The organism is Streptacidiphilus rugosus AM-16 (assembly GCF_000744655.1).
Classification (GTDB): Bacteria; Actinomycetota; Actinomycetes; order Streptomycetales; family Streptomycetaceae; genus Streptacidiphilus; species Streptacidiphilus rugosus.
Genome location: NZ_JQMJ01000001.1, coordinates 171,334 through 229,004, shown reverse-complemented (window position 1 = coordinate 229,004; position 57,671 = coordinate 171,334). Strand labels below are relative to the sequence as shown.

At 68.3% G+C, this 57,671-nt stretch carries 47 protein-coding genes and 5 pseudogenes (2 of these 52 only partly in view); 23 read left to right on the top strand and 29 right to left on the bottom strand.

What is annotated here, in order from left to right; all coding sequences use genetic code 11:
- Positions 1 to 579, top strand: partial view of a transposase gene (locus tag BS83_RS47020; protein WP_232248003.1) — the 3' portion only. 207 nt of this gene lie to the left of the window's left edge; 579 of the gene's 786 nt are visible here — the last part of the coding sequence; its start codon lies beyond the left edge, outside the window; the stop codon is at positions 577 to 579.
- Here the strand turns inward: BS83_RS47020 and BS83_RS01060 are convergent.
- Positions 552 to 1,082 (bottom strand): hypothetical protein, encoded by a 531-nt coding sequence (locus tag BS83_RS01060; RefSeq protein ID WP_157596693.1) that lies wholly within the window; start codon positions 1,080 to 1,082, stop codon positions 552 to 554. The two genes, BS83_RS47020 and BS83_RS01060, sit on opposite strands and share 28 nt — an antisense overlap.
- Positions 1,083 to 1,774: 692 nt before the next feature.
- Here BS83_RS01060 and BS83_RS01055 point away from each other — a divergent pair.
- Entirely contained in the window at positions 1,775 to 2,530 is a 756-nt protein-coding gene (locus BS83_RS01055) for an HAD family hydrolase (protein ID WP_157596692.1), read from the top strand.
- A 14-nt stretch (positions 2,531 to 2,544) separates the two neighbouring features.
- Positions 2,545 to 3,219, top strand: coding sequence for an HAD family hydrolase (locus BS83_RS01050; RefSeq protein ID WP_051942313.1), 675 nt, complete (start codon positions 2,545 to 2,547; stop codon positions 3,217 to 3,219).
- Positions 3,220 to 3,287: 68 nt separating this feature from the next.
- On the opposite strand, the gene BS83_RS47015 is transcribed toward BS83_RS01050, so the two are convergent.
- On the bottom strand, positions 3,288 to 3,608 hold the full coding sequence (locus tag BS83_RS47015; protein WP_051942311.1) for a hypothetical protein: 321 nt from the start codon (positions 3,606 to 3,608) through the stop codon (positions 3,288 to 3,290).
- Positions 3,609 to 3,676: 68 nt separating this feature from the next.
- Positions 3,677 to 4,366, bottom strand: a pseudogene (locus BS83_RS48680) (IS701 family transposase); the annotation flags it as partial.
- A 335-nt stretch (positions 4,367 to 4,701) separates the two neighbouring features.
- On the opposite strand from BS83_RS48680, the gene BS83_RS41135 reads away from it, so the two are divergent.
- Entirely contained in the window at positions 4,702 to 7,860 is a 3,159-nt protein-coding gene (locus tag BS83_RS41135) for an ATP-binding protein (protein WP_084713000.1), read from the top strand.
- Between the two features lie 613 nt (positions 7,861 to 8,473).
- Here the strand turns inward: BS83_RS41135 and BS83_RS01035 are convergent.
- Positions 8,474 to 9,622, bottom strand: a pseudogene (locus tag BS83_RS01035) (IS701 family transposase); the annotation flags it as partial.
- Positions 9,623 to 9,792: 170 nt separating this feature from the next.
- Entirely contained in the window at positions 9,793 to 10,335 is a 543-nt protein-coding gene (locus BS83_RS01030) for a hypothetical protein (protein ID WP_157596690.1), read from the bottom strand.
- A 378-nt stretch (positions 10,336 to 10,713) separates the two neighbouring features.
- Between BS83_RS01030 and BS83_RS01025 the strand changes: the two are divergent.
- Both BS83_RS01025 and BS83_RS01015 read left to right on the top strand, forming a co-directional pair.
- Positions 10,714 to 11,208 (top strand): annotated as a pseudogene (locus BS83_RS01025) (transposase); the annotation flags it as partial.
- A 177-nt stretch (positions 11,209 to 11,385) separates the two neighbouring features.
- Positions 11,386 to 12,566 (top strand): IS3 family transposase gene (locus BS83_RS01015; protein WP_157596645.1). Its coding sequence is split into 2 segments (ribosomal slippage): positions 11,386 to 11,656 and positions 11,656 to 12,566, totalling 1,182 coding nucleotides; the frame shifts between segments, so codons are not numbered across the junction.
- A gap of 472 nt (positions 12,567 to 13,038) precedes the next feature.
- On the opposite strand, the gene BS83_RS47005 is transcribed toward BS83_RS01015, so the two are convergent.
- The 3 genes and pseudogenes from BS83_RS47005 to BS83_RS46995 all read right to left on the bottom strand — a co-directional run.
- Complete coding sequence (locus tag BS83_RS47005; protein WP_232248020.1) at positions 13,039 to 13,188, bottom strand: hypothetical protein; 150 nt, start codon at positions 13,186 to 13,188, stop codon at positions 13,039 to 13,041.
- 196 nt (positions 13,189 to 13,384) lie between these two features.
- Positions 13,385 to 13,525 carry a hypothetical protein gene (locus BS83_RS47000; protein ID WP_232248019.1) on the bottom strand — a complete coding sequence of 47 codons (141 nt, stop codon included), beginning with the start codon at positions 13,523 to 13,525 and terminating at the stop codon, positions 13,385 to 13,387.
- 245 nt (positions 13,526 to 13,770) lie between these two features.
- Positions 13,771 to 14,127: pseudogene (locus BS83_RS46995) on the bottom strand (hypothetical protein); the annotation flags it as partial.
- A gap of 345 nt (positions 14,128 to 14,472) precedes the next feature.
- On the opposite strand from BS83_RS46995, the gene BS83_RS01005 reads away from it, so the two are divergent.
- The 3 genes from BS83_RS01005 to BS83_RS00995 are packed head-to-tail and all read left to right on the top strand — an operon-like array spanning position 14,473 to position 16,105.
- Positions 14,473 to 14,976 carry an RICIN domain-containing protein gene (locus BS83_RS01005; RefSeq protein ID WP_037599716.1) on the top strand — a complete coding sequence of 168 codons (504 nt, stop codon included), beginning with the start codon at positions 14,473 to 14,475 and terminating at the stop codon, positions 14,974 to 14,976.
- Between the two features lie 53 nt (positions 14,977 to 15,029).
- Positions 15,030 to 15,545 (top strand): RICIN domain-containing protein, encoded by a 516-nt coding sequence (locus BS83_RS01000; protein WP_037599714.1) that lies wholly within the window; start codon positions 15,030 to 15,032, stop codon positions 15,543 to 15,545.
- A gap of 32 nt (positions 15,546 to 15,577) precedes the next feature.
- Positions 15,578 to 16,105 carry an RICIN domain-containing protein gene (locus tag BS83_RS00995; protein ID WP_037599712.1) on the top strand — a complete coding sequence of 176 codons (528 nt, stop codon included), beginning with the start codon at positions 15,578 to 15,580 and terminating at the stop codon, positions 16,103 to 16,105.
- 120 nt (positions 16,106 to 16,225) lie between these two features.
- Here BS83_RS00995 and BS83_RS00990 read toward each other — a convergent pair whose 3' ends face one another.
- The 8 genes from BS83_RS00990 to BS83_RS00955 all read right to left on the bottom strand — a co-directional run bounded on the left by BS83_RS00990 (position 16,226) and on the right by BS83_RS00955 (position 20,005).
- The gene (locus tag BS83_RS00990) at positions 16,226 to 16,429 is read right to left on the bottom strand and encodes a hypothetical protein (RefSeq protein WP_037599711.1); all 204 of its coding nucleotides are present in this window, start codon (positions 16,427 to 16,429) and stop codon (positions 16,226 to 16,228) included.
- Positions 16,430 to 16,468: 39 nt separating this feature from the next.
- Positions 16,469 to 16,666, bottom strand: coding sequence for a helix-turn-helix domain-containing protein (locus BS83_RS46145; RefSeq protein ID WP_037599710.1), 198 nt, complete (start codon positions 16,664 to 16,666; stop codon positions 16,469 to 16,471).
- Between the two features lie 320 nt (positions 16,667 to 16,986).
- Complete coding sequence (locus BS83_RS44780; RefSeq protein WP_198035081.1) at positions 16,987 to 17,646, bottom strand: STAS domain-containing protein; 660 nt, start codon at positions 17,644 to 17,646, stop codon at positions 16,987 to 16,989.
- On the bottom strand, positions 17,577 to 18,101 hold the full coding sequence (locus BS83_RS41130; RefSeq protein WP_051942300.1) for a J domain-containing protein: 525 nt from the start codon (positions 18,099 to 18,101) through the stop codon (positions 17,577 to 17,579). Before BS83_RS41130 ends, BS83_RS44780 begins: the two co-directional genes overlap by 70 nt.
- Positions 18,091 to 18,408, bottom strand: coding sequence for a hypothetical protein (locus tag BS83_RS00970; RefSeq protein ID WP_037599708.1), 318 nt, complete (start codon positions 18,406 to 18,408; stop codon positions 18,091 to 18,093). Before BS83_RS00970 ends, BS83_RS41130 begins: the two co-directional genes overlap by 11 nt.
- Positions 18,409 to 18,652: 244 nt before the next feature.
- Positions 18,653 to 19,087, bottom strand: coding sequence for an Hsp20/alpha crystallin family protein (locus BS83_RS00965; protein WP_037599706.1), 435 nt, complete (start codon positions 19,085 to 19,087; stop codon positions 18,653 to 18,655).
- Between the two features lie 118 nt (positions 19,088 to 19,205).
- Positions 19,206 to 19,472, bottom strand: coding sequence for an STAS domain-containing protein (locus BS83_RS00960; protein ID WP_198035080.1), 267 nt, complete (start codon positions 19,470 to 19,472; stop codon positions 19,206 to 19,208).
- 89 nt (positions 19,473 to 19,561) lie between these two features.
- Complete coding sequence (locus BS83_RS00955) at positions 19,562 to 20,005, bottom strand: Hsp20/alpha crystallin family protein (protein ID WP_084712994.1); 444 nt, start codon at positions 20,003 to 20,005, stop codon at positions 19,562 to 19,564.
- A 123-nt stretch (positions 20,006 to 20,128) separates the two neighbouring features.
- On the opposite strand from BS83_RS00955, the gene BS83_RS00950 reads away from it, so the two are divergent.
- The 4 genes from BS83_RS00950 (at position 20,129) to BS83_RS00930 (ending at position 22,784) form a co-directional block, all read left to right on the top strand.
- Positions 20,129 to 20,812: a hypothetical protein gene (locus BS83_RS00950; RefSeq protein WP_037599702.1), complete on the top strand. Its 684-nt coding sequence runs from the start codon at positions 20,129 to 20,131 to the stop codon at positions 20,810 to 20,812.
- Positions 20,809 to 21,189, top strand: a complete 381-nt coding sequence (locus tag BS83_RS44775) for a hypothetical protein (protein WP_037599700.1) — start codon at positions 20,809 to 20,811, stop codon at positions 21,187 to 21,189. Before BS83_RS00950 ends, BS83_RS44775 begins: the two co-directional genes overlap by 4 nt.
- A gap of 49 nt (positions 21,190 to 21,238) precedes the next feature.
- Positions 21,239 to 21,703: a hypothetical protein gene (locus BS83_RS00940; RefSeq protein ID WP_037599697.1), complete on the top strand. Its 465-nt coding sequence runs from the start codon at positions 21,239 to 21,241 to the stop codon at positions 21,701 to 21,703.
- Positions 21,704 to 22,268: 565 nt separating this feature from the next.
- On the top strand, positions 22,269 to 22,784 hold the full coding sequence (locus BS83_RS00930; RefSeq protein ID WP_037599693.1) for a hypothetical protein: 516 nt from the start codon (positions 22,269 to 22,271) through the stop codon (positions 22,782 to 22,784).
- Positions 22,785 to 23,211: 427 nt separating this feature from the next.
- On the opposite strand, the gene BS83_RS48165 is transcribed toward BS83_RS00930, so the two are convergent.
- From BS83_RS48165 to BS83_RS00910, 5 genes are all read right to left on the bottom strand, one after another.
- Positions 23,212 to 23,676, bottom strand: a complete 465-nt coding sequence (locus BS83_RS48165) for a hypothetical protein (RefSeq protein ID WP_269664823.1) — start codon at positions 23,674 to 23,676, stop codon at positions 23,212 to 23,214.
- A gap of 210 nt (positions 23,677 to 23,886) precedes the next feature.
- Positions 23,887 to 25,800, bottom strand: a complete 1,914-nt coding sequence (locus tag BS83_RS00925; RefSeq protein WP_037599692.1) for a sensor histidine kinase — start codon at positions 25,798 to 25,800, stop codon at positions 23,887 to 23,889.
- Complete coding sequence (locus BS83_RS00920; protein ID WP_232247983.1) at positions 25,790 to 26,506, bottom strand: response regulator transcription factor; 717 nt, start codon at positions 26,504 to 26,506, stop codon at positions 25,790 to 25,792. Before BS83_RS00920 ends, BS83_RS00925 begins: the two co-directional genes overlap by 11 nt.
- A gap of 305 nt (positions 26,507 to 26,811) precedes the next feature.
- A complete protein-coding gene (locus tag BS83_RS00915; RefSeq protein ID WP_037599688.1) occupies positions 26,812 to 27,447 on the bottom strand; it encodes a DsbA family oxidoreductase in 636 nt (211 codons plus the stop codon).
- A 46-nt stretch (positions 27,448 to 27,493) separates the two neighbouring features.
- On the bottom strand, positions 27,494 to 28,519 hold the full coding sequence (locus tag BS83_RS00910; protein WP_037599686.1) for an NADP-dependent oxidoreductase: 1,026 nt from the start codon (positions 28,517 to 28,519) through the stop codon (positions 27,494 to 27,496).
- Positions 28,520 to 28,655: 136 nt separating this feature from the next.
- On the opposite strand from BS83_RS00910, the gene BS83_RS00905 reads away from it, so the two are divergent.
- Entirely contained in the window at positions 28,656 to 29,291 is a 636-nt protein-coding gene (locus BS83_RS00905) for a TetR/AcrR family transcriptional regulator (RefSeq protein ID WP_084712992.1), read from the top strand.
- Positions 29,292 to 29,366: 75 nt separating this feature from the next.
- On the opposite strand, the gene BS83_RS00900 is transcribed toward BS83_RS00905, so the two are convergent.
- Positions 29,367 to 29,834, bottom strand: coding sequence for a hypothetical protein (locus tag BS83_RS00900; protein ID WP_157596686.1), 468 nt, complete (start codon positions 29,832 to 29,834; stop codon positions 29,367 to 29,369).
- A gap of 236 nt (positions 29,835 to 30,070) precedes the next feature.
- On the bottom strand, positions 30,071 to 31,990 hold the full coding sequence (locus BS83_RS00895) for a putative bifunctional diguanylate cyclase/phosphodiesterase (RefSeq protein ID WP_157596685.1): 1,920 nt from the start codon (positions 31,988 to 31,990) through the stop codon (positions 30,071 to 30,073).
- A gap of 50 nt (positions 31,991 to 32,040) precedes the next feature.
- On the opposite strand from BS83_RS00895, the gene BS83_RS00890 reads away from it, so the two are divergent.
- The 3 genes from BS83_RS00890 to BS83_RS00870 all read left to right on the top strand — a co-directional run bounded on the left by BS83_RS00890 (position 32,041) and on the right by BS83_RS00870 (position 36,249).
- Positions 32,041 to 32,700, top strand: a complete 660-nt coding sequence (locus BS83_RS00890) for an HD domain-containing protein (RefSeq protein ID WP_232247982.1) — start codon at positions 32,041 to 32,043, stop codon at positions 32,698 to 32,700.
- A gap of 296 nt (positions 32,701 to 32,996) precedes the next feature.
- Positions 32,997 to 35,948, top strand: a complete 2,952-nt coding sequence (locus BS83_RS41125; RefSeq protein ID WP_198035078.1) for a beta-propeller fold lactonase family protein — start codon at positions 32,997 to 32,999, stop codon at positions 35,946 to 35,948.
- 28 nt (positions 35,949 to 35,976) lie between these two features.
- Positions 35,977 to 36,249: a transposase gene (locus BS83_RS00870; RefSeq protein WP_037599678.1), complete on the top strand. Its 273-nt coding sequence runs from the start codon at positions 35,977 to 35,979 to the stop codon at positions 36,247 to 36,249.
- 1,297 nt (positions 36,250 to 37,546) lie between these two features.
- Here the strand turns inward: BS83_RS00870 and BS83_RS44770 are convergent.
- Both BS83_RS44770 and BS83_RS00865 read right to left on the bottom strand, forming a co-directional pair.
- A complete protein-coding gene (locus BS83_RS44770) occupies positions 37,547 to 37,744 on the bottom strand; it encodes a hypothetical protein (protein ID WP_157596679.1) in 198 nt (65 codons plus the stop codon).
- Between the two features lie 105 nt (positions 37,745 to 37,849).
- Positions 37,850 to 38,326: a DUF6401 family natural product biosynthesis protein gene (locus tag BS83_RS00865; protein ID WP_037599676.1), complete on the bottom strand. Its 477-nt coding sequence runs from the start codon at positions 38,324 to 38,326 to the stop codon at positions 37,850 to 37,852.
- Positions 38,327 to 39,224: 898 nt separating this feature from the next.
- Here BS83_RS00865 and BS83_RS00860 point away from each other — a divergent pair.
- Complete coding sequence (locus BS83_RS00860; RefSeq protein WP_037599674.1) at positions 39,225 to 39,851, top strand: helix-turn-helix transcriptional regulator; 627 nt, start codon at positions 39,225 to 39,227, stop codon at positions 39,849 to 39,851.
- Between the two features lie 391 nt (positions 39,852 to 40,242).
- Positions 40,243 to 41,423 (top strand): IS3 family transposase gene (locus BS83_RS00850; protein ID WP_157596645.1). Its coding sequence is split into 2 segments (ribosomal slippage): positions 40,243 to 40,513 and positions 40,513 to 41,423, totalling 1,182 coding nucleotides; the frame shifts between segments, so codons are not numbered across the junction.
- Between the two features lie 195 nt (positions 41,424 to 41,618).
- Here the strand turns inward: BS83_RS00850 and BS83_RS44765 are convergent.
- The gene (locus tag BS83_RS44765; protein WP_157596677.1) at positions 41,619 to 47,501 is read right to left on the bottom strand and encodes a beta strand repeat-containing protein; all 5,883 of its coding nucleotides are present in this window, start codon (positions 47,499 to 47,501) and stop codon (positions 41,619 to 41,621) included.
- Between the two features lie 955 nt (positions 47,502 to 48,456).
- On the opposite strand from BS83_RS44765, the gene BS83_RS00835 reads away from it, so the two are divergent.
- Positions 48,457 to 49,872, top strand: a complete 1,416-nt coding sequence (locus BS83_RS00835) for an ABC transporter substrate-binding protein (protein WP_198035077.1) — start codon at positions 48,457 to 48,459, stop codon at positions 49,870 to 49,872.
- A 92-nt stretch (positions 49,873 to 49,964) separates the two neighbouring features.
- On the opposite strand, the gene BS83_RS41120 is transcribed toward BS83_RS00835, so the two are convergent.
- Positions 49,965 to 53,873, bottom strand: a complete 3,909-nt coding sequence (locus BS83_RS41120; RefSeq protein ID WP_051942286.1) for a hybrid sensor histidine kinase/response regulator — start codon at positions 53,871 to 53,873, stop codon at positions 49,965 to 49,967.
- Positions 53,874 to 54,430: 557 nt separating this feature from the next.
- Here BS83_RS41120 and BS83_RS46990 point away from each other — a divergent pair.
- Both BS83_RS46990 and BS83_RS00820 read left to right on the top strand, forming a co-directional pair.
- Positions 54,431 to 54,646 (top strand): hypothetical protein, encoded by a 216-nt coding sequence (locus BS83_RS46990; RefSeq protein WP_232248001.1) that lies wholly within the window; start codon positions 54,431 to 54,433, stop codon positions 54,644 to 54,646.
- A 23-nt stretch (positions 54,647 to 54,669) separates the two neighbouring features.
- The gene (locus BS83_RS00820) at positions 54,670 to 54,924 is read left to right on the top strand and encodes a hypothetical protein (RefSeq protein ID WP_051942284.1); all 255 of its coding nucleotides are present in this window, start codon (positions 54,670 to 54,672) and stop codon (positions 54,922 to 54,924) included.
- 35 nt (positions 54,925 to 54,959) lie between these two features.
- Here the strand turns inward: BS83_RS00820 and BS83_RS00815 are convergent, their stop codons facing one another.
- Both BS83_RS00815 and BS83_RS00810 read right to left on the bottom strand, forming a co-directional pair.
- Positions 54,960 to 55,448 carry a DUF4265 domain-containing protein gene (locus tag BS83_RS00815; RefSeq protein WP_037599663.1) on the bottom strand — a complete coding sequence of 163 codons (489 nt, stop codon included), beginning with the start codon at positions 55,446 to 55,448 and terminating at the stop codon, positions 54,960 to 54,962.
- A 90-nt stretch (positions 55,449 to 55,538) separates the two neighbouring features.
- Positions 55,539 to 56,095 (bottom strand): annotated as a pseudogene (locus BS83_RS00810) (hypothetical protein).
- A gap of 481 nt (positions 56,096 to 56,576) precedes the next feature.
- Between BS83_RS00810 and BS83_RS00805 the strand changes: the two are divergent.
- On the top strand, positions 56,577 to 57,671 hold the 5' portion of the coding sequence (locus tag BS83_RS00805; protein ID WP_037599661.1) for an ABC transporter substrate-binding protein. The gene runs 189 nt beyond the window's last position; the window shows 1,095 of its 1,284 coding nt (coding positions 1–1,095); the start codon lies at positions 56,577 to 56,579; the stop codon falls past the right edge of the window.

The window sequence follows — 57,671 nt, the reverse complement described above, 5'->3', positions numbered from 1 at the left end:
ATGGCGGAGAACCTCACCGACCGGCAGGCTGCCGATGCCGCCCGTAAGGATCTCACCTGGAAATACGCCCTCGGCCTCGGGCTGGCGGACGAGGGGTTCGACGCGTCGGTGCTGTCGGAGTTCCGCTCCCGGGTGGTCGAGCACGGCCTGGAAGAGCGGGCACTGGACCTGCTGCTGGCTGCCTTGAAGGAGAAGGGCCTGGTCAAGGCCAGTGGCAGGCAGCGCACCGACACCACGCACGTGATCAGCGCGGTGCGCGACCTGAACCGGCTGGAGCTGGCCGGGGAGAGCGTGCGCGCGGCCGTGGAGGCGCTGGCCGTCGCGGCGCCGGGCTGGCTTGCCACGGCGACGCCATCATCAAAACGGGCCAATGGTCTTCGGGCGAAAGTTCGATACCGGGGGTCCCGGCTGGCCATTGCGGGCACCATGACGCTTGGTCAGGCCATCACGCCGACCCCAGCGGGCCTGTCCCGGCGCGGTTGTCGGTGCGGCCGAGCCAGGTCCCGTGAGAGCCCCTTCCCCGCTGATTTCACCGGGCCGGCGGCAGCTGGTCAGACCTTGGTGATGATGTACTCGTAGACGGCACCGAGACAGATGCTGGTGGCGTGGGAACCTGTGATGACCCAACCATCGGGGATGGGCGAGAACGAGCAGACGACCGCACTGGTCTGCGTGGTGAGTTCGGTGATGGTGTACTCGTAGAGGATTCCGAGGCAGGCGCTGGTCGCGTGGGACTTTGTGATCACCCAGCCTGCGGGGATCGGCGAGAAGGAGCAGACGACGGCACTGGTCTGCGTAGTGATCTTGGTGATCGTGTACTGGTAGAGGGCACCGAGGCAGATGCTGGTGTTGCGGGAGCCTGTGATGATCCAGCCGTCAGGGATAGGTGAGAAGGAGCAGACGACCGCGCTGGTCTGCGTAGTGATCTTGGTGATCGTGTACTCGTAGCGGGCACCGAGGCAGACGCTGGTGTTGCGGGAGCTCGTGATGACCCAGCCCGCGGGGACGGGCGAGAAGGAGCAGACAATCGAACTGGTCTGCGTGGTGAGCTGGGTGATCGTGTACTCGTAGCGGGTGCCCACGCAGCTGCTGCTAGCGTGGGAGCTTGTCACGACCCAGCCTGTGGGAATGGGCGAGTCGGAGCAAATGGTCATACTGCTGACGAGCGGCTGCGGGGCCGCCGCCTGTGCCTGGGCAGTCGCGGCGGTCAACATCCCCACCAGCAACAGTAAGGCCGCTACCAGCTGCGGGATCTGGCTCCGCAAGGTCTTCGCTGACACTCTGCGATCCTCTCGTCAATCCGTGACTGCACGGATGCGGCCTCGGAGAGCCACGCACTTCTCGTGCGCATCAACCGATCGTCGATCTCACGAACTCTCACACGCTCAGCCACCTAACCGGCGAGCCGTCCGGGCGTCACCGGGGCGGCAAAGGGCGAACGTCTGACAGAGCACCAGCAGTGGAAGCCCGCACACCCGACGAAGGGGACCCCACCAGACTCATCCACCTCACCTACCCGCTAGTACCCCCACCCGGCGGTCCACGACACCCAAACGGGGGGACAAGCCCACCAGGGCCAGGCCCTCGCGGACGCGTTCGCGGCGCACGGCGTGAAGGTCGATATCATACGGCGCCCCGACGGAAGCCCGGGGTTCGTGGTGCTGAGAACCCAGTGTCACCACCGACTACGGAACAGAGCCGCTCTTCCCGCACCCCTCGGGCGAGGGCGGGGGTGATCATCTGCCGGGTTTCTGGGTCCCTTAGGATCCAGATCATGACCGATCACGTCGTGTTGTGGGATTTCGACGGGACGCTGGCGACCCGTCAGGGTATGTGGCGGGGTTGTCTTGTGGAGGCGCTGTCCGCGGTGTCCCCCGGACACGGGGTGACGGGCGATGACGTCGGGCAATGGCTGAACGAGGGTTTCCCCTGGCATGACCCGGATGCCGGGCATCCTTCCCTGGACACCCCCGACCTGTGGTGGGACGCACTGCGACCGGTCCTGCTGAACGCGTACCTCCGGACAGGCGTCGGCTCAGCCGTCGCCAGCCAAGCAGCTGAGCTGGTGCGGGGCTGCTACACCGACCCCACGCGCTGGACGGTCTTCCCAGATACCGTCGCCGTGCTCGAGGAGCTGGCGGGGACCGGATGGCGGCACATCGTGGTCAGCAACCACGTCCCCGAGCTCGACGCCCTGATGGAAGCCCTCGGCCTGCGGCCCTACTTCGAAGCCGTCGTCAACTCAGCGCTCACCGGGTGGGAGAAACCGAACCCACGGATCTTCGAGGCGGCCCTGCAGCAGGCCGGGCACCCTGAGCGGGTGTGGATGGTTGGCGACAACCCCACTGCCGACATCGCCGGAGCCCACGCCGCAGGCATCCCCGGCATCCTCGTGGCCCCCGACGGCACTGGTCTCAAGTCCGCGGTCCGGCAGATCAAAAGCCAAACGAACAGGTCGGCAGCACCCCCCGCCAGCCGGAGCACAGCCGCATTTGCGAGCCCCAGCATCCCCTCCGCGCCCACACGCTGAAAGAGGGCGCGGGCATGGCGCGGTACCAGCACGAGCCTGCGGACGTACGGGAGGCCCTGCGGCGCGCCGGGGCGCTCGGTGCCGATCTGGATCTGACTTTGCTCGACACCCGGGCGGCCACGGCCCACGCGCTGCGGGCGGTGAACCGCAGGTGCGGTGAAACGATCGATGTGGACGCCTTCGTGGCACGTCTGGGACCGCCCATCCGCCAGGAACTGGCCCACTGGGTGGCTCCGGAACGCATCCCCCAGGCCGTTGAGGTCTTCCGTGACTGCTTCCTCAGTGAAGGAATCCACCTTCTGCGGCCCCTGCCGGGGGCTGGCGACCTGGCGGACGCCGTCACCGCGGCAAGCCGCCGCCTGGTCGTGATCACCTCTCGCATCCCGCAGGTCGCCCGCAGATGTCTGACCGTATGCGGCCTCAGCACGGCGGCCGTGGTGGGTGGGGTTACAGGCCCGGAGAAAGCAGCTCCGATGACCGCCCACCGGATCGCGGTGTATGTAGGGGACCATGTCCTGGACATGCAGGCCGCCAAGATCGCGGGCATTCCCGGCATTGCGGTGACCACCGGCTCCCACCGGGCTGGCGAACTCCGGCAGGCTGGCGCCGCCTGGATCCTCGACGACCTCACCGACCTCGCCCACCTCGTACGACGGACGCACACCGGTATCGATGACACAGAACCATGAGAGTGCCCCTTAGCCTTCACCCTCAGGGTGCCCCTTGCAGTGCGACGTTCTTGATCTCGACAATCAGATCATCGCAGGCCAGGGGCACCCATCTGCTGTTGAGCCGTCAGCCCGCATTCCCAGCTGAACAATCGAGGTCGATGCCAGGAGATCCAGGTGGTGACCTGGCCCTTGTCCAGGCCGGTGGTGCTCTTGGCGGTCTGGAAGTCCTCCTCGATCCGCCACCTGCAGCACACCACCTGCACGAGTTTCGCCAGCGGGACCGGGGCCGGTGACCAGCAGCGGAAGAACGACACGGTGCCGGTGTAGCGGTGCCGGCGGGCCAGCAGCACCGACATCCCGCGGTCGGGCTGCCTTTCGGGAGTGTCGTCGGCGACCACTTCCAGCATGGCCCAGTCGTAGTCGCGGGCGCCCTTGAACCGGTGCCAGTCCGCATCCGCTGCCAGGCCCGCTTCGGAATCAGCCGCAACGCTTCCTTGCAGGTCACGGTCCCGCCCCGGGTGGTCACCCTGTGGTTGGTGCGGACCGCGATCACGTACCCGAGTCCGAGCGTACGGCAGGTGGAGCGCAGGGCGCGGCTGCCGTAGACCTCGTCGGCGGCGAAGAAGCCCGCCTTGACCTGGTGCTCGGTCACGGCCCGGGTGAGCATCGCGGCGGCCAGTTCGGGCTTGGTCGCGAAGACCACCTCCTCGGGGACACCGGCCAGCTCACGGCGCTCCTCGTCTGCGGCCCAGCCCTGGGGCAGGTACAGGGCCCGGTCGATCACGGTGCGGCCGAGGCTGGTGGCGTAGGAGAGGTGGACCGCGACCTGGCAGACCCCGACACCGCCCAGTGAGCCGGAGTACTGGTTGCCGGCGCCGACCGCGTCCGTTGAGGACTTCGCGTCCCCGGTCTCGTCCGCGATCAAGATCCCTTCGCCGTCGTCCAGCGCCTCGACCGCCCAGGCCGCCGCCCGGTCCAGGACCTGCCGGTCGTCCCAGCTCGCGCGGGAGAGCAGGTGCTGGAGCCGGTGCGGACCGCTGTGGCCGACCGCCTCCGCGAGGGTCCAGCAGTTCACGTCGTCCAGCTCCGTCAGCAGGCCCTGGGTCAGCTCGTTGAACGTCCCACGGGTCTCCCGCCGCGGGAAGCACCCGGCCAACCGGCCCATCAGGTCCCCGAGCCAGCCCCGTAACCGCTCGGGCGCTATCGTGGCCGAGGCCGCCGTGTCATGATCGCGCGTCACAACCCGTCGTGATCACGGCGGCCACCGACATCCCACGGACTCACATCACCCAGCCGACCAGCACGGACACCCGCCAGGTCACGAACTACAGCTGCCGTGTCAGACCAAAGGGCCACACGGAACACCAGGAAGAACAACCGGCCGAAACACCGGACGAAACTGCGCACCTGCAGGCGCTTCCAGCAGTGACGGCTGGGCCGACTGCCGGTAGAGTCCCAATAGTTACCAGCAAGTAGCGTCCTGTCGGTGCACGGCGCCGGGTGCTGGTTCGCGTGGGAGGCCTAGTCAGTGGATGGGTTCGGGTGACGGCATTCGGTGAGCTGCTGCTGGGCTGGCGCCGGGCCACGGGACTGACACAGGAGGAACTCGCCGAGGCCGCCGGAGTTGCCGCACGGTCCATCCGCGACCTGGAACATGGTCGTCGGGGACGCCCGCAGAGCCGCACAGTGCAGATGCTGGCCTCGGCCTTGGGGCTGACCGAAACCCAGACCGCCGCGTTCCTGGCAGCCAGCCGCACCGGTCCGGTAGCCGTCCCCGTCGCCGGTGACGCGGCGGCGGGCTCCGGCCTGCTAGATCGTGACGGACAGCTGGCGGTACTGGAAGAAGCAGCCTCGGTCGCCCGCAGCGGGCGCGGGCGGGTGGCCTTGGTGCGGGCCGGCGCCGGCATGGGGAAGACCTCGCTGCTGAAGGTCTGGGCCGAGCGCGAGCGCACACGGGGCATGCAGGTGACGCGGGCCTGCGGCAGCGAACTGGAGGGCGACTTCGCCTTCTCCATTGCCCGGCAGCTCGCCGAAGCGGTGCTGGGCAACACTGGCGAGACCGACCGCGATCACCTGCTTAGCGGCCCGGCGCATCTGGCCACCCGGATCCTGGCCCCCGAGGATGATCAAGGTTCGGTTGCGGGGCTGCCGGATGCGCAGATCAGTGTCATGCATGGGCTGTACTGGCTGATGGTGCATGCCGCCGACGCCGGCCCACTCGCGCTGGTGGTCGACGACGCACACTGGGCGGACCTTGCATCCCTGCGATGGCTTGCCTACCTGGCCCGCCGGCTCGAGGGCCTGCCGGTGCTGCTGGTCCTGGCCGCCCGGCCCACCGCCCATGCGCACGCCGAGGCCGTGCTCGATGAGATCACGGGGCAACCGGACTGCCACCTGGTGGACCTACCCGCTATGTCGCACGACAGCGCCGCACACCTGGTGTGCGCCGGCCTGGGCCAGCAGGCGCACGAGGCATTCGCCCGGGCCTGCGCGCGTGCGACCGACGGCAATCCGCTGCTACTGCGGGAGTTGATCCGCACCCTGGGCGAGAACCACATCGAACCGACCGGCGAGAACATCCACCGGGTGGCGCATCTGCACGGGCGCGTCCTGGCCACCACCGTACTCAAGCGCCTGACCCGTCAGAATGAGGCGACCGTGGCCCTGGCCAGGGTGTTGGTCGCCCTACCGGACGGGGCCCGATGGGGTCTGGCTGCGGACCTGGGCGGTATGGGGCAGGCCGAGACCGCCGAGCATGCCCGAGCTCTAGTCCGGATCGGCGTGCTGGAGCCAGCTGACACCGTCCGTTTCACCCACCCCCTGATCCGCACGATGATCATCGAGTCGATCGTGAGTGCCAAGCAGCTCGCGCGCACCCACGCCAGCGCGGCCCGGATCCTGTACGAGGACGGCACCGCCGGTGAGGTGATAGCCGCGCACCTGCTGCAGGCCGAACCCACCGGCGAGGCCTGGCGGGTGGAGGCCTTGCGCGAGGCTGCCCGTACCGCCGCCCGGCGGGGCGCACCGCAGGCAGGCGCCACCTACCTGCGCCGGGCGGTCCACGAGTGCCCCGAATCCCGCGCACGAGCCCGGGTGTTCGCCGAGCTCGGCGAACAGGAGGTGGCAACCGACCCGGGAGCCGCGGCAGCGCACCTGACCCGGGCCCTGGACGCGACCACCGACCCAATCGAGCGCGCTCACACCGCTGCGTCCCTGGCCGCCGCACTGTTCTTCCAAGACAGCCACGACCAGGCCATGGACGTGCTCGCGCGGGCCGTGACCGACCTGGAGCAGACCGGCACCCCGGGACGTGAGCTTTCGTGGCGGCTGCAGGCCCAACTGGTCCTCACCGGCTACGACCACCCCTCCACCGTCGCGCACGCCCGGCAGTGGGCCGAACGCCTGCGCCGCCTGAACCTGCCCGGCGACACCCCGGCCGAACGCACCGTCCTGGCGACCCTGGTCATCCCGGCGATGTCCGGCGAGGCCAGCGCCGCGGCCACCGATGACCTCATCGACCGGGCCCTGCGCGGCGGCAGCCTCATCGACGGACCGGCCAGGATGCTGTTCGGCTACGCCTGCACCGGCCTGGTGGCCACCGACCGGCTCGACGATGCAGCGGTGCACTACGGCCAATACGCCGACCTTGGATCCCGCCACGGCTCGCCGTTCCTGTCCACCTTCGCCGCCTTAGGGCACAGCATGATCGCCAACCGCCGCGGGCAGATCCCGGTCGCCCTGGCCATCAGCCAGGCCGACCTTCCCGCCTTCGCCGCAGGCAAAGACCGGATCACCCTGGCGTTCACCAAGCAGGCGATCACAGCCATGATCGAGCGGGAGGAACTGGACGAAGCAGCCAGGCTCCTGGACACCTACATCGGCACCGACCTGGTCGACACCAACTGGGGCTACTCGGCTCTGCTCGTCGGCGGCCAGCTTCAAGCCGCCCAGGGTCAGACCCACGCCGCGCTGGCCACCTTCCAGCAGTGCGCGACCCACGAACAGCGGACCATGATGAGCAACCCCGCCACGTGTGCCTGGAGATCCGAAGCCGCGCTGGCCCACGCCGCCCTGGGCCAGCGCGAACAGGCTCTCGCCCTGGCCCGCGAGGAACTGGACCTCTCCCACGCCTGGGGCACCCCCAGAGCCGTCGGCGTGAGCCTGCGCACCCTCGGCGTCATCACCCAAGGCCGCACCGGACTCGACCTGCTCCACCAGGCCGCCGACACTCTCGCCGGCTCCCCCGCCCGCCTCGAACACGCCCGCGCTTTCTACGAGCTCGGCGCCGCCACTTACCGCCTCGACGACACCGACACAGCCAGACCCATCCTGCTCCAAGCCCACCACCTCGCCCAAGAATGCGGAAGCCTGGCCCTGGCCCGCCGCACCCGCACCGCACTGGCCGCGATCGGCACGGACCCCGGACCACCTCCCCCTTCCGCGCCCGTCCTGCCCGGCCTGGAATACAAGGCCGCCACCCTGGCCGCCACCGGCCACACCGACCGGCAGATCGCCCAAGCCCTGATGACCACCCCACGCACCGTGCAAGCCACCATCGACAGCGCCTGCCGACGACTCCACCTCCCCGACCGCACCCACCTGCCCGCAACCCTGGCCGATGGCGTTATCGGTGCAGATGGCCCTACTTCTCCGGTTTGACGCGGCTCCAGGGCAAATCGGGCACGGCCACCTCCGGCTCGAGCTGGCCCCGCCGGCGACCAGTGCCAGCGGTCTCAAGTGGGTCCGCTTCAAGCCGGAATCGAACACGCACGTGGGTCCAGGTCAGGCCGATTTAGGTGGGGCCAGGAGCGCCGATAACGCCACGCCGGCACCTGGACCCTCCGAACCTGACCCCACCCGCCACCATGCCCTCGGCCAGGCCTGTCTCCCGCCCCTCCCGCTGGCACCATCGTCCCGCTCGGCCGCCCGCCGCACCGACAGGGGGATGTCTGGGTTCAACGGCGGGTCACCAGTGGCTCTGGCCTGCTCTTTTGATGCTTAGTACTCCAGTGGCACTTCTCCATTTGTCCTGGTCACAGGGCGCTTTTTGAGTCTACTGAGCTGACGTTGCGTCAGGGTAGTGGTGGATCGTGACTCACCCGATCGGGGTGCGTGCGACGCTGGTAGTGGCAGCGGCGGGCGATGGCCTGATGGCGTCGGCGCCAGTGGGACCAGTGGAGCCGGTGCGTGGGTGACCGGTGCCGGGCTGTGGGGGGATGGGCAAGGTCCAGGAGCCGTCGGACTTCTGCCACGGTGAGGGGAACGAGGCTGCTCGAACCGTTTCTTCGGCCCCCTTTTCGAGGGCGTGGGCGGTCTTGGCGGCCAGGAAGGCATGCGCGAGCATGGCCAGGGTGATGTGGCGGTACCAGCCGACATAGCGGCGGACCTCGTACTGGTCCAGGCCGCACTCGTTCTTCGCTGCCTGGAAGCACTCCTCAATGGCCCACCGGGCGCCGGCTACCCGGACCAGCTGTGCGACGCTGGTGTCCGCAGGGGCGAATGCGAGGTAGTGGGCGACCTCCTCGGGACGTGCGAGGCTGCGGCGGGCCAGTACCCAGCGGTGGTGGGCAGGGTCTGATCCCTCGATGGTGGGCAGCTTGGCCGCGGCCCAGTCGTAGACTCGCGGCCCCTTCGCACCGTCCCCGCAGGAGATCCGCTCCCAGGCCTCGGCCGGGGCGCCGGTCAGGACATGATCGATACGCCAGCTCCCCGCAGGTGACTTGACCTGCTGTGACTTGGGTACCGCCAGGACATAGCCCACACCGGCCTCCTCCAGCATGCGCCGGAAGTTCCACTCCTGCCCGTAGGCCGCGTCCGCGGTCACCCAGGCGATCGGCAGGGCGGAGTCCAACGCCCGCCGGACCATGACGCGTGCCAGCTCCGGCTTGGTCGCGAACGACTTACCTTCGGGGATCCGGGCGGCGCGGCACCGATCGGGATCCTCGGTCCAGGATCTGGGTAGGTAAAGCTCGCGGTCCACCAGGGCCCGGCCCTTGGCGGAGGCGTAGGCGGCGAACACCCCGATCTGGCAATTTTCCGTGCGCCCCGCCGTCCCGGAATATTGGCGCTGGACGCCGGCGGAAACGGTGCCCTTCTTCAAGAACCCGGTGTCGTCGACGATCAGCACGCCATCCGGCTGCCCGAGCCGCTCAGCCACGTAGTCCTGCAGGTCGTCGCGGATCTCCTCCGGATCCCACTGGCACCAGGACAGCAGCCGCTGGAGTCCATGCGGGGAGTCATGACCCGCGTACTCGGCTATCTGCCAGCTGTTCTTCCTGCCCACCGGACCCAGCAGACCGCGCACGTAGTCCCGCATCCGCCGCCGCGGCTCGACACGGCCGAACCGCTCGCCCACCCGCAACAGCAACGACTCCAACTCGGCATCCCACAGACTTACTTCGACATCACTCGCCGCCTCCATGACTGGTTCAACGCACCCCGATCGGGTGAGTCACGATCCACCACTACCCTGACGCAACGTCAGCTCAGTAGACTCAAAAAGCGCCCTGCGACCAGGACAAATGGAGAAGTGCCACTGGAGTACTAATCCGCTCAAAAAGCCGAGGCCCAGGCCGATTCCAGCCCCGCTGATCAATTACTCACGACGGTCGGCGGGATGACCTTGATTCGCATCACCTGTGTGAGGATTGCTTGCGCCGCCCCTGAGAGCAGCAACATGATCTCCAGCCCGAGCAGGAGATAGATCAGCGAACTTGCAATCTGGACGTTCTCGGGGCTGCGAGAGGCGAAAGGCAGCAAAGCGATCAACACCGCGACCAGAGTCGCAATCGCATCGAAGAAGAGAAGCGGCCGGGGGACGGCCCTCAGCAGGACCGTCAGCACGGCTGCTGCGGCAATGGTGGCGAGCCCCGACCAGAGCGCGAGGGAGGTTGCCGTTATGTGGGCGGACGCTGCCTGTTTGCCATCGAAGGCCGGGATGTGCAGAACACCGTGCACGAACAGAATGGCGATGGGAGCGGACAATACGACCACGACCGCCGTTGCCGCACAGGCGGCCCAGAGACGTCTCCAAGGAATCGGGCCGTAGGGCAGGTCCTTGTTGGGAGCCAGATACCCCGACGGAATAGACGGACTGTACCGCCGGGCTGGTCGAACGTACTGCTCGTCCTGCACGGAGACCACTCTCCGTCGCCCTGACGCCGGCCGGTGCGATAGTGGCTGAGTCATGATTCACCTCGCATGATTGGATTCGAGGTGGGCGCATACCCAGCGACCGGCTGATATTCAGGATGTGGCCAAGGGTGCACGATAGGGCAGGAATGGCAGCCCCATTGCCCGTACGGCAGGCTGGTTACGGTTCCGGGCGGGACGAGCGGCTCCTGGCTACTCACCTGCCCCGCCCAGCCCCTGCCCCAGGACGACATGGCTAACCTGCGCGTTTCATCTGGGGTCGCGTCCGGATCATGATCGGAAAAGCGAAAGTGCCTTCTGAGCTGCAACGATGAGGCTTGTCTAAGGTCCCAGTCGTTCCAGCAGGAAGGCACTTTCTGCGTGCACACTACCCGGTCTCGCCCCAAGCTCGTCGTCAGCGCCGACGGGAACGGGGTGGTCAGCCACGCCGGCTCGCGTCTGCTCGCGGATCTTGCCGACGCCACCACGCTGACCAGCGCCTTCAGCGAGGCCCTGCACCGGCTGCGACCGCGCGGGACCGGACACGACCCCGGCCGCGTCGCGGTGGACCTCGCGGTCATGCTCGCCGACGGCGGCGAAGCGATCGCCGACCTGACCGTGCTGCGCGACCAGGCCGACGTGTTCGGCACCGTCGCGTCCACCCCGACCGCCTGGCGCGTGCTGGCCGGCATCGACGAAACAGCCCTGAACACGCTGCGGGCAGCCAGGGCCACCGCCCGCGAGGTCGCCTGGCTGCAAGTCGACGAGACCGGACGCCCCATACCCGGCTCACAAGCGGGAGGGCGTGAACTGCCGGGTCTGGTCCTGGACATCGACGCGACCCTGGTCACCTGCCACTCCGAGAAGGAACAGGCCGCGGCGGACCCTGTTGCCCATTCGGTGAAGGGGCTGGTTGTGGCTTGATGGTCGGGGCAGGCTTGGCGTGTGGCCGGTTCCTTTCCTGTCCCCGGCCGCAGGGGTGGGGGGCGCTTCCCCCAGGTCGTGGACACCCTGATCATTGGATCGCGAGGATCCGTAGAACAGGAGTTCCCGTTGGGGACGTCGAAGTACAGCCCTGAGTTCAGGGCCGATGCCGTCGCGCTGTACCACGCCACGCCGGGCGGTACGTACGCGTCGGTGGCCCAGGACGTGGGCGTCAACCACGAGACGCTGCGGATCTGGGTGCGTGATGCGGAGGCGGCTGCCCGGCCGGGGGCCGGTGAGGCGAGCGCGATGGAGAAGGAGAACCGGCAGCTGCGGGCGCGGGTGAAGGAGCTCGAGCTCGAGCGGGAGATCCTGCGCAGGGCCGCGAAGTATTTCGCCCGGGAGACCAGCTGGTGAGCAGCCGCTTTCAGTTCGTCGAGGATCACCGGGACGCCTACGGCGTGAAGCGGCTGTGCCGGATGATGCAGGTCTCGCGGTCCGGGTTCTACCGGTGGCTGGCCGGCGCGGACGCGCGCATGGAACGGGCGAGGGCGGACGCGGAGCTTGCCGAGCGGATCGCCCGGATCCACACCGACTCGGACGGGACCTACGGGGTTCCGCGCGTCACCGCCGAGCTGCGGGATGCCGGGGACCGGATTAACCACAAGCGCGTGGAACGCGTGATGCGCACGTTCGGCATCGTCGGGCTGCACCTGCGCAAGAAGGTCCGCACCACGATCCCCGAGCCGTCGGCGACACCGGTGCCGGACCTGCTGGACCGTGACTTCACCGCGGCCAGGCCGAACACCAGGTACGTGGGCGACATAACCTACCTGCCCATCGGTGGCGGCCAGTTCCTTTACCTGGCCACGGTGTTGGACCTGTGCTCGAAACGGCTGGCGGGCTGGTCGATCGCCGACCACATGCGCACGTCCCTGGTGACCGACGCCCTGCGGGCCGCCGCGGCCGCCCGCGGCGCAGCCGGACTGCGCGGGGCGATTTTCCACAGCGACAACGGGGCCCAGTACGGGTCCAGGGACTTCGCGCACGTCTGCGCGGAGCTCGGCGTGACCAGATCGCGCGGCGCAGTGGGCACCAGCGCGGACAACGCCGCCGCGGAGAGCTTCAACGCGACCATGAAACGCGAGACGCTCCAGGGACGGAAACGGTGGAACGGGGCCCGCGAAGCCCGACTCGCCGTCTTCCGGTGGGTGACCCGCTACAACACCCGGCGGCGGCACTCCAGCCTCGGCCAGATCAGCCCGGTCACCTACGAACAACGATCAACTACGCTGGTCGTTGCCGCATGACAACCGGTGTCCACGAACCCGGGGAAACGCCCGGGTGCGTTCGTGTCGATGGAGCCTCAGCCGTGGCCGGAGCCGGCGCCCGAGGTGGCGCGGGCGGTTCGGGCGAAGAACTACGGGCGGCGGGTGCCCTTCACCTGGATGCGCCCGACGCGCCTGCCCCGCGGCGGATGCCCGCGAGCGCACCGTGAAGCCAGGGCAGGACCTGCCGCTACACCCCCGGTGGCTGGTCCGCCCCGAGGGCCCGACGGTGGAACCGGGCCCGGTCCGGGGCCCGGTGTCGTAGGCTCACCGCGGCCCCGGACCCACATCGGTTGGGCCGGTGGCCTGACCTGGCGCGGCAGTCACTGGATGTCGAGGTGCCCCGAAGCCTTCCAGCACGGGCACCGCCGCCGGCGCCGGGTCGGCGAGAGAGCCAGCGGCACGGCGCGTCTAACCAGACACTCCGGGCCGCAAACGCCACAGGTCACAGGCCTCAGGCGGCGATGTCGCGGTGGATCTGCTCGCACACGTCGCAACTGCAGTCGACGTCGACAGCGAGGTCCGCGAGGGGCCTGGCGAGCTCGTCCGCGACGACCGAGTGCCCGCACAGGGCACGCAGCCAGCCTCCTCGACGATGTGCCACATGCCCGAGGGCATGCAGTCCTCCGAGGGGATGAATTGCTCGCGCAGCTCGTACATGAGCCGCACCTGCCCACCAGCGGCATTCACACGCGGCCCGCGGCCGGTCGGCGAGGGGGCGAGTCGAGAACAGGGTGATCGTGCGGATCGCATCGGGACCGGCGTCCGGCCCGGGACGCCGCGGCCGGGAGGCTCCGCCGTCACGGGCCGGGCGGGGACTGCGGGTCGGGCGGGTAGCGGACGGAGCAGCGCACGCACAGGTCACCGCGGGGCAGGCGGTCGAGGTCCGTGATCGGGCGGGTCTGGGCGGCCGGCGCGAGCGGGGCACCACGCAGAGACATCCCCTCACGCTACGGGTAGCTGGCAGCTGCCCGCGCGCAATGCTCCGTACGGCGCACCGCCGACACCCTGGCCTGGCGCGTTCCGGTTCGCTTGCTACTGGTCGTCGAGTTGTTCGCGGAGCCCGGCCCACGCCTACACCTCGGCCGTCACCGCCAATCCGGGCATGGCCGGCTTCCAGGCCGTCCTCTCGGATCCGGGTCAGGATGCGGGAGATGTGCATCTGCGAGTAACCGAGGCGCTTGCCGATCTGGGCCTGGGTGAGGTCGTCGACGAAGCGGAGCTTGAGGATGCGCCGGTCGGCCTCGGGCAGAGTGGGCAGGATCTGGCGCAGGGCGGTCAGGTCGACGACGAGTTCCAGGTCGCGGTCGTGGGCACCGAGGCGGCGCTGCGGTGGGCCCTCGTCCTCCTCGCTCTCAGAAGCGGGGGCGGACAGGGTGCCGGCCGTGTAGGCGTCGGGGGCAAGACCAACGACACCTTCACGATCCCCGGGACGGACTCCCCTCTTTGACTGGGGTGGATGGCCTGTGTGGGCGCCAGGGCAACGTTGGAGCGCCGCCCGCGCCTTGGCGTAAGCGCAACCACCCAAAGCAAGTATGATCATCACGGCAAGGTGAGGCGGCCCGTCCCGCCAGTCTTCGCTGGTCGGGGGACAGTTTTTAGGGGGAGCTTTGAATGCACGAACCGGGCATGCCGCTTTCGGCTGCCCTCCCGCAGGGAGCCCTGGGGCTCCCGCGTATTCCGCGCGCCTGCGAACGTCAGGGTGAGCTGAGCGGGCTGCATCGGGATGCCGGGGCGAGATCCGCCCGCGGACCACGCCGTCCTCGGCTTCACCAAGAGATTCCCGCCTTCGCTGGGCGGCTTTCGCCGCGGCCTGGGGCCGTCTCAGTTGCCCGGGCGCACAGATCGAACATTCACGACATCAACATCTCAAACGGGGAAATTCACCATGCGTAAGCGCATCACCGCAATCGTCGTCGCCGGCGCCGCCCTCATCGCTACCGGCCTGGCCGCGTCCCCGGCCAGCGCCGCGAACTCCACCGCGCCGCTCGGCTTCGCAAACGACCTCTGCCTCGACGTGCCGAACTCCAACGCCGTCAGCGGCCAGCAGGTCCAGCAGTGGACCTGCAACGGCACCGCCGCCCAGATGTGGACGACTTACTGGGTGGACAGCACCCACTTCCAGATCCACAGCGGCCTCGACTACAACCTGTGCCTGAACAACTGGGAGGGCGGGGACACGACCGGCAACCACATCAAGCTGTACAAGTGCGAGACCACCCCGGACGGGCTGTTCAACTGGGTCCACACCGGAAGCGGCCTCCAGATCCAGCCGAAGAGCGCCTGGCACACCTGCGTCAACGGATGGGGCGGCGACGCGGTGGGCAACGAGATGCGCCTCTACCCCTGCCAGGACGTCGACAACGAGGACCTCATCGTCATCCCCGCCTAGCGACGAGCCGACCACCCGTCCCGTCATCCACCACAACATCCAAGGGAATCCCCATGCGCAAGCGCCTCACCGCCCTGGCCGCCGTCGCGGCCCCGCTCGTCGCCCTCACCCTCGGCGCCGTCCCGGCCCACGCAACGTCCAACTACTCCCAGGTGGTCTTCCAGGGCAGCAGCGGCCCGGACTACTGCCTGGACATCCCCGGCAACAACGCCGTCGTCGGCCAGCAGCTCATGGCATGGCCGTGCGACTCCAACGACGACGCGCAGCTGTGGACCTACATCCAGACGGACAGCACCCACTTCGAGCTCAAGTCGAAGACGAACGGCCTGTGCGCCAACAACTGGCAGGGCGGCGATGTGTCCGGCAACGACATCAAGCTCTACTACTGCAACGGCAACGCCGACGGCACCTGGAACAACGTCGGCGGCTCCTACAACAAGCCGATCCAGCCGAAGAGCGCCTGGCAAAACTGCCTGAACATCTGGGGCGGCCTGGCCAGCGGCAACCCGGCCAAGCTCTACCAGTGCGGGGACTACTCGAACGAGAACGTCGTCATCGCCTACGCCTGAACCCTCCCGACTACTACGACCGGGAGTTACCCGTGCGAAAGCGTCTCGTCGTCCTGGCCGCCGCCGCGGCCCCGCTCGTCGCCCTCACCATCGGCGTCGCCCCGGCGCACGCCGACTACTCGAACATCGTCGTGGTCTTCGAAGGCGGCGCCTACTGCCTGGACATCCCCGGCAACAACGCCGTCGTCGGCCAGCATCTCCAGGCTTGGACGTGCAACAACTCCGACGCGCAGATCTGGAACTACATCAAGACCGACAGCTACCACTTCGAGCTCCAGTCGAAGACGAACCCCAGCCTGTGCGCCAACAACTGGCAGGGCGGCGACAACACCGGCAACGACATCAAGCTCTACTACTGCAACGGCAACGCCGACGGCACCTGGAACTGGGTCGGCGACCCCTGGCTGCACCCGATCCAGCCGCGGTCCGCACTCAACACCTGCCTGAACATCTGGGGCGGCCTGGCCAACGGCAACCCGGCCAAGCTCTACCCCTGCTCGCAGGTCGACAACGAGGACATCATCATCCCCCAGGCCCCCTGGCAGTCGACCGCAGCCTGACAGCCGGCTTCCCACGGGTGGATGACCTCGCCCTTGGGGCAGTTGTAGGAGCGGCTCCGGCATACCGCGGCCCCGCCTTCCGATCATCGGAAGGCGGGGCCGCGGTATGCCGTGATGGAGTTACAGCGGGAGGGAGAGGACGTTATCTTCCTGGACGTCGGCGCAGGGGTACAGGCGGGCCTGTGCGCCCTGGTAGAGGCCGCCCCAGGAGTTGATGCAGTTGACGGATGCGACCTTCGGCTGAACCTGGAGGCCGTTGCCCTTGAAGACCCAGTTGAAGTACGTGTCGTTCGTGGAACCCGCGTTGCAGGAGTAGAGGACCATGTGGTTGCCCGGGCTTCCGTCTCCCCCAGGGTGGGTTCCCTACCGCAGCCCGTTGGCGGCGAGCATGTTGCGAACACTAGCGGGGTCCAGGCCGGTGCGTGCGGCGATGCGGGAGACGGACATGCCACCGCGGCGCGCTGTGATGACGGCTGTGGCCAGGTCCCGGCGGGCCGCGTATAGGGCCTGCTTGGCGGCGTCGACCGCGAGGGCGGCCTGCCCGAGATTCTCTTCCTCCACGGTGGGCGTTCCTTTTCCTGACGGCATACCATCCTGTCTGCCCGCGGACCAGGCGGCGCGTGCGAGGCTCGCCCGCGTGCTGATCTGCTGTTGCTCGGCCGGGCTGTAGATAGGGCGGTTCGGCATGGGATGGACGTTATGCCATCGCCGGGGCCATATGTGAGTGGGCCCGGGCGCTCCTCCTTTGGCCAGGACGGCTTGGCATACAGCGGCCGTCACGGTGGCGGGCTCGCGGGCCGGTGGCGCGCAGTCCTGCCAGGCGGGCTCTCTGCGGACCGTTCGCTGAGTCGATGCACGTGGGCGCGTTCGTCCCCTCGACGCTATGGATGGGCCGCCACTTCGAGGAAGGCGATGAGGCGTCGCAGTGCGTCTCCGGCGTCGTTCAGAACGGCGGGAGTGGTCACTGAGGGCTGCGCGGGGTCGTTCTCAATGTGGGCGAGTGCGGTCGCGTATTGGGCGAGGAGTTCGGCGAGTTCACCGCGGGTGGCTAGGGCGGCGGTGGCCAGGGCGGCCGCGGCGGCTTGCATGCGGGTGGCGCGTTCGGCGGTCGGCGCGCTGCGGGGCAGGTGGGCGGGGTCCGCCCATTCCAGTCGGGGTAGGAGGGCTGTGAGCGCCGCGCGGTCCCGGCCGGTTGGCGTCCACTGACCCGTTTTGGTTCGGTGGCGTAGGTGGTTCAGGGCTGGGTCGACGGCGGTGGACACGGTGGTGGCGGTGCGGGTGGTGAACCGCTCGTGTGTGCCGTTGGCCTGCAGGAGGCGGTTGACTGCGGGGCTGGGGCCGAGCAGCACGACTGGCACGTGGCGGAGCTTGGCGGCGTCCCGCAGGGCGAGCAGCACGCGCAGTCCGTCGGCGGTGAACAGGTCGACTTTGGAGAGGTCGACCTGTAGCTCCTTTGGTGGTGTGGTCCGGGTCAGGCGAGATTCAGCGCGTGGGTCAGGCGTGACCCGGTGGAGCGGTCGATGGGGCCAACCACCTGGCATACCACCGCTCCGGAGAGTTCCCGGATCTCGGTAGTCATCCGTCCCGACTGTGGGTGTGAGTGGTTCGGCCAGGGGGAGTTCTCCATTGCCCTTCCTTCGCGGTGCGCGAACCTCTGGGGCCCACTGCCCCAGGTTGGGGGGAGACCGTGGACGCGGACCGGTCCTGCCACGACGGTCGCGCCCCGCGGCCGGGGTGGTCTGGGGGCCACGTGGGTCGGCGGATCGTCGCGGGTGGTTCCGCCGGGGTCGGCCGCGGGGGCGGCGGGGCATTGCAGCTGCTGGTAGGCGTCGATGACGCGGGCGAGGTGTTCGGGGGCGTCGGGGCTGGGGTTGGTGTCCGGGTGCCAGTACTTGGCCAGGGCCCGGTAGGCGCTGGTGATCTGGGCCCGGCTGGCGTCCGGGCCGATCCCGAGGACCCGGTACGGGTCGGACGGTTTGGGCTTTTCACGCGTCATCACGGCCTCCGTCCCGTGCCAGGGGTGAGGTGGGCGGGCCGCGGACCGTGCCCGCCGCCACGGCCGGGACGCCACGCCCGCCACCGCGAATGCCTCGGCCCGCGATAGGGGCCGACCTGTGCGCCCGCTGGGGGCCGCCGGATCCGGGTCGGTCCGCGGGCGGCAGACGCCGTCGGGGCGGACCTTCGGGTTCGGCGAGGGGGGCGAACTGGGCCGCGGCCAGCTCCGGATCGGCCAGGATGATGTCCCAGAACGTCTCGTCCACGGAAGCGGCGGCCTGGACGGCCTCGGTGGTCTGCGTGGTCATGGGAGTGCACCTCGCAGGTGATCGGGGTGCCGCGCGGCCCGGGGCCCCGGGGAGAAGCCCGTGGGTGCCGCGCGGCACCCGCCCCTTTTCCTTGCGTTCCAGGCCCGAGTGCCTGGTCCGGGTCTGGAGCTCATGGCCCCGGCTGGGCGGGGCGGTCGTCGGGGTGCCGCGCGGACGGCCGGGGGGAGAGTGAAGTTTCCGTCCGCGCGGCACCGGTTCCTTCGGGGTACCAGGCCCGATGGGGTCAGGCCTGGAGTTCCTTGCGGTCGTCGCCGCCGCTGATCTGGATCTTGCGGGGCTTGGCGGTCTCCGCGACCGGGATCGTCAGGGTGAGCACGCCGGCCTCGTAGGCGGCGCTGATCTTGTCGGTGTCGAGGGTGTCGCCGAGGAACAGCTGCCGGGAGAACACTCCCAGCGGCCGTTCGGAGACCTGGACCTCGGCGCCGTCGCCGCGTTCGGCCGGGCGGCGTTCGGCCTTGACGGTCAGCACGTTCTGCTCCACGTCCAGGTCGATCGCGTCCGGGCTGATGCCAGGCAGGTCGAACTGGACGTAGAACGTGTCGCCGTCACGCCAGGCGTCCATCGGCATCGCGGACGGGCGCGACCAGGTGCCGGTGGTTCCGAACATCTGCTGGGTGATCCGGTCCAGCTCGCGGAAGGGGTCAGTGCGCATCAACATCGTCGAGCACCTCCTGATCGAATCAACGGGCGAGTATCGACGCGCTCACACATCCGTCATAACACGTAACCCTTTCAGCGACAAGTTCCACCTGTCGCCTATTGGGTGACTCGGATGGTCAGGCGTCCTGAGGGAACAGGGCATAAGTGCCGGTGGCCTTCAGGAGTCGGGTCACCGGGGGCGGGGTGCCGCGCAGCTTCAGCCGGCGCCCGAGTTCGGCGGCATGGTTGCGGGCGGCGATCAGCGTCCCGAGCGCGGCGCAGTCGGCGAACGTCACCCGCGTCAGGTCCACCACCACGCCGCCGGGATGCGACTCCAGCTCACGCTGTAGTCGGGCCCGCAGAGCAGGCGTGGTGGCCCAGTCGAGCTCACCTGCGGCGCGCACCACTCCCATCCCCGCGCCGCCGTTTGGTCGGCGGTTTCGGCGGGAGTGTGGGTCGAGGGAGCGCCGCCGGGGCATCGTTGCCTGGGGACTCATGCCGCTGCGGGAACGGCCTGGCCGGACTCGTCCGCCGCCCGGTGCGAGCGACTGTCCTGCCCGGCGTGGACGGTGATCGTGCGGCGGCGGGAGGCCTGGGCGATGGGGACGGTCAGGGTCAGGACGCCGTCGGCCAGGTGGGCCTGGATGCGGGACGCGTCCAGGGTGTCGGCCAGCTGGATCCGGCGTTCGAGCACCCCGTGCGGCCGCTCGGCGACCTGTGCGGGGGCTCCCTGCCCGCGCGGGGCGGGACGGCGCTGCGTCCGCACGGTCACCATCTGACCGTGCGCCTCGAGGTCGATCGCCTCGATCGGGATGCCGGGCAGGTCGAGGGCGATCACGAAGCGATCGGTCTCGCGCCAGGCGTCCATCGGGATCGGCCTCGGTCGTGCCCCGGATCCGGGGGGCGCCTGGTGGTTCACCGCAGTGCGCATGGACATCGTCGGACACCTCCGGTCCGGGCAGGTCTCTTTCGGGGTTCGCACCGGTGTGGTGCGGACGACAACTGTTGTAGCATGTCGTCTAGGCGATGACAAACACTGGGTCAGCGAAAGAGTGACGATATGGATGTGCAGGATCCCGACCGGGCCGCGGGGGTGGGCCCGGCTTCGTTCCTGGCCGCAGCTGCCGCGCTGGGCATGATGGACGCCGCCGCCCGAACCGCCCGCCACGCCCCCGCCGACGCCGCCGGTCAGGACGACCCGAGCCAGGCACTGGCGGCGCTGATGACGCTGCGTCACGTGCGGGAAGAACTCGCCGGCTGGGAGACCGGACTGATCGAAACCGCCCGCACCGCAGGGGCCACCTGGGCCGACCTCGCCGAACCCCTGGGAGTCCAGAGCCGGCAGGCCGCAGAGCGCCGCTACCTGCGCCTGCGCCCCAACGCCGACGCGGGCACCGTTGCCGGCAGCACCGGCGAGCAACGCGTCCAGGCCGCCCGCGACCAGCGCGCCGCCGACCGCGCGGTCACCACCTGGGCCCGCGACAACGCCGCCGACCTGCGCCGCCTCGCCGGGCAGATCGGCGCCCTCGACGACCTCGGAGCCGGCGCCGCCCCCGCGATAGAGCGCCTGCTGGACGCCCTCGGTGACAACGACCCGGCCCGTCTCCTCGCTCCCCTCGCCGAAGCCCGCCCCCTCCTGGAAGCTGACCATCCGAGGATCGCCGACCGCCTCGACGAACTCACCGCCCGCACCGACCGACTGCGCGCCGACAGCGACCGCCAACGCCGCACCCACACACCATGACCACCCCCACGACCGATGTGACCGGCGAAGCACTCCACACCGTGGACCCGTTCACCACCGGCAGCCTGACCGCGCTCACCTGGTTCCTGCGCGACCGCGTTCGCGACGCCCACGCCGCCGGGCACCCGGGCGCCCAGCAGTTGCAGGACAGCGTGGAGGACGCGGTGCGAGGCATCCTCACCTACGTCGACCAGGCGGCCCGCACCCCCGACCCGCAGGCGATCGCCCCCGCACGGATCCGCGCCCACGCGTTGTGGATCGCGCTCGAGACCGCCGCAAGCTTCTGGCACGACCACCCCGCCCATCCCGCCCACGCTCGCCCCGCAGACCCGCGCGGCGCCTGGCGCGATCCCGCCCGCTACACCACCACCCGCTGACAGCACCCACTGCGACGACGCGTTGTCGTCCCCGACCCCCGCCGACGCCATGACTCCAGCCGACCTCCAGCAGCTGCTCATCGAGCGTGCCCCGACCATTCCCGGCATCACCGACGCCGGCAAGCGCGACGACGACAGCCCCTACGGACTGACCCTCACCCTGGCCAGCGGCGGCCAGGTGTGGTGGACCATCACCGGCGCCAGCGGCCCCGCCCCCACCACCGGTGCGAGCGACGAAGCCCCAGGCGAGAAGGTGCCAGACCTGACGGGCCAGTCGGTCCCCGTGGCCCTGGTCGAGCAGGCATTGGTCGCCACGGCGGCCGGCGCGGACGACCCGACCGGCGGGGTACTGCGTGCCGACCGGTACAGCATCCGCCCGAACCCGCCCGCGGTCCGCTACGGCGCGACGCTCGAATGTCGCGACGGCTGGAAACTCTTCCTGTCCTGCTACGGCACCGCTCGCCACGGCCACGCCCGCCCCGAAAAGCCCTACCAGCCCCTCAGTCACATCTGATCGCACCCCGCGACCCAGACAGCCCGCAGGCGACCTCGGAGCGTTGGCGGCAAATCAATGCTCAAGCAAAGATTGGACCTGGCCGCGACCCTCGCCTCCGGACCGACGCTTCGCCCAGCCCGTCCGGCGGAGATCGTGTGTGGCGCCTCCACGGCAGCGGTGGTCACCGCTCTGCCCTGCTGACCGTGGTGGGGAGGATCTGGATGGGATCCCAGTCCAGTGGCCCGTAATCGTCGCCGCGCCGGCGGGCCTCGGCCAGGAAGGCCAGGTGGGTGCGCAGGACGTCCAGGCTGTGGGGTGCGCGGCGATTTGCCTCCCGCCCAATGCCGCTCCGAGCCCGAGCATATGTCGCGCGGCTCCGAGCAGCGGCGAAACCCCGTTGATCCATGGCGAGTTCGTGAGGTCGATAACGGGATTGTCAAGTTGTCCAGCCGGTTTGTCTGCTGACGATACATCGGGGCGGTGAACCCGCCGAGCGACACGGCGTCCACGCTCTCCTGCACCTGTCGCTGGACCCGATAGCGTGCCGTGCGGGAAACAAGCTCAGGCGGAGGAGAGTGGCGGCGTGGGCAGACGCAAGCAGAACCGCGGGCGGGCATCGTCAGGCTTCGATCCGGTCGGCTCACTGATCGACGGCGTCGAGGCGGTCGACCTGATCGAACAGGTCCCCGGCGGCTGGTACGAGATCGCCAGCCTGGCGGGCGAGGTGCGCATGGAAGTCCGCGAAGGCCACGAAAACCTGAAGATCACGATCAACGGCCACACCCTGACCCGGGATGATCCTGGGGCACGCCAGGTCTTCGAACACTGGCCCTCCCCCTTTACGGCGGTGCTCCTGGTGGCCACCGGTACCGACCTGCTGCCAGGCCGGTACTCGGTCACGCCGAACGAGATCACTCTTGCGCCGCACAGCGCCTTCGAGCGGCAAGCCTCGCGCGTGCCAGGCCAAGGGTCGGCCACCCACGACGGCGTTGTGCGAAACACGTGGGCCGTCTGCAGCGGCTCGACGGCCATCGCGGACTGGTCGCGCTGGACGGACCGCTTCGCTTCCGCTGCTGGCCCGCACAACGGCACGAGCTGACGCAGGCGCTCCAGGCCGGGACACTTCCTCGTCCGTTGCACACAGGGACTGTCGTCACGTCAGGCAGCAGTTAGATTGGGTGGCGGTAATGCGGAGTTGGGGCGGGCCCGGGTGCGTCGTCCGTGGGCAGTGATCACCTAAAACGTGACCGGCCCCGGCGTACCCCACGGGGGGAAGGGCACGGCCGGGGCCGGCGGACCGCCCGGGACAGGAAACCGGGCGGAGCATCAGGGAGGTTCGGCACGCGGCACCGAGAGGTGCCCTCTGCGCTCTCGCCGGGCCGATGGTGGAGATCCGGCTGGAGGTACATTGCGGCAACGCGTCTCTGCCGTAGCTGCCTGCTCCACGCAGACGGTCGGATGCGGTGCGGGCAACAAACCAGCCCCATGTCCGACTCGATACAGGGCAGGCCCGCACTCAGGTCGGGTCAGTGGGGAGTAGCCACCTCGTACCGACTGCCGGAGTCGACCTCGTACGGGACGCCCGAAGGCACTACATGCGGCGCGCCCGAGCCGACCTCGTACGGGACGCCCGAAGGCACTACATGCGGCGCGCCCGAGCCGACCTCGTACGGGACGCCCGAAGGCACTACATGCGGCGCGCCCGAGCCGACCTCGTACGGGACGCCCGAAGGCACTACATGCGGCGCGCCCGAGCCGACCTCGTACGGGACGCCCGAAGGCACTGCATGCGGCGCGCCCGAGCCGACCTCGTACGGGACGCCCGAAGGCACTGCATGGGGGGCAGCCGTGGGTACCGCATGCCGGGCGGGGGTCGCCATGGCGGAGGCGGAGGCGGATGCGGTGGACAGCGCTGCGCCGCCGATGATCGTGGCGGTGAGGGCGGTGGTCCACAGGAGGTTGCGGCGGGACGGATAGCGGTGGGAGGACATCGTGGATCTCCTGACGGTTCGATGCGGGCCGGCGGCGCGCTGTGGCGCGGGCGGCTGGTCCGGTGACCGTGATCCTCGCAAGAGCTTGTCAGCCGGATGTCAGGCTTGTGTGGTCATCTCGTCAGGATTCGAGAGGGCAGCGCGTTCACCGACTCCAAGTCGTTCGTGTGTCCCGGCTGGGGTGTGCCGTGCTCCTCGGGGTGCTCTCGCCTAGAGGGGAAACCGCAGTGTGAAGGTGGCGCCGGTGCCTTCTTCGGAGGCCGCGGTGACGGTGCCGTTGTGGGCCTCGGTGAGCTTGCGCACGATGGCCAGCCCCAGTCCGCTGCCGCCGGTGTGACGGCTGCGGGAGCGGTCCGCGCGCCAGAACCGGTCAAAGACGCGGGGCAGGTCCTGGACGGCTATACCGCTTCCGGTGTCCGTGACCTCCAACGTGAGGGTTCGCGCCCGCGGGTCGCAGGTGTCGGCGGTCGGGCCGTTGCTGTCGGTGCGGGCGCACAGGTGGACTTGACCGCCCTGCGGTGTGTGACGCAGGGCGTTGGTGAGCAGGTTGGTGACCACTTGCCGTAGCCGGATGGGGTCCGCTGTGAGGGTGAGGAGATCGTCGGGCGCCGAGACGGTCAAGGTGATGCTGGCGCGTGCGGCCTGGATCTGATGGACGGCGGCGATCTGGTGCAGCAGGTCCGTCACGTCGACCGGCTCCAGGTGCAGACGCAGGGCGCCGGCGTCGGCTTGGGCGAGGTCTTGGAGGTCGTCGATGATGTGCTGGAGCTGGACGGCTTCCTCCAGAAGCGAGGCGATCAGGTCTGGGTTGGGTTCGGTGAGGCCGTCCTGAGTGGCTTCGAGCCAACCGCGGATGTTGCTCAAGGGAGTTCGCAGTTCGTGTGCGACGTCGCTGACCAGCGCTTCACGCTGGACCTCCAGACGCCTGCGGTGCTCGGCCATGTCGTTGAACGCTGCGGCCAGTCGGCCGATCTCGTTGTCGGCCCCGACGGTGACAGGGGTGGTGTCGGTACCGCTCTTCATCCTCTGGGCTGCCGCGGTCAGCTGCCGCAGGGGACGCACCAGGCGGCATCCGGTGACGACGGATATGCCGATGGTGACCAGGAGGACGAGCGCGGCGGCGGTGGCGATGCGCGCGGTGTCGGGAAGGGTGAGCGCGGTGCCGTCCGCGCGGCCTGGGTCGCTGATGAACAGCAGGGCGGGCCGGGCGACGTACGGGCTCAGCTGCTCGCGCCGGGCCGTGCCGATGCACGAGGCCACAGCATCTTGGTTCTGGAGCGACTGGTCGACCGCCACCGGCGTGTCCGCGGCTCCGCCGACTGATTGCCAGGTGTAGTCCAGGTTGAGCACGACGCCCGGGATTCCCTGGCGGCTGAGACAGGCATTCGTCAGGCCGGTCAGTGCTTGGAGCGCCCGGCGTTCCGTCGCCGTCGGGGTGCTCAGTCCCGGATCTGGGCACGTAGCCTCTTCGGGCACACCGTCGGGGGCGGGGGCTTGCGGCTGGATGCTCGGGCGTCCGGACGGCCCCTCGACCACCTCCGGGTTCTCGCCCTGGCCGCGCAGGCAGGCCGCGGCCTCGTCCGCTCTGTGCTGGAGCTGGTCCTGCTCGGATTGTGTCAGCCGGAACGGGCCGACCGCCCGGGCATCGATCTGTTCCGGTGCCCTGGGCGATGGTGTGCCGCCGGCGCCGGAGATGGTGAGGTCGACGTTCAAGGGGTCCACCACCGCTGCGGGGCGGGCGGGCAGCTGATCGGGGTGGGCGTTCTTCGCGGAGTCTCCCAGGAGCTGGCGATTGGGCGTAGTCAGGATGATTCGCACGTCGTACTGCGAAGCCAAGTTCCGCAGGACCTGGTCGACGCCGTCCCACCGCGGGTGGGTGGCAGCGTAGCCGATCAGGGCGTCGTAGATCCGGGAGTCACCGGCCAGGGCTTGCCCCTGTTCCTGTCTGAGAGCCGCCGTCGTGGTCTGCGTCGCCAGCCAAGCCGTCGCCGCCACCGAGCACGCCGCGACCAGGGCGAAGACGCCGAGGAGACGGCCCAGCAGGCTCCTGCGCAGTGGCAGCCCCGCACGCGGGCCCCGCCCACCGCGCGACAGCAGACCGGCGTGGGCACGGCTAGCGAGCATGATGGCGGGTTGCTGTCGTGGGGTCGGTCAGCTTGTAGCCGACGCCGAAGACGGTGAGCAGGCGCACCGGACGGCGCGGCTCGGGTTCGAGCTTCTTGCGGAGATTCGATATGTGCATGTCCACGGTGCGGTCACTGACGTAGCGGGTGAAGCCGTGCAACTCCTCCAGGAGTCTTTGCCGGGTGAAGACCCGGTCGGGTTCGGCCGCCATCGCCTCAAGGAGCCTGAATTCCGCGGGTGTGCAGTCAACGGGGACACCGTCAAGGGACACCTCGTGCCGGTCCGGGTCCACGCGCAGCCCGCCCACGGATACGCCTCGGCCAGCGGGGCTCGTCGTGCGTTTGGTGCGGCGCAGCAGTGTGCGGATCCTGGCCACCAGTTCGCGGGGGCTGTAGGGCTTGGTCATATAGTCGTCGGCGCCCAGGCCGAGGCCGGTCAGCAGGTCGTCCTCGGTGGACCGGGCCGTCAGCATCAGCACGGGCAGCTCCCGCTCCTCGCCGCGAAGGACACGCAGCACCTCGAGACCGTCGAGGTGGGGCATCATCACATCCAACACCAGCAGGTCGGGCTCATGGTGCCGGACCCGGTCCAGCACCGCACGGCCGTCGGACACCACCGTGACCGCGTGTCCCTCGCGTTCCAGGTACAGCCGCACCAGACCGGCCTGTTTCTCGTCGTCCTCGGCGACCATCACATCAGCGCGCATGTCGCGATCGTATGTAGTCCACCATCAGCGTCTTCGCCAACCCTCTTCATCTACGCCGGGCCCGCCGACTCCTACCACGATCACCGACCCCGGACTGGACCCCACCCAGCAGATCGCCGTCGTCACGGATAACGGCATCTGAGGGCTGCTCCTCGACACCTTCGCCCAGGACCAAGGCCGGTCCGCCGCCCGTGGCTACGATCACGCCATCGGCCTGGGCACACTCACCCCGGCCTGCTTCGGCTGACGCATCACTGCACCGGGTTCCCGGGCGGCAGCGGTGCTCGGCCGCCCGGGACACACCGTCAGCTCGCGTCGAACTCCCCGGCGGCGACTCGTTCGAGGATCTCGACTAGCAACTCCGGGCTCTGGGCCCCGGGGACGGCGACCTTGCCGTCGAACACGAAGGTCGGCACGGACGAGATCCCCAGCTGTGCGGCTTCGCCGAGCTCGGCCCGGACTTCGGCCTCTCCCTCGTGCGAGGCCAGGAAGGCCGCGACTTCGTCACGGTCCAGCCCGGCCGCCGCGCCGGCGGCCGTGAGCTCCTCGATGCCGCCGATGTTGCCACCCTCGGTGAAGTGGAGCGCCAGCAGGCGCTCCTTGACCTCCGCTTGAAAGTTGTGGCGGGCGGCGAACCACAGCAGCCGGTGGGCTTGAAGGGTGTTGGCCGAGATCGCGTCGTTCATGCGGAAGGTGAGGCCCTCGGCCGCCGCCGCCCTGGTGAGGTGGTCGAATATCGGCTGGGGGTCGGTACTGAACTTACGCCCGTAGGCCGCGGCCGCGGGCTCCGGCGTTTCCGGGGTGGCCGGGTTGAGCTGGAACGGCCGGTACACGACCTCCACCTCATCAGCCCCCGCGTAGGAGGCCAGGGCCTGTTCGAACCGCCGCTTGCCGATGTAGCACCAAGGGCACACCAGGTCCGAGTAGATCTCGACTTTCACTGCTTCTCCTGTGACGTGCTGCCAGGGCTCCGCCTTGGCTTCGGGGTTACGCGGCGGCGAGGTGGACCAGCATCTTGCCGATGTTGGCGCCGCGCATCATGCCGAGGAAGGCGTCCGGCGCCCGGTCGATGCCCTCGAACACGGTCTGCTCGGAGCGCAGCGCGCCGCTGGCGAGCCATCCGGCCGCGGCCTGGATGTACTGGGGAGCGAGGGGGAAGTACTGACCGACGAGCATGCCCTTCAGGGTGAGCTGCTTGCCGATCGCGGTGACGAGGTTGCTCGGGCCGGGCACCGGCTCGGTGGCGTTGTACTGGCTTATGGCCCCGCACAGGGCGATGCGGCCGAGCGGGCGCATCGCACCGATGGCCGCCTCCAGGTGTTCGCCACCGACATTGTCGAAGTAGACGTCGATCCCCTCCGGCGCTGCCGCGGCGAGCTGCTCGGCCACGGAGCCGGCGCGGTAGTCGATGGCGGCGTCGAAGCCGAAGTCCTCGACCAGCTTGCGGGCCTTCTCCGGGCCGCCCGCCGAACCGATCACCCGCGAGGCGCCGAGCTGCCGGGCAATCTGGCCCGCCACGCTGCCCACGGCGCCGGCGGCACCCGAGACGAACACCACATCGCCCTTGGCCACGGGGGCCACCTCGACCAGGCCCGCGTATGCGGTCAGGCCCGGCATGCCGAGGACACCGAGGTAGGCTTCCGCGGGTGCCAGCGAGGTGTCGATCGGGGTGACCGTCGTCGCGTCCAGGACGGCGTAGTCGCGCCATCCGAGCTGGTGCATGACGGTAGTGCCCACCGGGGTGGCGGCGGCACGGGACTCCACGACGACACCGGTCGCGCCGCCGCTGAGCGCCTCCCCGAGGGCGAACGGCGGGATGTAGGAGTCGGTGCGGTCATTCATGCGGCCACGCATGTACGGGTCCACCGACATCCAGGTGTTGCGCACCAGGACCTGTCCTTCGCCAAGCTCGGGGATCGCGGCGTCCACGACGGTGAAGTTCTCCGGTCCGGGCTCGCCCACGGGCCGGGAGACAAGGTGGACCTCGCGGTTGGTGCGGGGGGTGTCGGTCATGGCGCGACTCCTAGAGGCAGGCAGAGGGTGATGCGGCCAGCCCTGTTGTTGACCGCTCGTTCCACAATTTAGATGTTCTGGAACATTCGGTCAAGTACTGCTGGGTCCAGCCTCGCCCATTCGGTACCGTGGCTGCATGGGACGACCGAGAGAGTTCGACGAGGAAGAGATCCTCAACCTCGCCATGCGCCTGTTCTGGCGCAAGGGCTACGAGGCCACCACCATGAGCGACCTCGTCTCCGAGCTGGGCCTCGGCCGCGGCTCCATCTACGCCGCCTTCGGCGACAAGCACCAGCTATTCCTCAAGGCCCTCGACCGCTATCTGCAACACCAGGCCACCCTCCTGGCCGGCGCCCTCAACGACACCGCCCCGGCCCTCCCCCAGCTGCGCCGCCTGCTTGAGGTCCTCCTGGTCACCGACGCCTCCTGCGGCCCGGCGGCGGGCTGCTTCAGCGTCAACAGCATCGCGGAACTGCTCCCCCACGACAGCGAGGTCGCCGCACTGGTAAGCCGCAGCCTCGACAACGTCCGGGCCGCCTTCACTACCCAACTCCGGCGCGCCCAGGACACCGGAGAGCTCTCCGACGCGATCGACGCGGCCGAGGCCGCGCGCCTGCTGGTCACGCTGACCCAGGGCATCCAGATCACGCGCAAGGCGGCCCCCGGCGACCCGGCCCTCACCGGTCCACTCGATCTCGCCTTCCACCTGCTGGCAGGCCGCGCCGGCGCAGCGACCGCACCCACCGCCGCCGAACCCGAACCGGTCGCGTAGGGCAGCCTCCCGACGGAGGACAAAGGCCCCCAGGTCAAGCCCGACGAGCTGCCCGGCCTGCCGGGCGAAGGCCCGTCAGCCGATCAGCATGTTCCCGTCCTCGATGATCTGCCGCTTCGCCTCGTCCACCGAGGGCTGGTCCGTGTTGTGGACGCCCGTAACGCAGGCGGCGGACTGGGTCTGCAGATCCTGCATGACCGCGTTCCATCGGTATCCGGTCACGGCCGAGCCGCTCAGAGCATGCCCGACCGCCTGACGTGCGTCGTCACCGAGGGCATTGCACAAGGGGATGAGCTTGTTCGGGTCCGAGCCGGAGTCCACTGCGATCATGTTGTTGATGTCCAGCTCGACCGCCCAGCCCGGGCCGGCCGCCGGGTTGGGTGCTGTGGGGTAGGACCTGGGCACCTGGGCATCGGAGACAACCGGGGTGGAAGGCACGTTGAAGGTAGCGCTGCCGCACGCCGCCGCCAACAGTGCCGTCGCGGTGAAACCTAGCGCCGCCACCGGGAGCGTGCGGCGACGACGGAGATTGTTGTCAGGCATGGGCGGCCACCTCGATAGCTGTCGGACCCCCCCACAGGGTGCCGCGCCCCCGCCTGCTTCGCCCTGCCCGAACGGGCAGGTGACAGGGTGACGGACCGCGGCCGGCCAGGGGCGGGCCAAGCCGGCAGCCCGTCGTGCCCTGCGCGCGGAAGAACTTATGCCGGAGTGAAGCCCCCCCCTGAGGACCACCCGAAGAGGCCCGGGCCGGTTCCCCACGGCCCGCCGAAACGCCCCTGTCAGGCGGGGGGAAGCGGCTCACGGGTGCGCGGCTGCGGCATGGACGGCAAGGACGGCATCCTGGTCCTCGTCCGAGCGGGCGCGGCGGCCTCGTGATCCTGCAACCAGGAGGGGACCCGGTCCGGTGGCAGGGCCGCACTGATGTACCAGCCCTGTGCTGCGTCGACGCCCATCGCCCGCAGTCGCTGCCAGATGAACTGGTCCTCGACCCCCTCGGCGACGACCCGCATACCGAGCAGATGGGCAAGTTCGACAGAGCAGCGCACCACTGCGGCGTCGTCCTCGTCGGCAGCCAGTCTGGCGACGAACCAGTGGTCGAGTTTGAGGGTGTCGATCGGCAGACTGCGCAACCTGACCAGGGAGGAGTAGCCGGTACCGAAATCATCGAGGGAGATCCGGACGCCCTCGCGCCGCAGTTCGTCGAGTGTGGAGACGGCCGGCTGCCAGTCATCGATCAGGAGTCGTTCGGTGATCTCCAGTTCGAGGGCGTGCGCGGGCAACCCGTTGCGGGTGAGGCGGGCGAGAGTGGCGGCCGCGAATCCGTCCTGGGTGAGATCGCGCGCGGAGACGTTCACGGCGACGGGGAGATAGATCCCTCGCCGCCACCAGTGGGTGGCCTGGCGCACCGCGGCGTCGAGGACGTAATCGGCCAGGTCCGGGGCGAGGGCGCTGGCTTCGGCCAGGGGCACGAAGTCGTTGGGAGGTACCGGGCCACGTCCCGCGCAATCCCAGCGCAGCAGAGCCTCGAGAGCGGTGGTGCGACCGGTGAAGTCGACGATCGGCTGATAGTGGAGCCGTAGCTCCTTGCAACGCATGGCACGCCGCAGTTCGGTGAGCAGTCCCAGGCGCTCGGCACTGTGCACGGCGTCGTGTTCGCTGTCGTAGACCTCGAACCCGCTGCGTCGGCACTGCGCGTGGCGCAGCGCGATGTCGGCGCGGCTCAACAGGGCGTCGGCGTTGTCGGCGTCATCGGGGTGGTAGCTCAGGCCGGCATTGACCTCGAGGGCGAGGGCGGGCCATGCGTCCTGGGAGTACGGGGAGGACAGCTCGTCGAGGAGCCCGCGGACGGTCTGTTCGAGAGCTGAGGGGTCGGTGACGTGGTGGATGAGGACGGCGAACTCGTCGTCGCCCAAGCGTGCGACCGTCCCTCGTTCCTCGGCGATGCGGAAACGTCGTCGAAGGCCCTGCGGCGCGGGCACAGTCTCACGGAACCAGCGGTTGAGACGTTGGCCGGTCTCCTTCAGCACCTGGTCACCGGTACTGGTACCCAGCGAGTCGTTCAGGGCCCGGAATCCCTCCAGGTCGAGCAGGACGAGTGCAGTGGCGCCGGCGGCGCCCGGCCCGCGACGCCGGGCCATCCGCTTGAGGTTGCTGTCGGCGAGTTCAAGGAGGCCGTGTCGGTTGCGCAAGCCGGTCAGAGGATCGCTGAGCCGGCCGAGAGTGTTGCCGGTGGCGGTGCCCACGATGCCCGCGAGAAGCAGAAGCACGACTGCGACGATCCACAGCGCCCGGGAACGGGGGTGCTGGGTGGCGACAACGAGTGCGACCACGCTCGCCAGAGGGGCGATTCGGCTGGTCCAGAACCAGACCGCGGTCAACGGTGCGTGGCTGAGGGCGTGTTCGACGCGTTCGCCGAGCCCGCGCATCCAGCGCCGCAGCACAAGGTCAATCCGGGGGCCTGGCACCAGGGGTGGTGACTGGTTCATCGTCCGGTGCCTCCCGGCGTCTCTGCCGCGGCCACCACCGCCGGCGACTCCTTCATCGACTTCATCGACTCCGGCAGCTATGCAGCCGCTCACGCTTACAAGTGTCGGCGCGGAGAGGCTTGTGGAGACGCTCGCACACTCCTCCCTTTTCGAACCTGCGGCTGTCCGATCGCCGGACCGATCGGGCAAGTCTGGCCGGTCGGCGGCGTTCACGATCAGGTTCGGGCACACACAGGTACGCCCCAGGTAGTCGGGAGGCCAAGGTGACCGAGGAGTATCCGTCGGTACGCATGTCCGGCGCGCAAGGCGCACCCCGTCCGTCCGCCTTCCCGCGGGCCCGGCTGACGAGTCCGGCTGTGCTGTCCGGTGCTCATACCGATCACGCCTTCGACCTGGCGCGTTGCCTCCTGGCGAGGGAATTCCCGCAACGGTGGGAGCACTCCCAGGGCGCAGCCGCCGGGGCTTCCCGTCTGGCCCCGATCCTGGGCAAGCACAGTGAGGTCGTTCGCGCTGCAGCCCTGTTGCACGACATCGGCTACGCGTCCACGGTGAGCCGCACAGGTTTCCACCCGCTCGACGGTGCCCGGTACCTGCGGGGCCTCGGCGTCGACCAACGCGTGGTGTCCCTCGTCGCCCATCACACCTTCGCCCTGCTGGAAGCCGAGTTGCGGGAGCTGCGGGAGCCGCTGGAGGGCGAGTTCGAACTGCCGCCGCAGGAGTTGCAGGATGCGATGGTCTACTGCGACATGACCTCGGCGCTGAACGGACAACTGACAACGTCGCGCGTCCGTACGGCGGAGATCCTCATCCGCTACGGGACCGAGAGCATCGTGGGACGGTTCATCACCCGGGCCGAACCCTTGATCCACGCGGCCGTGGCACGGGTCGTCGACCGCCTGGACAGGGCTGGGGAGTCGGTCTGAGTGCACGCCGCCGAGCTGGCAGGGCTGCGGACATCGAGCAACACCCAAGCAGGCGCGGCGCGGTTCCGGGCAAGAAGACCGAAAGGGCAGTCGAACACCGTCAAGTTGTTCCTGAGGAGCCGCCCTTCGAGCGCGCCGTCAATGCGCCGCCTGCGCAACGGTGGGGTCCTGCCGGTCTTCACTGAGCCCCGGGGCTGTGGCGCCTCGAGGCCTGGGCTCCAGAAGAACAGGCCCCCGATCCGTGCCAGGCAGCCCGCTCCCCCGGCGAAGGCGTTGAAGTGATGAAGAGGACGCGAATGGACTTCCTTGCGCGGGGAAAAGGGCAGCGGAGAATGTGGACGACCGCTCTGGCCGTCCTCGGTGCCTGCGCCATGATGGTCATGGGTATCCTGCTCGTCTCCCCGCCGGGTGGCGGCCGGGCTTCCGGGGTCGTACCCGCAGGCGTGTACGCGTACGTCGCCAACGAGGGATCGAACACGGTGACTTCCGTGGCCACGGCGAACAATGCGGTGGCGGACACGATGAACGTCGGCGGCTTTCCGACGGGGGTTGCCGTCAATCCCGCCGGTACCCGCCTGTATGTGGCCGATCAGAGCACCAACGATGTCCGCGTCATCAACGCCGCCACCGACATCGCGGTCGGCGCCCCCATCCCCGTCGGCAACGGTCCGGTAGGTGTCGCGGTCAGCCCTGACGGCAGCCACATCTACGTGAGCAACCAGAACGCCGACAACGTGTCCGTCATCAGCGCTCAGACCGATCAGGTAATCGCCACCGTTCCCGTCGGCACCTTGCCCAACGGCATTGCGGTGAGCCCTGACGGCGCGCACGTCTACGTCGCCAACAGCGGCTCCAACAACATCAGCGTCATCAACACCGCCACCAACCAGGCGACCCCCACACCCATCATTCTGCCTCCGGGGGCATCTCCCCACGCTGTCGCGTTCAGCCCCGACGGCAAGCTGGCATTCGTCAGCCTGCCCGGTTCCGGTGCGGCGCCCGGACAGGTATCGGAGATCAACACCAGCACTCAGACCACCCTGCCGAACCCGATCACGGTCGGCCTCCTGCCAGAAGGCCTTGCCGTCTCCCCGGACGGCACGCACGTGTATGTCGCCAACCTCGGATCGAACACAGTTTCGGTAATCAACCCGGCCGCGGCCGCCACCGTCGGCACACCCATCGCGGTCGGCACGGCTCCCCACGGCCTGGCCGTCACCCCTGACGGCAACCACGTCTATGTGGCCAACCAAGGAGCCGGTGCTGTGGCCGGCAGCGTCTCGGTGATCGACACAACGACCAACACCACGACCGGTGCGCCCATCACGGCCGGTACGACCCCGACCGGCATCGTGATCGGCACCGTCCATGCGCAGACCCTCAACGTCACTCCCGCGACGGCGTCAGCGAAGATCGGATCGCCTTTCGCCACTCCCATCACGGCGACGGTGACGGACGGCGGCGGGACCCCGTTGGCCGGGATCACGGTCACTTTCACCGCCCCGGCGGTTGGTGCCGGCGGAACCTTCACCGGGGCGACCAACACCGTCCAGGTGACAACAGGGACGGCAGGCACCGTGCAGGCACCGGCCTTCACGGCCAACAACGTGATCGGGAGCTACCAGATCACCGCAGCGGTGACCGGAATCAGCAATCCAGCCGTTCTCACCTATACGAACGACCCCTCGAGCCTGGTCTCTCCGGGCACGTATGCCTATGTCGCCAACAAGAACTCCGACACGCTGTCGGTCATCGGCATGGCCGACAACAAAGTCGCCGTCACCATCGGAACCGGTGCGAGCCCCTCCGCCGTCGCGGTGAGCCCGGACGGCAGCCGGGTCTTCGTCGCCAACGCGGGCTCGGGCTCCGTCACGGCTGTCGACGCCATCACCGACAAGGTCACTGCGACGATCAAGACGGGTGGTAGCCCAGCCGGTGTGGCAGTGAGTCCGGACGGAACAAAGGCCTTCGTCTCCGATGCCACCTCCAACTCGGTGAGCGTCATCGACACCACCACCGATCACGTCACCACCACCATCCCTGTCGGGTCGGTCCCTGCCGGCCTGGCGGTGAGCCCGGACGGAAGCGAACTCTTCGTCGCCGACAGCGGCTCCGCCGCGGTGAGCGTCATCAACCTCACCAGCTCCCAGGTGGTCAACGCCGTCAGCGTCGGCAACACCCCCGAGGCGATCGCCGTGACCCCGACTGGCAACCAGATTTTCGTCACGAACAACGGCTCCAACACGGTCAGCGTCGTCAACGCGGCCACCAATCAGGTGAGCCAGACCGTCACCGTGGGCACGGGACCGGACTCGGTCGCCGTGAGCCCGGACGGAAAGCGGGTGCTGGTCGCCAACAACGGCTCCAACACCGTCAGCGTCATCGACCCCACCACCAACCAGATCACAGGCAGCGTTCCGGTCGGCACGCCGACCGGGGTGGCCGTGAGCCCGGACAGCAGCCGCACATTCGTCGCTGACTCAGGAGGTGACTCCGTCTCGGTGCTCGACGCCTCGACCAACCAGAACCTTGCCTCCGTGGCCGTCGGCAACGGCCCGAGTGCCGTGGCGGTCGGTGGTGTCATGCCGGACACGGTCACCACAGTCGCCGGGAGCACTCCCCAATCCGCCACTGTGGGCACGGCTTTCGCCAAGCAGCTGGCCGTCACGGTCACGGACCAGAACAACGCGCCCGCCGCAGGGCTCACGGTGACGTTCGTCCCGCCGACCACGGGAGCCTCAGGCTCGTTCGCGGGAAACCCGGGCAGCAACTCCGTGACAACGAGTGGTCAGGGAACAGCCACGGCACCGGCCTTCACCGCGAATGGCACGAGTGGCACGTTCACAGTCACGGTCCAGGTGAACGGTGTCCTCACCAGGGCCGCATTCGCTCTCACCAACAAACCCTCCCCCGCCCCCTCCCCGCCCGCAGTGACCCCTCCTGCCCCCTCCGGCGTCTCGCAGGTGAACCTGAGCCGCAAGGTGGCCGCGCCGGGCGGTTTGGTCACCGTGACCGGGCAGCACTTCGCACCCGGCCAGACAGCCCTGGTGACGATTTCCGGGACCACTCAGTCCGTCCAAGCGGTGGTGGCGAGCGATGGCACGGTGACGGCCAGTCTGGCGATCTACTCTGGCCAGCAACCCGGGCCGCACACGATCACCATCCGCGTCGGTACCACCTCGGCCAGCGCATCGGTGCTGGTGGTTCAGGCATCCGCTCAGCCACCGGACTTCGTCTCCCGTGGCTGAGCCGTCCCTGCGACGATCCAGGCCGCGGGTGCTGGGCATCGACCAGTTCGCCCTGCGTAGCGGCCATGTCTACGCCACCATCCTGATGCCCTCGAAACCCGCCCCCGTCGTCGCCGCGCTGCCTGACCGCTCCACCGACACCGTGTCCGCCTGGATGGCCGACCGCCCCGGCATGGAAGTGATCTGCCGCGACCCGCTCCGCCTCGTTCGGCAAGGCGGGCACCCGGGCGCACCCGACGCGGTCAACGTCGCGGAACCGCTGCCACTTGTGGCACAACCCCGCACCGCTGCGGGCCCGTAGACCCCCGATCATCCGGGGCCCGCGCGTGCGGGCACCTCATCACGGGAGGACCCAACCCACAGTGAACACCCCTGCGCGGATCAACGCGCCGATCTACGCCCAGTTGGTGCGCGGGCGCGGCGACAACCCTCCGAGGCCAAGACAGTCGCGGAGGAGGCATTGCGACGGTCCGCCAGCGCTGTGGATTTCCGCCTTCCCTGGAAAGTGAGCCAGCACCGGTGCGGGGCACTGGCGCGCCCACGCGTCGCGCCGGCCCGGCGTTCCGTCAGACGGAGTCCTCCCGGCGACGCTGGTCAGAAGACCGACCATCCGGTGCGTCCTGGCCAGCGACCGGGCATCGCAGGCCGCTGACGAGAGACAGCCCCGACCGACAGAACCCCCGCCGGACCCGTAATCCAGTGGGGTTCTGGCCTGCAGGGCTGCAGGGTGATTCTTTTTGCTCTGTGGCGGGCGCCCGCCCCGATTCTGGGGGCTGTTACTGGAGTGCGGCGAGGAGGGCTGCCCCGTCGGGGACGCCCAGGCCGGTGCACGCGTCGTACCCCTTCTGGACCGCGTAGCCCACGCCGGGCTGCGGGAAGGAAGCGTTGTCGTGACCGACGCCGATGTCGGCCAGGGCACCGTTACAGTAGCGCCGTTCTGGTAGAGCAGCGGTGTGAGGAAGCGCTGCTGCTTGCCTGCCGGCAGCTGGGCGTTGATCCGCGTGATCAGGGCGGCCCACAGCGGGAACCGAGGCGTTGGTGCCGCCATTGGGCTTCGGGCGGCCGTGCAGGATCAGGTCGTAGTACGGCGGGCCAGCCAGCGCGGCGACGTCGGGGACTACCCGTCCCGCCTTCGCGCCCTGGTTCAGCGTGATCTAGCGAGGACCCCCGGCCGTTCACGGCCGGGAGGAATCGCTTCCTGAGTCACGGTGGCGCGGATGGAACTGGAACGGCTGCGCCCCACCGTGCTGCGCGGCACGTTCCACGCCTACGAGCTGGCAGCGCTGGTCGCGGCGGCCCGGTACGTCGCGACGACCGCCCCCGCGGACATCCCGCCGAGTCGCTGGACCAGCTCCGCCAGCTCCTTACCGACTACGGCCAGCAACTGCGCCAGCTGGGCCCGTCATGATCCTGATCGGCCGGCTGGCGCGCATGCTGTGCGGGCTCCTCTCGCCCCAGCGAGGCCGTGCCTGCCGCAACGCCGCCAGGGCCGCGGCACGGATCTGTGCGGAGCGCCCGGCCCACCACCTGGCAGCGCAGTGGTGAGCGCGAGTACCAGGTGGTCGCGTGTTCGAGAGCGTCGACGACCTGGGTGATGGTCAGTTCGCTTTCGCTGGTGCCCGGGCCGTGGCCCGGGCGAAGCGGAACGCGCCGTTGTGATCGAACAGGGCGAGCAGGGTCCAGGGGCCTTCGGCATCAGGGCGCTGCAGGATTGCGGCTGCCTCGGTCTCAAAGCTGGCTGCGCGTTCCGTATCGAATGCGGCGCCATAGGCGCAGGAGGCGAATGTGGCACTCACCTGGGCGCGCCGGGCAGGCAGCAGTCACCAAAAGACGGAGCTGGGCGTCGAACGCCGGGCGGGCCACGTGGGAGGAGGTTCATGCTCCCGTGCGCGTCAAGGCCGTCACGGTTCCAAGCACAGGTCCATGAGGTTGGGGGCGACGGGGCTGGGCATCGCCTTCGGGTCGGTGGCCAGGCGGCACACGGCGGTGAGGCGCAGTGCGACCCATTCCGTGCGATCCTCCGCGCTGTCGGGGCAGTCGGACGGGGCGGCTGCCGGGGAACCCTGGCCCAGTGAGAGATCGACCTCCGCGGGCATCCAGCCGTTGGACCAGGCAAGGTCCAGCAGGCCGTGCAGGTAGCGGTTGAGGGTGAAATAGGTGACCTGTCCACCATTGCGGCGGATGCCGGCGCAGACCCGGTCGATGTGAAGGTCGACCTGGACCGTGCGGACGAGGTCCTCCGCGGCTCGTGCGACCAGTTGACAACCGGGGCCTGAGGCGAAGGCCATCAGGATGGGCCACTGCGGAGGCAGCTGCGGGGATGCGACAGGACGGCAGGTGGCAGACTCGGTGGCCTGCAGGGTTTCCAGGCTGGTCATGGCGATCTACTACGCGGCTTAGTAGGAGTTCAGTGGGTGGTCAGTACGGCAGCTGCCGACCGGCGGGGGTGCGCAGATCGACATCCCTGTCGTCCCGGCGCTCACAGGAACGGGTCTTTCGTATCTGCAGCTGACGCATGGCACTCACCTCATCCTTGCCGCCCCTGAGGGGTTGGCTCTATGGGAACTTCGACTTCGTGACCTCATCGTGCGCGCCGTATGCCGCACAAAGCCCCAGGGATAGCGCCTAGTCCTTTCCCTCAGTGAGTCGCAGCGCCCAGCCCGGGGTTTCCAAGGGGGTCTCCCCTGCCTTGCCCGGCCGTCGCATCTCCTGCCCGTTCGGGCGTCCTTCCGCGCACACCAAGCGGTGGGGAGAACGCCTTCGTTCCGCCCAACACAAGTGCCATTCAGCCGAGTTGAACCCAAGCAGGCCTCGTCTGCACGGTTTTGGACCCTGGGGCGACGTCGCACAGGAACCCCGTCATGCCCGCGCACACTGCTCGGATGTCGCGCCTGCACCCCGGGGCGTCGCCGGGCTTGCCTGTTCGGCTCTTCTCCTGGCGGGTCCCGGGCCCCGTAACCGCCCAGGACGAGGGGTTTGACCTCGGTATGCTGCCCCCCCGGGTCGTCGCCGCATCCCCGCCGCACCCCCTTCCGGTGACCGCGCGCCCCAGGGTCGCTGCCCGCAAGGGCTCCCCGGATCCTAGGGCAGGGCTAGGGGCGAACCCTAGGGGCAAGGCGGCACCCGACAAGGCATGCTCCAAGTAGCCGCAACAAAGGGACCGGCCAACGACTCCTATCGGGCGGCGTCAAACAAAGAGGGACACCAGTAACAGCCACCGCGGGCACCCACCCGGAGGCTTTGTCCCCCAGGCCAACCTGATCACTAGGAGCTTTGGTGAACCAGCGCATCCCCGTTTACGTACACGCCGTCGACCCGATCTCTGAAGCCGGACTTCAGGCCGCTCTGCGCCCGCGGCCCGAGGTGAGCCTGGTCAGCAATGAGGAAGTCGACGAGCACACCGTCGTCATCGAAGCCGCCGATGCCCTCACCGAGGACACCATGCGCACCCTGCGCAGCCTCAGCCGACGCGGCTGCCGTCGCATCATCCTGGTCATCGGGGCCCTGGACGAGGCCGGACTGCTCAGTGTGGTGGAGGTGGGCGTGTGCGCCGTCGTCCGCCGCTCGGAGGCGACTGCCGGGCGCCTGGCCCAGCTCATCGTGAGCACCGCGGCGGGCGAGGGCACCCTGCCCCCCGACCTCCTGGGCCGCCTCCTGCAGCAGGTGGGCCGACTGCAGCGCCAGGTCCTCTCCCCCATGGACATGCACCTCACCGGTCTGTCCAACCGGGAGGTGGAGGTACTGCGTCTGGTCGCGGACGGCTTCGACACCCGTGAGATCGCGCAGAAGCTTTGCTACTCCGAGCGCACGGTCAAGAATGTGCTGCACGACATCACCAGCCGCTTCCAGCTGAAGAACCGCTCCCAGGCAGTGGCCTACGCGCTGCGGGAGGGACTGATCTGAACGCCCGGCCGCGCCACGAAGGCCCGGCCTGATCCAGGTGCTCCTGGATCAGGCCGGGCCCTTTTCATTTTGCGGCGACGCCGGGCACCTGGTACGGGCGCTCAGACGGGAGAGACCCTCGAGGCCACGGGGCAGCCCATGGAGGTGACCTGGTCCGCGTTCCAGAGGCCGCGACGCGGGTCAGATGACACCGGGCGCGCGGTTCGATCAACACTTCGAGTGCCGCCGGCTCGACCGGGATCCGGGACCGTCCAAGGTCGGCGGCCGGCCCGCGGAGCCCGGTCCGGACTGGTCGGCATCGGTTTCCGCCAGTTCGGTCATGGGGCGCTTCCCCCAGGTCGTGGACACCCTGATCATTGGATCGCGAGGATCCGTAGAACAGGAGTTCCCGTTGGGGACGTCGAAGTACAGCCCTGAGTTCAGGGCCGATGCCGTCGCGCTGTACCACGCCACGCCGGGCGGTACGTACGCGTCGGTGGCCCAGGACGTGGGCGTCAACCACGAGACGCTGCGGATCTGGGTGCGTGATGCGGAGGCGGCTGCCCGGCCGGGGGCCGGTGAGGCGAGCGCGATGGAGAAGGAGAACCGGCAGCTGCGGGCGCGGGTGAAGGAGCTCGAGCTCGAGCGGGAGATCCTGCGCAGGGCCGCGAAGTATTTCGCCCGGGAGACCAGCTGGTGAGCAGCCGCTTTCAGTTCGTCGAGGATCACCGGGACGCCTACGGCGTGAAGCGGCTGTGCCGGATGATGCAGGTCTCGCGGTCCGGGTTCTACCGGTGGCTGGCCGGCGCGGACGCGCGCATGGAACGGGCGAGGGCGGACGCGGAGCTTGCCGAGCGGATCGCCCGGATCCACACCGACTCGGACGGGACCTACGGGGTTCCGCGCGTCACCGCCGAGCTGCGGGATGCCGGGGACCGGATTAACCACAAGCGCGTGGAACGCGTGATGCGCACGTTCGGCATCGTCGGGCTGCACCTGCGCAAGAAGGTCCGCACCACGATCCCCGAGCCGTCGGCGACACCGGTGCCGGACCTGCTGGACCGTGACTTCACCGCGGCCAGGCCGAACACCAGGTACGTGGGCGACATAACCTACCTGCCCATCGGTGGCGGCCAGTTCCTTTACCTGGCCACGGTGTTGGACCTGTGCTCGAAACGGCTGGCGGGCTGGTCGATCGCCGACCACATGCGCACGTCCCTGGTGACCGACGCCCTGCGGGCCGCCGCGGCCGCCCGCGGCGCAGCCGGACTGCGCGGGGCGATTTTCCACAGCGACAACGGGGCCCAGTACGGGTCCAGGGACTTCGCGCACGTCTGCGCGGAGCTCGGCGTGACCAGATCGCGCGGCGCAGTGGGCACCAGCGCGGACAACGCCGCCGCGGAGAGCTTCAACGCGACCATGAAACGCGAGACGCTCCAGGGACGGAAACGGTGGAACGGGGCCCGCGAAGCCCGACTCGCCGTCTTCCGGTGGGTGACCCGCTACAACACCCGGCGGCGGCACTCCAGCCTCGGCCAGATCAGCCCGGTCACCTACGAACAACGATCAACTACGCTGGTCGTTGCCGCATGACAACCGGTGTCCACGAACCCGGGGAAACGCCCATGCCGTGGGTGTCGGTAAAGCAGATGCTGCGGCCGGTGCCAGATGGCGTGCCCGCAGAACACGGCACAGGCCTCGCATGGCAAACCTGGGGGACAGCGCCGGGCCCGGCCGGATCACACCGACCGGGCCCCGCTTATCGAAATGTCAGGCCGGAGATGACGCTCAGGCGCGGAACCTGCGATAGAGGAAGACTCCTCCCAGGATCAGGCCGATGCCGAAGACCGCGAGACCTCCGATGCTGGCACCGGTGTGAGCCAGGTTGCCGCTCGGACCGCTGCTGGTCGAGCTGTTCCCCGGGGTGGGGTTGCCGGACCCCTTGGCGGCGGGATTGGACGTTGTGTTGTTGGTGGTGGAGTCCTTCTGGTTGGGCGTCGGCCCGTTGCTCTTGTTGTTGTTAGTGGTGTTGTTGTTCTTCGTAGGGGCCGAGACGGTGAGTGTGAAGCTCTGGGTCGTGTGTCCTGCGGCGTTGGTGGCCGTGAAGGTGAGGGGGAAGGTGCCGGCCGCGATTGTTCCTCCGTTGTAGGTGAGGGTGGCGGTGCCGTTCGTGCTGTTGGGGGTGAAGGTGACCCCGTTGGGGAGGTTGCCGGTGCTGGTCAGGACCGGAGTGGGGGTTCCGGTCGTGGTGATGGTGAAACTGGCTGCCGTGCCGGAGGTGAAGGTTGTGCTCGCCTTGCTGGTGATGCTCGGTGGTTGCTGGTTGTCGAGGGTGAAGCTGGCGGGCGTGGTGATGCCGGTGGCGCTCGCCTTGACCGTGTACTGGCCGCCGGTGGCGTTCGCGGTCAGGGCGGGGGCCGTGGCGATGCCGTCGGTGCCGGTGGTGACCTGAGCAGTGGCCTGCGCTCCGGAGGCAGTGGTGAAGGTGCCCGACGCTCCACTGCTCGGCGCGGTGAAGGTGACGGTCACGCCCGGTACGGGGTTCTTGCTCGCGTCCTGAACCAGAACGGACAGCGGCGTGGTGAAGCTGGTTCCCACAGCGGTCTGCTGCTGGTCACCGGCATGGACGACCATCTGGTTGGCTGTGGCCGGATCATTGGTGAGGGTGAAGCTCGCCGCGGGGGTGATGGTTCCGGTCGTGGCGGTGACGGTGAACTGGCCGGCGGTGCTGTTGGCGGTGAGCGTCGGGGCGGTGGCGACGCCGTTGTCGTCAGTTACGGCGTCGGCGACGCTCTGGGCACCGGTGGTGTTGCTGCCGCTGATGACGGCGGCGGCTCCGGGGGTGAGCGCGCTGGTGCTGAAGGTTCCCGTGGCCCCGTTGGTGGCGGGGTTGATGGTGAACGTGACCTTGGTTCCCTTGGCTACGGGGTTGCCGTGGGCGTCGGTGACCAGGACAGCGAGGTTGGTGGTGTAAGCGCCGCCGATGGTGGCATGTTGGTCGCCACCGGCCTGGGGCGCGACGGCGTTGGGGACGTCGGGGGTGTTGGAGAGGGTGAAGGTCGCCGGCTGCGCGCCGTTGACGGTGACTTCAAGCGGGTAGCTGCCGGTCTTGTCACTGGCTGTCAGGACGCCCGCGCCGCTTCCGGTGCTGGCGACACCGTTGGCGGTGGTCGTCGTGAAGGTGTCGCTGGTCGTGCCCGCCGTGGCGCCGGGGAAGGTAGCCGTGGCCGCGGAACCCGCGGTCAGGCTCTGCTGGACTTGGAACTTCACCGACACACCGTCAGCCACGGGGTTGCTGTACTGGTCGGTGACCTGCACGGAGAGCGGGGCGAACGCGGCACCGACCGTGGCAGCGGCGTTTCCGCCGGCCGGATTGGTGATCACCACGGTGGCGGCTGCCCCGGCCTGGTTGGTCACGGTGAAGGTGACGGGCTGGGCGCCGGTGGCGGCGACCTGGACGGTGTAGGTGCCCGCGGTGGTGTTCGCGGTCAGCAGGCCCGGGCTGCTGGAGCTGGTGGGGTCGGCGGTGGAGGCCTCTCCATTGGTGTTGGTGGTGGTCTGGAAGGTGGTGGGGGTGCTGCCCGGGAACGTGGCCCCGGCATTGCCGTTGGTGGCGGGCTGGACGGTGAACGTCACCGGGACGTTCGCGCCGACCGGGTTCGTGCCGTCGGTGACCTGGACCTTCAGTGCGGCCAGGGGCTGGCCGACCTTGACCGTCTGCGGGTCGACGGACTCCTTGGTGATGCCACCGACCGCGCCTGCCTGGTTGGTCAGGGTGAAGATGACGGGCTGGGCGCTGCCGGCGGTGACCTTCACGGTGTAAGTGCCGGCCGTCGCGTTGGCAGTCAGCAGCCCCGGACTGCTGGAGCTGGTGGAATCGGCGGTGGAGGCCTCTCCGCTGGCGGTGGTGATGGTCTGGAAGGTGGTGGGGGTGCTGCCCGGGAACGTGGCCCCGGCATTGCCGCTGGTGGCGGGCTGGACGGTGAACGTCACCGGGACGCCCGCGCCGACCGAGTTGGTGTTGGCGTCGGTGACCTTGACGGTGAGGGCGCCGAAGGCATTTCCGACCTGGACCGTCTGCTGGTCGCCGGACACCTTGGCCAGATTCGCGGCGGTCCCTGCTGTGTTGGTGAGCTGGAAGTCGACGGGCGTGGCGCCACCGACGGTGGCTTCGAGGGTGTAGGTGCCGGCGAACTGGTTCGCCAGCACGGCGTCCGCCGACGAAGAGGTGGTGGCGACACTGGCGTTCCCCTTGGTGTCGGTCGGGACCAGGATGGTGGTCGAGCCGAGCACGTTCCCGAACGTTGCCGACGCCCCGCTCGCCGCATCAGGCTTGATCGTGAAGGCGACCGAGGTCTGGACCGGGTTTCCGCTGAGGTCCGCGACGTGAACGGTGAACGGCTTGGCGAACGCCGTCCCCGCTGGTGTCGACTCCTGCTGGGGATTGGTCGGCGAGACCGCCTGGAATGTGGCGACAGAACCGGGCGAGTTCGCGAGCTGGAATGTCGCCGTCGTCACCGTGCCGGTCGGCATGGTGGCGAAAGCCTGGTACTGGCCTGCGATGCCATTGGCTTGCGGCAGCGGCGTGGTCGCCATCCCGTTGCTGTCCGTGGTGACCACGATGTCGTTCGGGCTCTTGGCTGTAACCCCTTGCGGCACGTTCGTCCAGGTGGCGGATGCGCTGCTGGTCGGGGTCGTGAACTCCACCGCGACGCCCGGGACCGGGTTGCTGTGCGCGTCTGTCACCTGGACCTGCAACGGGTCAGCGAAGGTCGTGCCCACTGCGGGCGACTGGGCTGATCCCGACACCACCTTCAGATACGTCGCATCGCCATGGAGGTTGGTCAGCGTGAACGAGGTGGACAGGGGTTGCGGCGGAAGGAGTGACCCTCCGGTGTCGCCGGACGCGCAGCCCGGGATCCCGTTGGTGGAAGTCGTCGTGGTGGTCACGGCATTGACCACATACTGGCCGGCTGTGTCGTTGGCGGTGAATGTTCCCGCGTCCGCCACGCCGTCCGTGCCGCTTGTCGCCACGCATTGGGCGCCCGCAGTACCGAAGGAGCCCGAAGAGCTCGCGCCGGGCGCGCTGAACAGCACTTGCACGCCTCCGATGGGGTTGCCGAACTTGTCCTCCACGACGGCCGCGACGGGCTTCGTGTAGGGCTGATCGATCTTCGTGGACTGCGGCGATGAGCCGCCCTGGGGGACCAGCTGTGTCGGCGGGCCGACGACGTTGGTCAAGTTGTAAGTGACGGCGGTCAGCGAGCTGTCCTTGGCGTCCTTGAAGGTCAACTGGTAATGGGTGTTGGGCTGGGAGGGCTTGGCGTTGGCGAAGACGGGTGACGACGAGGTGTCGACGGTCCCGTTGGCATTCGTCGTGAGCGTCTCGGAGAGCGCACCGGACTGACCGAAGCTGGCCGAGGCCCCATCCGAGGCGGGTGTGATGGTGACGTTGATGCTCCTGTTCGGCACCGGGTTGCCTGAGCTGTCGGTCTCCTGGACCTGCATCTCTGGGAACGGACTACCGACCGTCGCACTTGCGCTCCCGTTGAGGGTGTCGGTCGATTTCAGGCTGCTCGCCCCTCCCGGCGCGTTGGTCAGATCGAAGGCAGTCTGGATAGACGTGCCGTCGACACTTGCTGTGACCTGGTACTCGCCAGCCACACTGTTCGCCGTCAGGTTCGGAGACCACGCCAGCCCATTCGCATTGGTGGCGATCCCGGTGGGCGACGTGGCGAAAGTCGCCGAGGCCCCCGGGCTGTTCTGTGACGGCTGCGCCTTGAAGCTGACGTTCACTCCGGAGACGGGGTTCCCTCCGCTGTCCGTAACTTCTACCTCCAGCTTCGAGAATGCGGTGTTGACCTGAACGGTCTGACCGGAGCCGGAGACAGGGTTGATGTTGGCGGGGGCAGCGACCAGGTTCCGCATGTCAAGAGCCGTTGTCAGCGTCTGAACCGGCGCCGCTTTTGTTACAGCAGAAACATTGATGGAATAGTCGCCGACAGCAGCGTTTGCCGTGAACGTAGGAGAGGCCACACCACCGAGGCTAGTGTTTACCGTGATCGACGTCTGGCCGTTGGAAAATGTTCCAGAGGCACCCGAGGGAGGGGCAGTGAAAGTAACAGGGTAGTTGGGGATGCCATCTCCCTGCGAGTCCTTGAGCACCACGGACGGACCCGGGCCGAAGGGGGTGCCGATCTTCGTCTGCAAGAGATTCCCCGACAGCGGGCGAAGCGCTGTCAACGAGGACACGTCAAGGGCCGTCAGTGAATAATTGAGAAATCGCCTAGAGCTGCCCTGGTCCGTAATTGCGATCTGAACGGTGTCATTCCCCGGCGACGTGGATGCTATGGCAGGCGTCGAAGCGATCCCGCTCGAGTCGGATTGTACCGTCACGGATGCGACCGGCGGCCCGCCAGGGTTTTCCGGATCGGGGAACATGACACCATTCGTCGAGCTGAATGTCACGGAGACGCCAGCCAGGGGATGAGCTGCTACACCGTCTACGCTCGGGGGGTCCGCCACTTGCACCTGGAGCGAATTCTTGTAGGTCGCACCTATCGCGGCCGATTGGTTGTTTCCCACAAGCTCTCCCACAGCAGCATCGCCTAGGGTTGCTGCGGCCACGTCTGTGAGAGGGGTCGAGGTTCCGGCATCAAAGTATTTAACATTGCCATTTTTGTCGATTGAGGTGAGATAGTCGTTCAAGGGGACCGCATTGGAGGTGCCGGCAAACCATGTAGTGCCGGTATCCTGCGAGGAACCCGCACCATCCGATTGGGCCATCGGGAAAGTCGAATATTGCCCGGGAATTGCGACCAGGCCATCCGCGCGAGCATTGTCAGCCATGTAAACCGTACTGCCAATAGCTGTCATGGCACCCGGAACGAAGCCGGCCTGCAAGTCTGTGTATTTGGAGAAAGCAAAAGAATCGGGCAGCGGTGACGGCGGTGCCATGAAAGGGCTATGGAAAAAGTACAATGCCGGACCGGATGTCGTGAAATATACTTTGGAATTTCCGTCGCAAGCGATATGGAGCATTCCGGTGGAAATTGTCTGAAAGGTCGAATTGACGACGTTCAGCTCATAAACATCACCAGTGAACCTGTCACCCACATAGGCAAATGGAGTGGCGCCGGGGTCATTGATGCAAATGTCACCCGCGCTGTTACCCGGCACGGGCATCAGTGTTGCATTCGACCCGTTGACTTTCGTTACTGCAGCCGTCCCCGAGGCCAGCGGGTCATTTCCGCCACCAGCATAGTAGGCGGCAAAGTAGCCAGTGTCTCTCTTATCGGTGGCCACACCAGTGATGTTACATGGCGTCCCAATCGGCGCATTTGGCAGACTGACCTGTGTGATCGCCAGATTGTACACGTTCATTTCATAGGCGTTGCAAGTGCCCGTCTCGCCTATGTAGAGGGTATCGCCAATTCCATTCACTGGGGCGGCCAGCTTCAGAGCGAATTGAGAACCTCCGGTGACAACGTTTGGCACACTCACTTGCGTGACTGGCTTGCCGGTGTCAGCGTTGAACACGGCAATGTTATAGTTGGTGTCGGCGGCGAAAACGTAATGACCCGCCAGAAGGAGATCTGGCGGCGGGGTGGCGGCGTGCGCCGGCTGGGCTGCCTGCAGTGCGACGACGCTCGCACCGGCGACCAGGAGCACGCTCAGCTTCGCCGAGACAATCCGTCGTAGCGCATGCTTCCTCCGCGCGCGGCCCTCGGCAGGGCGGCGCAAGCGTCGTGACACGACAGCTCCCCGCTCCGCCCTTCCTCGCGCTCTCAGCTGCGGTCCGGGCCGCAGTCCGTGGAGCATGCTCGCCAGCCGCCGAACAACCCACGGCACAGCGGTGACGACGCGGTGCCGCACGGCGAGCGCCACCGCAGGCAACAGGAGGCAGACCAGTTCCCAGGCACGGCGGACGACGGTGCCCGGCGCGCTGTGTGCACCCTGGCCGTTCGTCGGTGTGGTCGGCGCTGTCTGATCTTCGGGTGCTGTGGCCACGGTCTGCCCCTGTCCTCTGCGAGCTGTCCTGGAGCACAGCAGTCTCCTTGGGTACGGCGGGCCCCTCATGCACGATCGGCCAGCCTTGCGGGTGCAGTGCGGGGCCCGCCGTGTTGTCACGCGTCACGCGTCAGACAACTGCCAGGTTTGCCGGTCCCGGAAAGTCGGGAGACGAGCGGGCCCGCGCCCAGGGCCGGATCGATGCCGTCGATGGCCGCCGGTGGGACGTCCGCCGCCAGAGCGCTCGGTCCAGGGGCCATGGCCGTGCCCGCCCCGTGAGCAGATCCGGAACGCCGCCTGGGGCCGCCAGCAGGTTCGGTCCAAGCGCCGCCACGAGCCACCGCACTCTCGCGTCGCGTGCGCCGCGCGCCTGCTCCCCGGACTCTTCGTCGGGCGGGATCATGGCCTCGATTCTCAAATGTCGGGGTTCATCATGCTAAGCGAGGTGAGTCACGTGCCGGATCCGGCCCCTGGCCTGCATCGGCGGGAGGTACTGCGCATGGGCGTCGGCGCAACCGCGCTGATCGGCGCCGGCTGGTTGACAGCCGGATGCACCTCCCACGCTCCCACCGGAGGGGCCAGCGGTGGCCCGCCGCATCGGGGTGGGAGTCTGCGGGTGGGTGTGACCGGCGGGTCGACCGCGGACGTGGTCGACGCGCACGCCACCGTGTCCTACCCGGACATCGCCCGCGTGATCCAGTTGTACGACAGCCTGGCCGTCTACAACGCGAACTACGAAGTCGAGTTCGCGCTGGCCGAATCGATCCAGCCGTCCCTCGACGCCAGGGCGTGGACGATCAGACTGAAGTCCGGGCTGGAGTTCCATAGCGGCAAGCCCGTCACCGCCGACGACGTCGTCTACACACTGCGCCGGATCGTCGACCCGGCCGCCCCCAAGAACGCCGCACAGGCCCTGTCCGCGGTCGACCCGAACAACATCCAGATCCTCGACTCGCTGACCCTGCAGCTGAACCTCAAACGCCCCGACGTGACCTTGCCTGAAGCCCTTGCCGTCTACGATACCGGGATCGTGCCGGTGGGCTACGACCCCCGGCACCCGGTGGGCACCGGCCCGTTCACCTACTCCAGCTTCACCCCCGGCCAGCAGAGCGTCTTCCTGCGCAACAACCACTACTGGCGTCCCGGCGAGCCGTACGTCGACCAGGTCACCATCATCGACTACCCCGACGACACCACCCGCGTCAACGCCCTACTCGCCGGAAAGCTCGACGCGATCGACCAACTCCCCATCGGACAGGTCGACACCATCACCCCCCGACCCGACCTGCACGTACTGGAATCCCAAACCGGCGCCTGGATCCCCTTCACCATGCGCGTGGACACCCCACCCTTCAACGACCAACGCGTCCGCCAGGCATTCCGCCTGGTCGTGGACCGCGACCAGATGGTGCACCAAGTCCTCGGCAGCCACGGAGTAGCCGCCAACGACCTCTACGCCCGCTACGACCCCGCCTACCTCTCCACCGCCCCCCAACGACACCAGGACATCACCGAAGCCAAAAACCTCCTCAAACAAGCCGGACATGAAAGCCTCACCGTCGAACTCGTCACCGCACCCGTCGCCACCGGACTCGTGGAATCCGCCCACCTCTTCGCCCAGCAAGCCGCCGCCGCCGGCATCACCGTCCACGTCCGCGAGGTCGACCCCGGCGTCTTCTACGGCGACAACTACCTAAAATGGCCCTTCGCCCAGGACTTCTACCTCACCCGCAACTACCTCCTCCAGACCGAGGCGGGAACCCTGCCCGGCTCGCCGTTCAACGAGACCCACTGGAACGATCCGACCTACACCAGCCTCGTCACCCGGGCACGCGCCACCGTCGACCAGAACACCCGCACGAACCTGCTGCATCAGGCCCAGCAGATCGAATACGACCGCGGCGGCTACATCATCTGGAGCTTCCTCAACCAGATCGGCGCCCACACCACGAAACTCCACGGCTTCGTCCCCCACAGGAGCGGCATCCCGCTGAGCGGATACGAATTCCGCCGAGCCTGGTTCTCCGGCTGAACCGCCCCGCGCAAGGTCCCCACCAACCCGGGTCCACGAGCACCCAGGAGTCGTGCGACATGCCAAGCCCACGACGTCGCCCCTGGGAGGGGTCACTTGTTGGGGCTGCGCCCTGTCTCGCTGAGAAGTTCTCCCTGCAGGGCAGCGAGGGCCTGGCGGGCCGCACGGTAAGCAGTCTCGACGGCTTCGGCGGCTTCGGCGGCCGCGGCGAGGTCGCCTGCGGCGGTGAGGTCCTCCAGGGTCTGGCAGAGCGGGGCCAGTTGTTCTAGGCCGAACGTTTCGCTGTTCGATTTCAGCGTGTGTGCCGCCCTCCTCGCCAGCTGAACGTCTCCATCCCTGATGCCCTTGGACAGACCGGTGATCAGCTGGGGAGAGTCCTTGAGGAACGCGTCGATCAAGCCGAGCGCGAACGGTTTGTCCAGCGATGCGCTCAGGTCCCGCACGGCCTGTGGGTTGAGGACGACGGGTGCCTGGTCTACGGCCGGGTCGACTGCCTGGGTCAATCGGTCGAGGGGGCGCGGCGCGGACTGGGCGAGGGCGGCGGACAGGGCGGCCAGGTGCAGGGGCTTGGTCAGGTAGTCGTCCATACCTGCCGCCTTGCAGGCTTCCTGGTCCTCGCGCATCGCACTCGCGGTCAGGGCTATGATGCGCGGTCGCTGGCCGGTCGGCCATTCCCGGTGTATGACCCGGGTTGCCTCCAGGCCGTTCATCACTGGCATGTGAACGTCCATCAGGATGACATCGTAAGAACTTCGTCGCAGCGCCTCGACTGCCTCGGCGCCGTTGGTGACCGCGTCCGCCGAATAGCCACTCTTGCCCAGCATGCGCAAGGTCAGCTGGGAATTGATGGCGTTGTCCTCGGCGATCAGGATCCGCAAGGGGTTGGGCGGAACGCCGGCAGCGTGGCGTGGCGCCTGGGCCGGAGCGGTTTCCTCGGGCTGCCCCAGGGCGCTGCGCAAGCTGGCGTAGAGGGCGGCGGCTCGGATGGGCTTGGTGTGACGGGCGGAGAAGTACGTCAACTCCTGCTCCCGGGGCTGCGGGCCGATGGAGGTGAGCAGCACCAGGGGCAGGGCGCCGGCATCCCGGTGCCGGCGGATTTCCCGGGCAAGTGCGATGCCGTCCATGCCGGGCATCCGCAGGTCGAGGACCGCGATGTCGCAGGGGTCGCCGCGCCGGATCCATTCGAGGGCCTCGTGGGGCTCTCCGGTGCAACGGACGGCCATTCCCCACGACTCGCCGATCAACCTCAGGATCAGGCGGTGAGTCGGGTTGTCGTCGACGGCCAGCAGATGCTTGCCACGCAGTTCCGTGGCAGGCTGCGGTAGGTCCGTCCCTGACTCGTCGTGGGCGGCGCGAGTGGTGATGGTGAAGTGGAATGTGGAGCCCCGGCCGACTTCGCTCTCGGCCCAGATGGTGCCGCCCATCGTTGACGCGAGTCGGCTACTGATCGCCAGTCCCAGTCCGGTGCCGCCGAAACGGCGGGTGGTCGAGCTGTCGAGTTGCTCGAAGGGCTGGAACAGGTGGCCGATGTGGTTTTCGGGTATCCCGATGCCGGTGTCCCGGATGGAGAACTGGAGCGCGAAGTCGTCGGGGGCCCCAAGGGCGGCGCTCTCACCGTCCGCCGTCTGCGCGGGGGCCCGAAGGACACGCAGGGCGACCTCGCCGGCCTCGGTGAACTTGACCGCGTTTCCGAGGAGGTTGATCAGGATCTGTCGGAGCCTGACTCTGTCGCCCATGATCTCGCCGGGGACGTCCTGGTCGATGAGATAGGAGAGGTCCAGGTCGGTCTTGCTCGCTGCCTTTGCGGCGACGACATCGAATGCTGATTCGATGCACTGATCAAGGTCGATCGGCTCGTCCTCGAGCTCGATTCTCCCCGCTTCGGTCTTCGAGATGTCGAGGATGTCGTTGATGATCGCGAGAAGGTTCTCTGCGCTGTCCTGAGTGATCTTCGCCAGGTTCCTCTGCTCGTCGTCGAGGGTCGTGTCCAGGAGCAGTTCGGTCATGCCGATGACCGCGTTCATGGGAGTTCGTATTTCATGGCTCATGTTCGCCAGGAATGCGCTCTTGGCGCGGTTGGCGGCTTCGGCCGCCTCCTTGGAGCGTTGCAGGGCGGCGTTGGAGCGTTGCAGCGCGGTGGCGGCTTCCTCACGCTCGCGCACCCGGCCCAGCTGACCGGCCAGGTCGGTGATCAGCGCCATTGTGGAGGCGTCCGGGGCGGTGAGGTCACTGGTGAAGAACTCAAGGACCGCGGCGACCTCCCGGCGGGCAATCACCGGAAAGACGACGACCCCGACAAGGTCGTCGGCCACTGTGGGCGGCTCGGCTGAGCCGGCCCGTCGGACACAGGCCACGGGCCCCAGAGCCTGGCCGGTGGCCAGTGCCTCATGGGCCAGCTGCGAGGGCTGCTGGGTGCCGGGGCGGTCCGCGTCCCATCCCAGCTCGGTACCCCGGCTCAGGTACCACACCGGAGAGGGCTCCAGGGCCTTGCCCTGGGCGCTGTCGTTGGAGGTCACGACGACGAAGGCATGCCCGGCCCGCCATTTCATGTGTTCGGCGATCAGGCGCAGGCCGGTCTCCAAGGCCTCGTTCCAGGTAGCGGCTTCGTTCGCGGCGGTCGCGACACCCTGGAGCAGCGCCAGCGATCTCGTGCGCAATCGCAGTTCCCGGGTGCGCACGCGCACCTTGTCCTCGACAGCCGCGTAGCTCTGCTGCAGCCGGTCGGCCATGGTGTTGAACGCCGCGGCCACTCTCCCGACCTCGTCGCGGCTGGCCACTTTGGCTCTGCGGTCGAGGTCGCCCCCCGCCAGCGCGTCGGCGGCAGCCGCGACGCTGGACAGGCTGCGGGCGATCCGGCGGGAGATGAGCGTGGTGAGGACCACGATCAGAGCGAGAGCCGCGCCGATGCTCGCCAGCAACTCCGTGGTCTGCTGCTGGATCGCGGCGATGCGGGTCCTCAGCATGTGGTCTTCCTGGTCGAACATCGCTTGCCACAGTTGTGTGTTGGCCTGCAGCGAGTCGGTGACCAGCGCCTGGTACGAGGCCGGCGGCACATTGCTGCCAGGAGCCGTCGTGGCATTGACCAGCGCGGTGACGGTGCCGCTCGCATTGTCCAGGAGCGGCCCGAGGGTGGGCAAGAGCGCGTCGTCGTGGTTGTAGGAGGCCGTGCCGGCGAAGGCCCGTTGTAGCGAGTCCTGCAACTGGGCGAGCTGCTGGGTCAGCAGGCCGGTGGCGTGAATGAGGTCGTTCCGTTCGATGCCGCTGACGGTCCCCACCCGTTGCAGACCGGCCACGGTGTCGCCGAGCTGGGCGATCTGGTTGACCAGTGGAGGCTCCGACAGCAGCAGCCCGGTCATCGTGTAGTACGTGTCGATCTGGGGGTCCAGGATCAGGTTCGACCGGTCGCCGACATAAGCGCCCAGCTGCAGCACGTCGCCGATCAGCGAACCCGCTGCACCCAACCGTTCGGCTTCTGCGGGTGTCATGGCTTTCAGGGTCTGCCACTCCGCGCTGAGTGCCGCAGGCAGGATCACGCCTTGAGTACCGGGCGCGGTCTTGAGCGCATGCTGCAACTGGGCATCGATGCGGGTCAGCTGCGCCATGTCGTTGTCAATGGCTTCGGTCAAGGCAGTGGTCTGCTGCGCCGACGCAGGTTCTCCCTGGACGGCCCGCACCCCGAGGCTCCGGTAGTTTGCAAGGTCCACAAGCAGGGCACTGAGAGGTCTCAGGTATTGCGTGCCGTGCAACTCGTTCTGAGCGAAGCGCGTACCGGAGTTCTCCTGGTTGACCAGAAAGGACGTCGCCAGCGCGAGCGGGACGATGAAAGCGAAGGCGATCGCCGCGAGCTTGTGCCACAGGCGCAGCTTGAAGCGATGGCGGTCCTTCGCGGCAGATGGGCCGCGCTCCAGGTCGCGGACGTCAGCGGGTTCTTCCTTCGCCCGGTACCGCCCCGCCCTGGCCGGTCCCGGCACCTGCCGCAGACGGGACTTTCCGCGGCCCATACGCTCCAGTGTGCCTGGGGACCAGTTCGGCCGCAGGATTCGGACAAGCCTTCGCACCGCTACGCCAAGGCGTGGCGTTACCGGCGCTCCTGGCCCCACCTGAACCGGTTCCGTGTGGACTCACGTGAGTGTTCGATTCCGGCTTGAGCCGGCCCCACTTGGGCCCGTCGATCCTGGTCAGCAGTGGGGCCAGTGCAGGCCGGAAGTGGTCGTGATCCCGTTTTGCCCTGGAGCCGTGTCAAGCCGGGAGGGTGGGGCCAGCTGCGGGTTCAGGCACGGGCCGACAGCCCTTCGGTGTCTTCCTCACCATCGACAATCACCCCGAGGCCATCGGCCTGGCCAAGATCACAGCCATGCCCCCGCTGTATGGAACTCCCACCAGTCGGCACCCGCGTCACCGGACGCGTGCTGTGGCATGCCGACCACAACCACCAGGTGGGATCAAGCTCACCGAGTGGGACGACCACGCCGACCTGCTCCCGCCGTTCGCCAACAGGATCGGCCAGGCCGTCACCGGCCAGGTCACCAAGCTCGCCCCGATCGGCGCCTTCGTCCGCATCGCCGACTGCGTCGAAGGACTCGTCCGTCTGGAAGACCTTCCGGTCGAGCCGGTCGTGGAAGGGCAGGAGCTGCCGGTCACCATCCTCGCAGTTGATCTCGATCGACATCGCGCATCCCTGTCCGCGATGCGCGGGCGCCGAGCGGAGGGCCAGATGGAGGAGCCAATTCGGATGGCTGAGTTGCGTTGCGATGCGAGGCGGTTCGTTGGGTGAACGATGAGCCATGGCCCGGTTGAGTGGAGGTTCAGTTCACGGACGCGGCGGGACAACGCTGGTCGCTCTTCGACAAGCCCCCGATCTTCGCGGCCCTGGACGAACTCGGCCCAGATTCGGAGTATCCGATGGAGGTCACCGTCGCCTGCGTGGTCCGCGAAGGTCACGATATTCCGGAGGACGACGAGATCATCACTGTCTCCACCTCACCGCATGGCGTCATGTCGCCAGACGGACGCGACGAGTTCACGGTGCGGCGGGATCAACTCGTCCGCTGAAGGGCGAGGCTCAGCCGAACCTTCCGGTCATCAACTCAGTCAGAGGCCGTGTCCCTCCAGGCTGCGGTGACGCACCCTTCCTCCCAATGCCACCAACCCTTCGTCTCGCCGTGATCCAGCAGTCTGCGGATCTTCGGCAGGTTCGCCGTCGGTGGGACGTCCAGCGCGACCATACGGAACTGTTCGATGCCCTCGCCAGTTGTGCCGAGCCGATGAAAGGTCTCAAGCACCGTCTGCCGGGCAGCCTCCGATCCGCCATCTTTCCGCACGATCAATCGGATGGTGCAGTTCTCAGAGGCGAGCACGGTCTCCCCGGTCCAGCGCACGCCATCCTCGTCGACCTCGACACGGATGATGTCGTCGCTGGCGACCCCGCGCACGAACCAGGGAGTGTCGTCGAGGCGTACCGTCCCGTCGCCGAGGTCCACGGCCCACAGGCTCTCGACACTCGCCGGAGGGCACCCATCCTCGTCCACCTCCAGCCGGAAGTGGACCTTAACGTGGGCATCGCTGATGTTCGTCACCGCGCCATCATCCACGTCGAGCCGCGCCGCCGGCACGGTTGAGGCGCCGGGAAACGATCACAGTCGAACCACGGGCGGTCAACCGCGTGCTCAGTCCAGGCTCGCCGCCCAATCCGACAGCAGCGCGAAGTCGTCCGGGCTCGGCCCGAAGCGCGGGTCAACCCGGTGAAGCAGCGCGCGGCCCTCATGGTGCTCAGCTGCCCAGACGCGATCCGCCTCGGTGATCTCGTCGTCGAGCCACGCGAAGGAGCGGCCACCGGCCCACGCCACGATCCCCGGCGTCTTCCAGAACACGCCGTCCCCAGGCGTCGGCCGAGGTACCGGCCACGGGATGAACGGCAGAGCAGGCAAGCCCAGGACCGGCGCGACGAAATCGTTGGCTTCCTCCTCCCAGGTCGTGGCCCACACCAGCTCGAACGGCAGCGCGGCCAGCGCGCGCCCGTGGTCCGGGTTGAGCCACACACGCAGCGGCTTGACCCGCTTGTTCGGCAGTCCCCACTCGTTCAGGCGCCGACGCTCGGCGGCCTCCCACCGCGGCGTGACCAGCCGGTGCGTCTCGTAGCCCTCGGGCCGCCGGTGCGGCTTCGTGGCTTACGGATTCAGCGGTCGGTAAAGTCCACATCAATCAGCAGCACCGGGCGCACCAGCCCACCCCCCTCGTCGTTCCCGGCACGATACCGACACTCGATCGGGGCGCCCAGTCGATTTCCTGCCGGGTAGCGATCTCCACGGACACGGGAAGCGATCTTCAACGGCCTGCGAGATCGCAGGCCAGACCTACTCGTCAACACCCCTCACCCTGACCGTGCAGCCCGAGCGGCAACGGGCCCGCCGTGCCCTATACCGCTCCACTCGCGCCGGCACCCGCGAACGGCGTCCCCACGCCCTGACCCCGTGCCCGACCCCGAATCACGAGGGGCGGCACGATCCGCGAACAGCCGCTGGGAGGGCCTCATGGAGGCAGGCCGCCGGAACCGGGTTGCGGCTTGCTCACCGGCGGATGAGGGTGGTGGTGGGCCGGGCGGGCGGCCGAGAGCACGAACCACCCAGTGTGGACCGCTGTCGCCCTGTGCCGCAGGCGGCGGGGCCCTTCGGGTGGTGACCGGCCGCTGGAGCGGAAGGGACGACATGAGCAGGCGTGTGTACATCCCGGCACTTCTTGCCGCGGTTCTCGTCGCCGGTGGCTGCAGTTCCGGCAGCCCGTCCACGCCGGGTGTGACCGCGACTACGGTCACCATCGGCAGCCACCAGCCTCTGAGCGGCCCCTCCGCAGCCGGGAGCAGCGAAGAGGCGCCTGCCGCCAAGGCATATTTCGAATTCGTCAACGACCACGGCGGCGTCAACGGCCGCAAGATCATCTACGACTACCAGGACGACGCGGGCAACCCCGCCAACACCGTCACCGTCGTCCACCGGCTCGTCGAAAAGGAGAAGGTCTTCGCCGTCTTCGATGGCTTCGGTACTCCGACACATCAGGCAGTGGCCGGTTATCTCAATGCCCAGGGAGTTCCTGACCTTTTCCCTGCATCCGCGTGCACGTGCTGGAATGATCCCGCAAAACTTCCGTATACTTTCGGCTGGGTCACTGATTATCATCGCGAGGGAAAGATTCTCGGCACTTACGTGGCCAAGGCGTTCCCTGGAAAGAGGATCGCCTACTTCTATCAGGACAACGACTTCGGGCGGCAGGCAGTCCAGGGTCTAGATACGGTTGTTCCCGCTGCTTCGGTTGTCGCCCGGGAGACCTACCAGCCCACGTATCGCGACGTCACGCCACAGATGAGAGCCATCGTCCGAGCCAGGGCCGACGTCATCATCAGCCTTTCCGCCCCCAGCTACACCGCTTTGCTGCGCCTGGCCCAGCAGAAGCTCGGGAACACGGCGCAGCTGGTTGTCAATGTCGGGGGCTCCGACCCGGTGTCTTTGTCCAGCCTGCTGAGGTTCTCCGGCTCGGGAACCGCCGCCGGCCAGGGGAGCCCGCTCATCCAGGGCGTCATCACTGATGCTTATCTCACGCCGACGAGTGACATTTCGAGCGGTTGGACGTCTCTGGCCAAAATGATTCATGATCGCTATATTCCGGCTGCCCCGTTCGACCATTACACTGTTTATGGCATGGCGACCGCCTACACATTCGTCCAGGCTCTCCAACGTGCTGGGAAGAACCCGACGCGCCAGTCCCTGATCGCCGCCATCGAGCGGGGCGGACTGTCGCCGGGGCCG

What these genes read in the sequence shown, in the direction of transcription:
- BS83_RS01055 (WP_157596692.1), top strand. Translation starts at nt 1,775, where the DNA reads ATGACCGATCACGTCGTGTTGTGGGATTTCGACGGGACGCTGGCGACC.
- BS83_RS01050 (WP_051942313.1), top strand. Translation starts at nt 2,545, where the DNA reads ATGGCGCGGTACCAGCACGAGCCTGCGGACGTACGGGAGGCCCTGCGG.
- BS83_RS47015 (WP_051942311.1), bottom strand. Translation starts at nt 3,608, where the DNA reads ATGCTGGAAGTGGTCGCCGACGACACTCCCGAAAGGCAGCCCGACCGC.
- BS83_RS47000 (WP_232248019.1), bottom strand. Translation starts at nt 13,525, where the DNA reads ATGTCTCTGCGTGGTGCCCCGCTCGCGCCGGCCGCCCAGACCCGCCCG.
- BS83_RS01005 (WP_037599716.1), top strand. Translation starts at nt 14,473, where the DNA reads ATGCGTAAGCGCATCACCGCAATCGTCGTCGCCGGCGCCGCCCTCATC.
- BS83_RS01000 (WP_037599714.1), top strand. Translation starts at nt 15,030, where the DNA reads ATGCGCAAGCGCCTCACCGCCCTGGCCGCCGTCGCGGCCCCGCTCGTC.
- BS83_RS00990 (WP_037599711.1), bottom strand. Translation starts at nt 16,429, where the DNA reads ATGGTCCTCTACTCCTGCAACGCGGGTTCCACGAACGACACGTACTTC.
- BS83_RS44780 (WP_198035081.1), bottom strand. Translation starts at nt 17,646, where the DNA reads ATGCCAGGTGGTTGGCCCCATCGACCGCTCCACCGGGTCACGCCTGAC.
- BS83_RS41130 (WP_051942300.1), bottom strand. Translation starts at nt 18,101, where the DNA reads ATGACGCGTGAAAAGCCCAAACCGTCCGACCCGTACCGGGTCCTCGGG.
- BS83_RS00970 (WP_037599708.1), bottom strand. Translation starts at nt 18,408, where the DNA reads ATGACCACGCAGACCACCGAGGCCGTCCAGGCCGCCGCTTCCGTGGAC.
- BS83_RS00965 (WP_037599706.1), bottom strand. Translation starts at nt 19,087, where the DNA reads ATGTTGATGCGCACTGACCCCTTCCGCGAGCTGGACCGGATCACCCAG.
- BS83_RS00955 (WP_084712994.1), bottom strand. Translation starts at nt 20,005, where the DNA reads ATGTCCATGCGCACTGCGGTGAACCACCAGGCGCCCCCCGGATCCGGG.
- BS83_RS00950 (WP_037599702.1), top strand. Translation starts at nt 20,129, where the DNA reads ATGGATGTGCAGGATCCCGACCGGGCCGCGGGGGTGGGCCCGGCTTCG.
- BS83_RS44775 (WP_037599700.1), top strand. Translation starts at nt 20,809, where the DNA reads ATGACCACCCCCACGACCGATGTGACCGGCGAAGCACTCCACACCGTG.
- BS83_RS00940 (WP_037599697.1), top strand. Translation starts at nt 21,239, where the DNA reads ATGACTCCAGCCGACCTCCAGCAGCTGCTCATCGAGCGTGCCCCGACC.
- BS83_RS48165 (WP_269664823.1), bottom strand. Translation starts at nt 23,676, where the DNA reads ATGTCCTCCCACCGCTATCCGTCCCGCCGCAACCTCCTGTGGACCACC.
- BS83_RS00925 (WP_037599692.1), bottom strand. Translation starts at nt 25,800, where the DNA reads ATGCTCGCTAGCCGTGCCCACGCCGGTCTGCTGTCGCGCGGTGGGCGG.
- BS83_RS00920 (WP_232247983.1), bottom strand. Translation starts at nt 26,506, where the DNA reads ATGCGCGCTGATGTGATGGTCGCCGAGGACGACGAGAAACAGGCCGGT.
- BS83_RS00910 (WP_037599686.1), bottom strand. Translation starts at nt 28,519, where the DNA reads ATGACCGACACCCCCCGCACCAACCGCGAGGTCCACCTTGTCTCCCGG.
- BS83_RS00905 (WP_084712992.1), top strand. Translation starts at nt 28,656, where the DNA reads ATGGGACGACCGAGAGAGTTCGACGAGGAAGAGATCCTCAACCTCGCC.
- BS83_RS00900 (WP_157596686.1), bottom strand. Translation starts at nt 29,834, where the DNA reads ATGCCTGACAACAATCTCCGTCGTCGCCGCACGCTCCCGGTGGCGGCG.
- BS83_RS41125 (WP_198035078.1), top strand. Translation starts at nt 32,997, where the DNA reads ATGGACTTCCTTGCGCGGGGAAAAGGGCAGCGGAGAATGTGGACGACC.
- BS83_RS00865 (WP_037599676.1), bottom strand. Translation starts at nt 38,326, where the DNA reads ATGACCAGCCTGGAAACCCTGCAGGCCACCGAGTCTGCCACCTGCCGT.
- BS83_RS41120 (WP_051942286.1), bottom strand. Translation starts at nt 53,873, where the DNA reads ATGGGCCGCGGAAAGTCCCGTCTGCGGCAGGTGCCGGGACCGGCCAGG.